The organism is Sinorhizobium sp. M4_45, from assembly GCF_002885915.1.
GTDB lineage: Bacteria > Pseudomonadota > Alphaproteobacteria > Rhizobiales > Rhizobiaceae > Sinorhizobium > Sinorhizobium meliloti_A.
Window position 1 is genome coordinate 170,898 of record NZ_NWVE01000002.1, and the last position, 57,053, is coordinate 227,950.

General features: G+C 62.7%; 56 protein-coding genes and 1 pseudogene (1 of these 57 only partly in view). 48 read left to right on the top strand and 9 right to left on the bottom strand.

From position 1 onward, the window contains the following. On the bottom strand, positions 1 to 26 hold the 5' portion of the coding sequence (motA, locus tag CN933_RS06450; RefSeq protein ID WP_018094219.1) for a flagellar motor stator protein MotA. The gene continues 853 nt to the left of window position 1, outside the view; the window shows 26 of its 879 coding nt (coding positions 1-26); it begins with the start codon at positions 24 to 26; its stop codon lies beyond the left edge, outside the window. A gap of 225 nt (positions 27 to 251) precedes the next feature. Between motA and CN933_RS06455 the strand changes: the two genes are divergently transcribed. The 37 genes and pseudogenes from CN933_RS06455 (at position 252) to CN933_RS06635 (ending at position 32,671) form a co-directional block, all read left to right on the top strand. Beyond that, positions 252 to 1,031 carry a DUF1217 domain-containing protein gene (locus CN933_RS06455; protein ID WP_026168531.1) on the top strand — a complete coding sequence of 260 codons (780 nt, stop codon included), beginning with the start codon at positions 252 to 254 and terminating at the stop codon, positions 1,029 to 1,031. A 1-nt stretch (position 1,032) separates the two neighbouring features. Continuing rightward, positions 1,033 to 1,758 carry a flagellar basal-body rod protein FlgF gene (gene flgF / locus CN933_RS06460; protein ID WP_018094221.1) on the top strand — a complete coding sequence of 242 codons (726 nt, stop codon included), beginning with the start codon at positions 1,033 to 1,035 and terminating at the stop codon, positions 1,756 to 1,758. A gap of 45 nt (positions 1,759 to 1,803) precedes the next feature. Further along, entirely contained in the window at positions 1,804 to 3,207 is a 1,404-nt protein-coding gene (gene fliI / locus CN933_RS06465) for a flagellar protein export ATPase FliI (protein WP_018094222.1), read from the top strand. Then, positions 3,204 to 3,755 (top strand): hypothetical protein, encoded by a 552-nt coding sequence (locus tag CN933_RS06470; protein WP_018094223.1) that lies wholly within the window; start codon positions 3,204 to 3,206, stop codon positions 3,753 to 3,755. Before fliI ends, CN933_RS06470 begins: the two co-directional genes overlap by 4 nt. Before the next feature lie 218 nt (positions 3,756 to 3,973). After that, positions 3,974 to 4,354: a flagellar basal body rod protein FlgB gene (gene flgB, locus CN933_RS06475; RefSeq protein ID WP_003529904.1), complete on the top strand. Its 381-nt coding sequence runs from the start codon at positions 3,974 to 3,976 to the stop codon at positions 4,352 to 4,354. A 6-nt stretch (positions 4,355 to 4,360) separates the two neighbouring features. Continuing rightward, positions 4,361 to 4,780, top strand: coding sequence for a flagellar basal body rod protein FlgC (gene flgC / locus CN933_RS06480; RefSeq protein ID WP_018094224.1), 420 nt, complete (start codon positions 4,361 to 4,363; stop codon positions 4,778 to 4,780). Next, positions 4,780 to 5,115, top strand: a complete 336-nt coding sequence (fliE, locus tag CN933_RS06485) for a flagellar hook-basal body complex protein FliE (RefSeq protein WP_018094225.1) — start codon at positions 4,780 to 4,782, stop codon at positions 5,113 to 5,115. The genes flgC and fliE overlap by 1 nt, the downstream gene beginning before the upstream one ends. 11 nt (positions 5,116 to 5,126) lie before the next feature. Continuing rightward, the gene (gene flgG, locus CN933_RS06490; RefSeq protein ID WP_018094226.1) at positions 5,127 to 5,915 is read left to right on the top strand and encodes a flagellar basal-body rod protein FlgG; all 789 of its coding nucleotides are present in this window, start codon (positions 5,127 to 5,129) and stop codon (positions 5,913 to 5,915) included. 18 nt (positions 5,916 to 5,933) lie between these two features. Next, positions 5,934 to 6,443: a flagellar basal body P-ring formation chaperone FlgA gene (gene flgA, locus CN933_RS06495; RefSeq protein WP_018094227.1), complete on the top strand. Its 510-nt coding sequence runs from the start codon at positions 5,934 to 5,936 to the stop codon at positions 6,441 to 6,443. Further along, positions 6,440 to 7,555 (top strand): flagellar basal body P-ring protein FlgI, encoded by a 1,116-nt coding sequence (locus tag CN933_RS06500; protein ID WP_018094228.1) that lies wholly within the window; start codon positions 6,440 to 6,442, stop codon positions 7,553 to 7,555. Before flgA ends, CN933_RS06500 begins: the two co-directional genes overlap by 4 nt. Further along, positions 7,552 to 8,091, top strand: a complete 540-nt coding sequence (locus CN933_RS06505; RefSeq protein ID WP_018094229.1) for a MotE family protein — start codon at positions 7,552 to 7,554, stop codon at positions 8,089 to 8,091. The genes CN933_RS06500 and CN933_RS06505 overlap by 4 nt, the downstream gene beginning before the upstream one ends. Beyond that, on the top strand, positions 8,088 to 8,798 hold the full coding sequence (gene flgH / locus CN933_RS06510; RefSeq protein WP_003529888.1) for a flagellar basal body L-ring protein FlgH: 711 nt from the start codon (positions 8,088 to 8,090) through the stop codon (positions 8,796 to 8,798). Before CN933_RS06505 ends, flgH begins: the two co-directional genes overlap by 4 nt. A 16-nt stretch (positions 8,799 to 8,814) precedes the next feature. Beyond that, entirely contained in the window at positions 8,815 to 9,306 is a 492-nt protein-coding gene (locus CN933_RS06515) for a flagellar basal body-associated FliL family protein (RefSeq protein WP_018094230.1), read from the top strand. Between the two features lie 7 nt (positions 9,307 to 9,313). After that, entirely contained in the window at positions 9,314 to 10,051 is a 738-nt protein-coding gene (gene fliP, locus CN933_RS06520; protein WP_018094231.1) for a flagellar type III secretion system pore protein FliP, read from the top strand. 267 nt (positions 10,052 to 10,318) lie between these two features. Next, positions 10,319 to 11,524, top strand: a complete 1,206-nt coding sequence (locus CN933_RS06525) for a flagellin N-terminal helical domain-containing protein (protein WP_102761364.1) — start codon at positions 10,319 to 10,321, stop codon at positions 11,522 to 11,524. A 338-nt stretch (positions 11,525 to 11,862) separates the two neighbouring features. Next, a complete protein-coding gene (locus CN933_RS06530; RefSeq protein WP_102761365.1) occupies positions 11,863 to 13,068 on the top strand; it encodes a flagellin N-terminal helical domain-containing protein in 1,206 nt (401 codons plus the stop codon). A gap of 264 nt (positions 13,069 to 13,332) precedes the next feature. Beyond that, positions 13,333 to 14,520 carry a flagellin N-terminal helical domain-containing protein gene (locus CN933_RS06535; protein ID WP_102761366.1) on the top strand — a complete coding sequence of 396 codons (1,188 nt, stop codon included), beginning with the start codon at positions 13,333 to 13,335 and terminating at the stop codon, positions 14,518 to 14,520. 317 nt (positions 14,521 to 14,837) lie between these two features. Continuing rightward, complete coding sequence (locus CN933_RS06540) at positions 14,838 to 15,803, top strand: flagellin N-terminal helical domain-containing protein (protein WP_018094234.1); 966 nt, start codon at positions 14,838 to 14,840, stop codon at positions 15,801 to 15,803. Positions 15,804 to 16,157: 354 nt separating this feature from the next. Next, the gene (locus tag CN933_RS06545; protein WP_102761367.1) at positions 16,158 to 16,805 is read left to right on the top strand and encodes a hypothetical protein; all 648 of its coding nucleotides are present in this window, start codon (positions 16,158 to 16,160) and stop codon (positions 16,803 to 16,805) included. After that, complete coding sequence (locus tag CN933_RS06550) at positions 16,802 to 17,980, top strand: flagellar motor protein MotB (RefSeq protein WP_018094236.1); 1,179 nt, start codon at positions 16,802 to 16,804, stop codon at positions 17,978 to 17,980. Before CN933_RS06545 ends, CN933_RS06550 begins: the two co-directional genes overlap by 4 nt. A gap of 3 nt (positions 17,981 to 17,983) precedes the next feature. Then, complete coding sequence (gene motC / locus CN933_RS06555) at positions 17,984 to 19,303, top strand: chemotaxis protein MotC (RefSeq protein ID WP_018094237.1); 1,320 nt, start codon at positions 17,984 to 17,986, stop codon at positions 19,301 to 19,303. Further along, a complete protein-coding gene (locus tag CN933_RS06560) occupies positions 19,300 to 20,745 on the top strand; it encodes a flagellar hook-length control protein FliK (protein ID WP_102761368.1) in 1,446 nt (481 codons plus the stop codon). The genes motC and CN933_RS06560 overlap by 4 nt, the downstream gene beginning before the upstream one ends. After that, positions 20,684 to 21,247 carry a transglycosylase SLT domain-containing protein gene (locus CN933_RS06565; RefSeq protein WP_033047239.1) on the top strand — a complete coding sequence of 188 codons (564 nt, stop codon included), beginning with the start codon at positions 20,684 to 20,686 and terminating at the stop codon, positions 21,245 to 21,247. The genes CN933_RS06560 and CN933_RS06565 overlap by 62 nt, the downstream gene beginning before the upstream one ends. 271 nt (positions 21,248 to 21,518) lie before the next feature. After that, positions 21,519 to 22,190, top strand: coding sequence for a transcriptional activator Rem (rem, locus tag CN933_RS06570; protein ID WP_018094240.1), 672 nt, complete (start codon positions 21,519 to 21,521; stop codon positions 22,188 to 22,190). 91 nt (positions 22,191 to 22,281) lie between these two features. After that, on the top strand, positions 22,282 to 23,499 hold the full coding sequence (locus CN933_RS06575; RefSeq protein ID WP_018094241.1) for a flagellar hook protein FlgE: 1,218 nt from the start codon (positions 22,282 to 22,284) through the stop codon (positions 23,497 to 23,499). Between the two features lie 85 nt (positions 23,500 to 23,584). Beyond that, positions 23,585 to 25,003 (top strand): flagellar hook-associated protein FlgK, encoded by a 1,419-nt coding sequence (gene flgK, locus CN933_RS06580; RefSeq protein WP_018094242.1) that lies wholly within the window; start codon positions 23,585 to 23,587, stop codon positions 25,001 to 25,003. 2 nt (positions 25,004 to 25,005) lie between these two features. Then, entirely contained in the window at positions 25,006 to 26,046 is a 1,041-nt protein-coding gene (locus CN933_RS06585; RefSeq protein ID WP_018094243.1) for a flagellar hook-associated family protein, read from the top strand. 37 nt (positions 26,047 to 26,083) lie between these two features. Next, positions 26,084 to 26,431 (top strand): flagellar biosynthesis regulator FlaF, encoded by a 348-nt coding sequence (flaF, locus tag CN933_RS06590; RefSeq protein ID WP_003529863.1) that lies wholly within the window; start codon positions 26,084 to 26,086, stop codon positions 26,429 to 26,431. Further along, positions 26,428 to 26,877 (top strand): flagellar biosynthesis repressor FlbT, encoded by a 450-nt coding sequence (gene flbT, locus CN933_RS06595; RefSeq protein WP_003529861.1) that lies wholly within the window; start codon positions 26,428 to 26,430, stop codon positions 26,875 to 26,877. The genes flaF and flbT overlap by 4 nt, the downstream gene beginning before the upstream one ends. After that, the gene (flgD, locus tag CN933_RS06600) at positions 26,868 to 27,284 is read left to right on the top strand and encodes a flagellar hook assembly protein FlgD (RefSeq protein WP_018094244.1); all 417 of its coding nucleotides are present in this window, start codon (positions 26,868 to 26,870) and stop codon (positions 27,282 to 27,284) included. The genes flbT and flgD overlap by 10 nt, the downstream gene beginning before the upstream one ends. Positions 27,285 to 27,290: 6 nt before the next feature. Beyond that, entirely contained in the window at positions 27,291 to 27,557 is a 267-nt protein-coding gene (gene fliQ / locus CN933_RS06605) for a flagellar biosynthesis protein FliQ (RefSeq protein ID WP_018094245.1), read from the top strand. A gap of 149 nt (positions 27,558 to 27,706) precedes the next feature. Continuing rightward, entirely contained in the window at positions 27,707 to 29,794 is a 2,088-nt protein-coding gene (gene flhA, locus CN933_RS06610; RefSeq protein ID WP_018094246.1) for a flagellar biosynthesis protein FlhA, read from the top strand. Then, positions 29,791 to 30,543 (top strand): flagellar biosynthetic protein FliR, encoded by a 753-nt coding sequence (gene fliR, locus CN933_RS06615; protein ID WP_018094247.1) that lies wholly within the window; start codon positions 29,791 to 29,793, stop codon positions 30,541 to 30,543. The genes flhA and fliR overlap by 4 nt, the downstream gene beginning before the upstream one ends. A gap of 4 nt (positions 30,544 to 30,547) precedes the next feature. Continuing rightward, positions 30,548 to 30,956, top strand: a pseudogene (locus CN933_RS06620) (hypothetical protein). Positions 30,957 to 31,057: 101 nt separating this feature from the next. Then, on the top strand, positions 31,058 to 31,612 hold the full coding sequence (locus tag CN933_RS06625; protein ID WP_018094248.1) for a rod-binding protein: 555 nt from the start codon (positions 31,058 to 31,060) through the stop codon (positions 31,610 to 31,612). A 124-nt stretch (positions 31,613 to 31,736) separates the two neighbouring features. Next, a complete protein-coding gene (locus tag CN933_RS06630; RefSeq protein ID WP_003529850.1) occupies positions 31,737 to 32,105 on the top strand; it encodes a hypothetical protein in 369 nt (122 codons plus the stop codon). After that, entirely contained in the window at positions 32,105 to 32,671 is a 567-nt protein-coding gene (locus tag CN933_RS06635; protein ID WP_018094249.1) for a hypothetical protein, read from the top strand. Before CN933_RS06630 ends, CN933_RS06635 begins: the two co-directional genes overlap by 1 nt. Before the next feature lie 35 nt (positions 32,672 to 32,706). Here CN933_RS06635 and CN933_RS06640 read toward each other — a convergent pair whose 3' ends face one another. After that, on the bottom strand, positions 32,707 to 33,696 hold the full coding sequence (locus CN933_RS06640; RefSeq protein WP_018094250.1) for a glycosyltransferase family 2 protein: 990 nt from the start codon (positions 33,694 to 33,696) through the stop codon (positions 32,707 to 32,709). Between the two features lie 317 nt (positions 33,697 to 34,013). Here CN933_RS06640 and folD point away from each other — a divergent pair, with 317 nt between their 5' ends. Beyond that, a complete protein-coding gene (gene folD, locus CN933_RS06645; protein ID WP_026168533.1) occupies positions 34,014 to 34,913 on the top strand; it encodes a bifunctional methylenetetrahydrofolate dehydrogenase/methenyltetrahydrofolate cyclohydrolase FolD in 900 nt (299 codons plus the stop codon). Between the two features lie 94 nt (positions 34,914 to 35,007). Here the strand turns inward: folD and CN933_RS06650 are convergent, their stop codons facing one another. Next, a complete protein-coding gene (locus tag CN933_RS06650; RefSeq protein WP_026168534.1) occupies positions 35,008 to 36,039 on the bottom strand; it encodes a substrate-binding domain-containing protein in 1,032 nt (343 codons plus the stop codon). Between the two features lie 317 nt (positions 36,040 to 36,356). Here CN933_RS06650 and CN933_RS06655 point away from each other — a divergent pair, with 317 nt between their 5' ends. From CN933_RS06655 to CN933_RS06680, 6 genes are all read left to right on the top strand, one after another. Further along, positions 36,357 to 37,715 carry an ABC transporter substrate-binding protein gene (locus CN933_RS06655; RefSeq protein ID WP_018094251.1) on the top strand — a complete coding sequence of 453 codons (1,359 nt, stop codon included), beginning with the start codon at positions 36,357 to 36,359 and terminating at the stop codon, positions 37,713 to 37,715. A 149-nt stretch (positions 37,716 to 37,864) separates the two neighbouring features. After that, positions 37,865 to 38,875, top strand: a complete 1,011-nt coding sequence (locus CN933_RS06660) for a carbohydrate ABC transporter permease (RefSeq protein WP_003529835.1) — start codon at positions 37,865 to 37,867, stop codon at positions 38,873 to 38,875. Position 38,876: 1 nt separating this feature from the next. After that, positions 38,877 to 40,019, top strand: a complete 1,143-nt coding sequence (locus CN933_RS06665; RefSeq protein WP_102761369.1) for a carbohydrate ABC transporter permease — start codon at positions 38,877 to 38,879, stop codon at positions 40,017 to 40,019. A gap of 35 nt (positions 40,020 to 40,054) precedes the next feature. Next, positions 40,055 to 41,704, top strand: coding sequence for a beta-galactosidase BglA (gene bglA / locus CN933_RS06670; RefSeq protein ID WP_018094253.1), 1,650 nt, complete (start codon positions 40,055 to 40,057; stop codon positions 41,702 to 41,704). 19 nt (positions 41,705 to 41,723) lie between these two features. Further along, entirely contained in the window at positions 41,724 to 42,812 is a 1,089-nt protein-coding gene (locus CN933_RS06675) for an ABC transporter ATP-binding protein (RefSeq protein WP_018094254.1), read from the top strand. 102 nt (positions 42,813 to 42,914) lie between these two features. Next, on the top strand, positions 42,915 to 43,325 hold the full coding sequence (locus CN933_RS06680; protein WP_018094255.1) for a hypothetical protein: 411 nt from the start codon (positions 42,915 to 42,917) through the stop codon (positions 43,323 to 43,325). Between the two features lie 774 nt (positions 43,326 to 44,099). Here the strand turns inward: CN933_RS06680 and edd are convergent. The 5 genes from edd to CN933_RS06705 all read right to left on the bottom strand — a co-directional run bounded on the left by edd (position 44,100) and on the right by CN933_RS06705 (position 51,141). Continuing rightward, complete coding sequence (gene edd, locus CN933_RS06685; protein ID WP_018094257.1) at positions 44,100 to 45,920, bottom strand: phosphogluconate dehydratase; 1,821 nt, start codon at positions 45,918 to 45,920, stop codon at positions 44,100 to 44,102. Between the two features lie 101 nt (positions 45,921 to 46,021). After that, the gene (gene pgl / locus CN933_RS06690; protein WP_018094258.1) at positions 46,022 to 46,720 is read right to left on the bottom strand and encodes a 6-phosphogluconolactonase; all 699 of its coding nucleotides are present in this window, start codon (positions 46,718 to 46,720) and stop codon (positions 46,022 to 46,024) included. A gap of 8 nt (positions 46,721 to 46,728) precedes the next feature. Next, positions 46,729 to 48,204 (bottom strand): glucose-6-phosphate dehydrogenase, encoded by a 1,476-nt coding sequence (gene zwf, locus CN933_RS06695; protein WP_018094259.1) that lies wholly within the window; start codon positions 48,202 to 48,204, stop codon positions 46,729 to 46,731. 197 nt (positions 48,205 to 48,401) lie between these two features. Next, positions 48,402 to 49,688: an NAD(P)/FAD-dependent oxidoreductase gene (locus CN933_RS06700; RefSeq protein ID WP_018094260.1), complete on the bottom strand. Its 1,287-nt coding sequence runs from the start codon at positions 49,686 to 49,688 to the stop codon at positions 48,402 to 48,404. A 16-nt stretch (positions 49,689 to 49,704) separates the two neighbouring features. Then, entirely contained in the window at positions 49,705 to 51,141 is a 1,437-nt protein-coding gene (locus CN933_RS06705; RefSeq protein ID WP_018094261.1) for a glutamine synthetase family protein, read from the bottom strand. 124 nt (positions 51,142 to 51,265) lie between these two features. On the opposite strand from CN933_RS06705, the gene CN933_RS06710 reads away from it, so the two are divergent. The 3 genes from CN933_RS06710 to CN933_RS06720 all read left to right on the top strand — a co-directional run bounded on the left by CN933_RS06710 (position 51,266) and on the right by CN933_RS06720 (position 55,724). Beyond that, entirely contained in the window at positions 51,266 to 52,450 is a 1,185-nt protein-coding gene (locus tag CN933_RS06710) for a BaiN/RdsA family NAD(P)/FAD-dependent oxidoreductase (protein ID WP_018094262.1), read from the top strand. Positions 52,451 to 52,730: 280 nt separating this feature from the next. Beyond that, positions 52,731 to 52,871, top strand: coding sequence for a hypothetical protein (locus CN933_RS06715; RefSeq protein ID WP_010968761.1), 141 nt, complete (start codon positions 52,731 to 52,733; stop codon positions 52,869 to 52,871). Between the two features lie 327 nt (positions 52,872 to 53,198). Next, entirely contained in the window at positions 53,199 to 55,724 is a 2,526-nt protein-coding gene (locus CN933_RS06720; RefSeq protein ID WP_018094263.1) for a methyl-accepting chemotaxis protein, read from the top strand. Positions 55,725 to 55,824: 100 nt separating this feature from the next. Here the strand turns inward: CN933_RS06720 and CN933_RS06725 are convergent, their stop codons facing one another. Beyond that, a complete protein-coding gene (locus tag CN933_RS06725; RefSeq protein WP_020487467.1) occupies positions 55,825 to 55,983 on the bottom strand; it encodes a hypothetical protein in 159 nt (52 codons plus the stop codon). 89 nt (positions 55,984 to 56,072) lie between these two features. Between CN933_RS06725 and CN933_RS06730 the strand changes: the two genes are divergently transcribed. Then, complete coding sequence (locus CN933_RS06730; protein WP_102761370.1) at positions 56,073 to 56,948, top strand: LysR family transcriptional regulator; 876 nt, start codon at positions 56,073 to 56,075, stop codon at positions 56,946 to 56,948. The last annotated feature ends 105 nt before the right edge of the window (positions 56,949 to 57,053 follow it).

The following is a 57,053-nucleotide window of genomic DNA, read 5'->3' on the forward strand; positions in this document are numbered from 1 at the left end:
ACAAGAAGCCCGATGATGATGTTCATTGCCGATACCTGTCGCGATCGTGATTTTCCTCCGATGAAATAGGGTCCGATCCTTGCGTGAGGCTGGCCGCGGAGAACCCGGCGTCCGGGACAGGTTCGCGCAAGCCAACGCCGTCAGGGTTGTTGGCCAGGGTCGGATCGCATGGCGTTCCGAACCCCGACAGCCGGTGCGGGCTGAAGACTGCACACATTTCCTCACGCTTCATGCGACAGGGCGAGCCGATCGTGACGACGACCTATACGAGCTACAGGCTGATCACTGCAGATCTGACGAAATCGCTGGAGCGCGTTTCGGCGCAGCCGGACGTCGCCCGCGAGACGGAGTACTATCTGTCGAAGATCGGCAGCATCAAAACGCTCGACGATTTCTTCGCCGACAGCCGGCTCTACAACTACGCCATGAAGGCGCACGGCCTCGAGGACATGGCCTATGCCAAGGCCTTCATGCGCAAGGTGCTCGCCGAAGGCATCGACAGTGACGACGCCTTTGCCAACAAGCTGGCCGACGGGCGCTACAAGGCGCTGGTGGAGTCGTTGAATTTCGCCCGGCACGGCGAAGCCGCTACTGCCTTCGAGAGGGCGCAGAAGGGCGTGTCCGAAAAGTACACGCGGCAGACGCTGGAGCAGAAAGCCGGCGAGGAAAACACCGGCGTGCGGCTGGCGCTCTATTTCCAGCGCATGGCGCCGACGATTGCCAATGGCTACGAAATCATCGCCGACGAGGCCCTCTCGAGTGTGGTCCGTACCGTCCTGCAGCTGCCGGCCGAATTCGCGGCCGCCGATGTGGATCGTCAGGCGGAGGCCTACGAGGCGGCGATCGATTTCAAGGATTTCCAGGACCCTCAGAAAACAGCCGAGTTCCTGGACCGCTTCACCGCCCTTTGGGAAATCGACAATCCTTCCGGCGGCTATGACCCGCTTGCGGTTTTCGGCGCGTCGAGCGGCTACGGAATTTCTCCCGACCTGCTTCTGACTATCAACAATCTCAAACTCGGGGGACGCTGATTTGCAGACCGGTCTCTATGTCGCGCTTTCGTCGCAGATGGCGCTTGAAAAGCGCCTGAATACGCTGGCCGACAATGTCGCCAACTCCAACACGGTCGGCTTCCGCGCCACGGAAGTGAAGTTCAACCAGGTGCTTGGCGACACCAGGCCGACCAAGGTTTCCTATGTGTCGGAAGGCGAGGAATTCCTGAGCAGCAAAACCGGCGCGCTCGCGCGCACCGGCTCCGCGCTCGATTTCGCCATCAAGGGCGACGCCTGGTTCTCGATCGAGACGCCCGGCGGCCCGGCGCTGACGCGCGACGGCCGGTTCACGCTGACGGAGACCGGCGAGCTCGTGACCATCAAGGGATATCCGGTGCTCGATGCCGGCGGCGCGCCGATCCAGCTGAACGGCGGTGCCGGTGAAATTACCGTCGGTGCCGATGGAGCCATTCACCAGAACGGCGTGCAGATCGCCCTGCTCGGGCTTTACGAGACGGATTTCAGCAAAGGCTTCATGCGTTACGACAACAGTTCCGTTATGCCGGCTGCCCAGCCGGAACCGGTCGTTGATCGGTTCGATGTCGGCGTGATGCAAGGCTTCCTGGAGGAGTCGAACGTGAACGCCGTACAGGAAATGTCGCAGCTGATCATGATCACCCGCGCCTTCGACAGCGTCACCGCGCTGATGCGCGACAGTGAGGGATCGCTCGACAAAGCCATCGAGACGCTCGGCGGCAGCCGTTGATGATTCTGTCGACGGAATTTAGGGCGGGACGGAACGGAAAGCCGGATGGCACGCGAAGCTGTTGAAAAAACTGCAACGTCGACGTCGCTCGCAGCGCTCGCCGGTTTGGTCGAGCGCTATGCAAATCCCGACTTTGCCATCGCACCGGGCGGTCATGTCCAGACGATTTCGCCGGGGCACTACACGGTCAGCGGCCTGTCGCGGCATGTCCGGCTCGGGGACTTCGTCGCGCACAAGAGCACGACCGGCACCCATCTCGGCGAAGTCGTCCGCGTGGAGCCCGAGCGGGTGGTCGTCTGCCCGATCGAACCGGGGGACCCGATCGGCATCCATGACGTCGTCATCCGCAAGGGTGCCTTCCGCATAGCGCCGACAGACAACTGGTGCGGCCGCACCATCAATGCGCTGGCCGAGCCGATCGACGGTCTGGGTCCGCTGCTGCAGGGCGACATCCGCCGCTCGATCGCGAACACCGCGCCGCCCTCCATGACGCGAAAGCGGGTGGAGCAGGGCTTCAGGACGGGCGTGCGGGCGATAGACATCTTCTCCCCGCTCTGCCTCGGGCAGCGCCTCGGCATCTTCGCGGGTTCCGGCGTCGGCAAATCGACGCTGCTTTCCATGCTGGCCCGCGCCGACGCCTTCGACAAGGTGGTGATCGCGCTGGTCGGCGAGCGCGGCCGCGAAGTGCGCGAGTTCATCGAGGACACGCTGGGCGACAATCTTTCGAAATCGGTCGCCGTCGTCGCCACCAGCGACGAGAGCCCGATGCTGAGAAAAATGGCTCCGCTGACCGCGGTCACGATTGCCGAACATTATCGCGACAGGGGCGACAACGTGCTGCTCATCGTCGACAGCGTCACCCGTTTCGCTCATGCGATCCGCGAGGTGGCGACGGCAGCGGGGGAGCCGCCGATCGCCCGCGGCTATCCGGCCTCGGTCTTCACCGAATTGCCGCGGCTGCTCGAGCGCGCCGGGCCCGGCGCCGAGGGAACGGGCACGATCACGGCGATCATTTCGATCCTGGTCGACGGCGACAATCACAACGACCCGGTCGCCGACTCGGCGCGCGGCATTCTCGACGGGCACATCGTCCTCGACCGAAGCCTTGCCGAAGAGGGGCGCTACCCGCCGGTCAATCCGCTCGCCTCCATCTCGCGCCTAGCCAGAAAGGCCTGGACGCCGGACCAGGAGAAGCTGGTTGCCCGGCTGAAATCCCTGATCCACCGCTTCGAGGAAACCCGGGACCTCCGGCTCATCGGCGGCTATCGGCCGGGCGGCGACGCCGATCTCGACATGGCGATCAAGCAGGTGCCGGTCATCTACGACGTACTGAAGCAGATGCCCGGCGAACGGCCCGCCTTCGACGCTTTCACGGATCTCGCCAACGCGCTGAAGGCAGCCGCGATGGGCAATCAGCCGGGCGGCGCCGGCCTGCGCGGAAGGGGATGAATTTGACGGACTTCGATGCAGACGAGATCGTGCGCCAACGCCGCCGCGAAACCGGGATGCCGCTGATCGACAGGATACTCGGTGCGATCGGCCTGGCCATGGCTGCCTGCGCGACGTTGCTGCCGTGGTACGTCTATCTGCATCCGGAGAAATTCTCGATGCCTTCGCTCTGGCAGGGAACGACGCGCGATCTGCCGGAGCGCCCGGAACGGCAGATCCTTTCGGTGTCGCCGCTGGCGATGACGGACATGGACGAGGAGACCGCCGCTGCGGTCGATCGCCTGACGACCGCGACGGTGCCGGGGCTCGATCAGGATCCCGCCGAAAGCACGGACATGGGGGCTCCCGATCAGCCGTTCCCCGCAAAAGAGAGCTTCAAACTCATGCACGTCGCCAATGGCCGCGCGCTCATCGAGGATGCCAGCGGCATGTATATCGTCCGTATCGGTTCGGTATTGCCGGACAACAGCCGGCTTGCGACCTTCGAGGAGCGCGACGGCCGCTGGGTGATGATCACGTCCAAGGGCGAGATTTTCGCGGCGAAGTAGCGCCTTTGCCGAGGCGTGGCGAAGGACGTCCAGACCCTTCCCCAACTCCTCCGGAGGGGCTTTTCTGGCGGCGAGGATGCGGCAAAAGTAGCTCCGCCCCTCGTGGGGAGGAGTTGGGGAGGGGGCTTATGAGACGCCCGAAACCGTTCTTCCGCATCTTCGACAAGTCCCACGCAAGATTACCGGCCTAGGTTCGCCATCATCAGCAGGAGCTCTTGATGGAACCGATTCAGCTTTTCGAACTCGCGTCGCGGCAGGCCCAGTGGCTCACCGTCCGCCAGAACGTGGTGGCGGGCAACATCGCCAATGCCAATACGCCGCACTACAGGGCGAAAGACGTCCAGCCCTTCGAAAGCGTGCTCCAGAACACCGGCATCCAAATGGCCGCGACGCATCGCGCCCATTTCACCGAGAGCCCGGAAGCCGCCCATGTGACCGAAGTCAGCGCTCTCGACGATGTGGCGGTGCAGCAATCCGGCAATACGGTCGCGCTCGAAGAGGAATTGATGAAGACCGGCGCGATCAAGCGCGACTACGAGCTCAATGCCGGGCTGGTGAAATCCTTTCACCGGATGATTCTCATGACGGTACGGAAGTAAGCGACGATGGATCCATTGACCTCCGCCCTTAAGGTTTCCGCTTCCGGTCTGCAGGCGGAATCGACGCGCCTGCGCATCGTCTCGGAAAACATCGCCAATGCCCGCTCCACCGGCGACGCCCCCGGCGCCGATCCTTTCCGCCGCAAGACGATCAGCTTCGCCGCGGAGGTCGACCGGGCAAGCGGCGCGTCCTTCGTCGAGGTCGAACGCCTCGGCACGGACGATTCCGATTTCAACATCGAGTTCGACCCGGGCAATCCGGCCGCCGACGAAAAGGGCATGGTGAAATTGCCGAACGTCAACATCCTGATCGAGATGGCCGACATGCGGGAGGCCAACCGCGCTTACGAGGCCAATCTGCAGACCATCAAGCAGTCTCGCGATCTCATCTCCCAGACAATCGACCTGTTGAGGGCTTCGCAATAATGATCGACGCAATTCAGTCCTTAGGGGCGTTTTCGACCATCAGGGAGACCGAAGGTGCCGGCTCGGCCTCTTCCGCCTCGCTCGTTATGCCGGGTGCCGGCGCGGCCGCGCCTCAGGCGGGGAGCTTCGCCGAAGTCCTCGGCAACATGACCACGGACGCCATCCGCTCGATGAAGTCTGCCGAAGGGGTCTCGCTTCAGGCGATCCGCGGAGAAGCGAATACCCGCGAAGTCGTCGATGCCGTCATGAGCGCCGAGCAGTCTCTGCAGACCGCAATCGCCATCCGCGACAAGGTGGTCACCGCCTATCTCGAAATCGCGCGCATGCAGATCTGAGGAAAAGACACATGAAGGCCCTTTCCATCGCCGCCACGGGCATGAACGCCCAGCAACTGAATCTCGAAGTGATCGCGAACAACATCGCGAACATCAACACGACCGGCTACAAGCGGGCGCGCGCAGAATTTTCCGACCTGCTTTACCAGACCGAGCGGGCGCAGGGCGTCCCCAACCGCTCGAACCAGGCGATCGTGCCGGAAGGCGCGATCATCGGCCTGGGCGTCCAGACCTCCGCCGTGCGCAACCTTCATATCCAGGGCAGCCTCGTCAATACCGGCAACGACTACGACCTCGCGCTCGTCGGCCGCGGCTGGTTTCAGATCGAGACGCCGGATGGCGAGACGGTCTACACCCGCTCGGGGGCTTTCAACACCAATGCTACGGGCCAGCTCGTCACCATCGACGGCTATACCGTGGTGCCGGGCGTCACCGTACCGCAGGACGCGACCGAGATCGTCTTCACCTCGTCGGGCCAGGTGATGGTGCGGATCGGCAACGACACGGAACTGCAGGAAGTCGGACAGCTGACGATCGCCAACTTCGTCAACGAGGCGGGCCTCGAGCCGATGGGCGAGAACCTGTTCCGGCAGACGCCGGCGTCCGGGGATCCGATCGTCGGCACGCCGGCCGATCCGGGCTTCGCGCAGATCAAGCAGAACTACCTGGAATCTTCGAACGTCGACCCGGTCAAGGAAATTACCGACCTCATCTCGGCCCAGCGTGCCTATGAGATGAATTCGAAGATCATCCAGGCCGCGGACGAAATGGCCGCCACGGTGAGCAAGAACCTGAGGTAACAGGAAGAGGAGGCAAACATGATGTTTCGCCGATCCCCCGGAGGAAAAGGAATTGCTGGCGGCCTCGCGCAGCCGGCGCGCGCCGTTCTGTTTGCCGCAATGGCGGGTTGCCTGCTTTTGCCTGCGGCAGCTCTTGCAGAGCCGCCGACGGCCGTCATTCCGAAGCAGACGATCTATCCCGGCGAAAAGCTCGATGCGAGCATGCTGGAGGTGGTCGACGTGACCAACCCGGACCTGCGCGACGGCTATGTGCGCTCGATCGACGAGGTCGACGGCATGGTGACCAAGCGGACCCTTCTTCCCGGGCGGGTCATCCTGGCCTCGGCGCTGCGCGAGCAATATGCGGTCGAGCGCGGCTCCACCGTTCGTCTCGTCTTCAACAATGGCGGTCTGACGATAACGGCCGCCGGCTCGCCGCTGCAGGATGCCGCGGTTGGCGATCTGATCCGCGTGCGCAACGTCGATACCGGCGTGATCGTCTCCGGGACGGTGATGGCGGACAGCACGATCCATGTGGTGGCGAAATGAACATCAATGCATGCAAGTGGCTGCTGACGCTCGCGGTGGTCTTCGCCGCGAGCTTGACCTCTGCCTATGCGGCCTCGCGGATCAAGGACGTCGCGTCCTTGCAGTCGGGCAGGGACAACCAGCTCATCGGTTACGGCCTGGTGGTGGGCCTGCAGGGCACCGGTGACAGCCTGCGCTCGTCTCCGTTCACGGATCAGTCGATCCGCGCCATGCTGCAGAACCTCGGCATTTCCACGCAGGGCGGCGACTCGCGCACGCGCAACGTCGCCGCGGTGCTCGTCACCGCCACGCTCCCGCCCTTCGCGAGCCCCGGCAGCCGGCTCGACGTGACCGTCGGTTCGCTGGGCGACGCGACGTCGCTGCGCGGCGGGACGCTGGTCATGACCTCGCTTTCGGGCGCCGACGGCCAGATCTACGCCGTGGCGCAGGGATCGGTGGTCGTCAGCGGTTTCAACGCGCAAGGTGAAGCCGCCCAATTGAGCCAGGGCGTGACCACGGCGGGACGTGTCCCGAACGGCGCCATCATCGAGCGGGAACTGCCGTCGAAATTCAAGGACGGCTTCAACCTGGTGCTGCAGCTGCGCAACCCGGACTTTTCCACCGCCGTCGGCATGGCCGCGGCGATCAACAAATATGCCGCGGCCCAGTTTGGCGGCCGCATCGCCGAAGCCTTGGACTCGCAGTCCGTCCTGGTCCAGAAGCCGAAGATGGCGGATCTCGCGCGCCTGATGGCCGACGTGGAAAACCTGGTGATCGAGACCGACGCGCCGGCCCGGGTGGTCATCAACGAGCGCACCGGCACGATCGTCATCGGCCAGGACGTCCGCGTCGCCGAAGTGGCCGTCAGCTACGGTACGCTGACGGTGCAGGTCAGCGAGACGCCGACGATCGTCCAGCCGGAGCCGTTCTCGCGCGGTCAGACGGCCTACGAGCCCAACACCACGATCGAAGCGCAGGCCGACGGCGGCACGGTCGCCATCCTCAACGGCTCCAGCCTGCGTTCGCTCGTCGCGGGCCTGAACAGCATCGGCGTCAAGCCGGACGGGATCATCGCGATCCTCCAGAGCATCAAATCGGCGGGAGCCCTACAGGCGGAGCTTGTTCTGCAATGACCGGAAACTTCGATCGTCTTTTCGGCCAGGCACGCCGCGTTCTCCTGAGCTCGGTCGCCGCCGCGCTCATGCTTTCGATGCCCGGTGCTTTCGCGCAGGACGTCACGTCGCCGCCGGCCGACAGCGCGACCGCGAGCGAAATCGAAAAGTTCTGCACCAATATCGCTGACGCCGCGCGCGACCAGCGCTACGTTTTGCAGCGCCAGGACCTGGAGAAGCTGAAAGCGAATGTCGACGAACGGATTGCGACGCTGGAGGCGCGCCGGGCGGAATACGAGGACTGGCTTAAGCGCCGCAACGATTTCCTCAAACAGGCGGAGCTCGGCCTCGTCGATATCTACAAGACGATGAAGCCGGATGCGGCCGCCGGCAAGCTCGAAATGGTGCGTCCCGAGATCGCGGCGGCGATCGTCATGCGGCTGCCGCCACGCCAGTCGTCGCTGATCCTGAGCGAGATGAGCGACGAAAGGGCAGCGGTGCTGACCAACATCATTTCGAGCGCGAGCGACCCCAATACCTCCAAGGAGCCATCATGAGAACGCGCATCACGGCCGTACTGGCCGCAGGGCTCCTGGCGGGTTGCCAGAATCAGGCCTTCAACGAGATCGGGCGGGCGCCGGCCATGAGCCCGATCGGCAGCGGCCTGCAATATACGCAGACGCCGCAGCTCGCCATGTACCCGAAGCAGCCGCGCCACGTCACCAACGGCTACTCCCTGTGGAACGACCAGCAGGCGGCCCTCTTCAAGGATGCGCGCGCGATCAATATCGGCGACATTCTGACGGTCGACATCCGTATCGACGACAAGGCCTCCTTCGAAAACGAGACGGACCGCAGCCGCAAGAATTCGAGCGGCTTCAATCTCGGCGCCAGCGGGCAGTCCCAGACGAGCGACTTCGCCTGGTCGGGCGATCTCGAATACGGCTCCAACACCAAGACCGAAGGCGACGGCAAGACCGAGCGTTCGGAGAAGCTCCGGTTGCTGGTCGCCGCGGTCGTGACCGGCGTCCTCGAAAACGGCAACCTGCTGATCAGCGGCTCCCAGGAAGTGCGCGTCAACCACGAGCTGCGTATCCTCAATGTCGCAGGCATCGTCCGACCGCGCGACGTGGACGCCGACAACGTTATTTCCTACGACCGCATCGCCGAGGCCCGCATCTCCTATGGCGGCCGCGGCCGCCTGACGGAGGTCCAGCAGCCGCCGTGGGGTCAGCAGCTCGTCGATCTCGTCTCGCCCCTCTGACCGGCCGGAACGCATAATGGAAGAAATCGAGAGCAAAGAAACGAAGGTCCCCTCGCGGCTGACGACCATCGCGGCTGTAGCTGTGCTGACTCTCGTCGCCGGCGGCGGCGGCTGGCTTGCAGGCATGCTGCTCGCGCCGCCGCCGGCCGAGAAGACGGAAATCCCGGCCGAGCTTCCCGCCAACGTGACCGGCGAGGAGGACATACCGAAAATCGCCGCGGCGGCACACGGCATCGTGCAGCTCGATCCCATTACGACGAACCTTGCCTATCCGGCCGAAAACTGGGTTCGCCTCGAGGTCGCGCTCCAGTTCGATGGCGCTCCCGACGTTGCGCTGGCGGAGACGATACACCAGGATATTGCGGCCTATCTGAAGACCGTGTCGCTGCAGCAGATCCAGGGGCCGCGCGGCTTTCAATATCTCCGGGATGACATCCAGGAGCGGGTTGACCTGCGCTCCGAGGGCCGCGTAACGAATGTGATGTTCCGCACCTTCGTCATCCAATGATTCGCTGATGCTCCGGTTTGCCACCTTCATAATCGCCATGATGGCGATGTCGGGAATTGCCGGGGCTCAGAGCTTCCCCGCCGATATCCTGAACACGCCGGTCGACGGCTCCGTCGCCTCGTGGATCATCCGCACCTTCGGCCTCCTGACCGTCCTTTCGGTGGCCCCGGGTATCCTGATCATGGTGACGAGCTTCCCGCGTTTCGTCATCGCCTTCGCGATCCTGCGCTCAGGCATGGGGCTCGCCACGACGCCCTCCAACATGATCATGGTGTCGCTCGCGCTGTTCATGACCTTCTATGTCATGGCGCCCACCTTCGACCGCGCCTGGAGCGACGGCATCGATCCGCTCCTGAAGAACGAGATCTCCGAGACGGAGGCGATGCAGCGGATGTCGGAGCCCTTCCGCGAATTCATGCTGGCCAACACCCGCGACAAGGACCTGCAGCTCTTCATCGACATCGCCCGGGAAAAGGGCCAGACCGTCGTCGTCGACGAAAAGGTGGACCTGCGCGCCGTCGTGCCGGCCTTCATGATCTCGGAGATCCGCCGCGGTTTCGAGATCGGCTTCCTGATCATGCTGCCCTTCCTCGTGATCGACCTGATCGTCGCGACCATCACCATGGCCATGGGCATGATGATGCTTCCCCCGACGGCGATTTCGCTGCCCTTCAAGATCCTGTTCTTCGTGCTGATCGACGGCTGGAACCTGCTCGTCGGCAGCCTGGTGCGCTCGTTTATCTGAGCCCCGCCGCCAGGCACGCCGGCTCGATAAGAATCCGTTAAGCATAGGATTTCACAGGCGATTAACCACGCTTTCGCCGAGGCCGGATGAGTCTTCTCCGGTTAAACAGTTGGCAATGAATGGCTGCGAATTTCGTCCTCACACGACGGGTTTGGTATCCATCACGAGTTGAGCGGAGCCGAGTGGCATGATGCCGGACCGTCGGGACCGGTAGCGTTTCTAAGTCCGGTATGTCCCCCCAATCAGTATTTCGTAGGGACAACGAATATGACCAGCATTCTCACCAACAACTCCGCAATGGCCGCGCTTTCGACGCTGCGCTCGATCTCTTCCAGCATGGAAGACACGCAGAGCCGCATCTCCTCGGGCCTCCGCGTCGGCTCGGCCTCCGACAACGCAGCCTACTGGTCGATCGCGACCACCATGCGCTCCGACAACCAGGCTCTCTCCGCAGTTCAGGACGCGCTCGGCCTCGGTGCTGCCAAGGTCGATACCGCTTATTCCGGTATGGAATCGGCCATCGAAGTCGTGAAGGAAATCAAGGCGAAGCTCGTAGCCGCCACCGAAGAGGGCGTCGACAAGGCCAAGATCCAGGAAGAACTCGATCAGCTCAAGGATCAGCTGACGAGCATCGCCGATGCAGCGTCCTTCTCGGGCGAAAACTGGTTGAAGGCTGAAGTGGGTACGACCGTGAACGTGGTCGCTTCGTTCGTCCGCGACGACACGGGCGCCGTCTCGGTCAAGAAGGTTGGCTACGACCTTGACGCCACAACCGTCCTGTATGACACGGCTGGCAACAACGGCATTCTCGACAAAACCTACAACGTCTCGCAGAAGAGCGTAAAGGTTTCGGTCAACACCGACGGCGTTAAGAGCGACGTGACGGTTGCCGCCTACTCGATCGACGAACTGATCGCAGCCGGCGCCACCTTCACCACCAACACGGTCGGCGGCAAGACGACTCAGCTTGCCAACGCCACTGCCACCGCTGGCGCAGTCAACAGTGGTGAATACTTCGTGCAAGTGAACGACGACACCTGGGTTCTGGCAGCAGACGTTACCGGCACCGGCCAGGAAGCCCTGCACGACGAGGCTGGTACCTATTACGGTGTCGATACGACGAATGCACCGGCGGCAAACATTGCTGCAGCACAGTCCATTGAAAACCTCGACATCACCGGCCTGACGGCGACCCAGCTCGACAACATGATCTCAGCCGTCGATGCGGCGCTGTCGGACATGACCAGTGCAGCCGCCTCGCTTGGTTCGATCTCCTCGCGCATCGACATGCAGAGCGATTTCGTCAACAAGCTTTCGGACTCGATCGACTCGGGCGTCGGCCGTCTCGTCGATGCGGACATGAACGAAGAATCGACCCGCCTGAAGGCCCTGCAGACCCAACAGCAGCTCGCCATCCAGGCCCTGTCGATCGCCAACTCGGACTCGCAGAACGTCCTGTCGCTCTTCCGCTAAGAAGACATTAATAGCGGGACGCAGGCTCCTTGTGCCTGCGTCCGGCTCATTCGAACCGCGCCACGGAAACCGGGCGCGGTTTTTTGCTTTCTTCCATGGCCATCGGCATTTCACTTTTTCTTAAACATCCTATGGCACGCGCGTGCGCGCAAAGGTTGAAAAAATTTTTGGAATTGTTGCTCCTTAGTGCTTCATTAACCAAGCCGGGATTATCTAAGCTCATCGAAAGGACGGGCTAATTCCAGCGATAACAGCTGGTTAGCAAGCATGACGTTGACCGTCTTTCGCCGGTGGAACCGGAATGTCCCTTCTCATCAGCCATCAAGGGGCACTAAACCATGACGAGCATTCTCACCAACATTGCGGCCATGGCCGCTCTCCAGACTCTCCGTACCATCGGCTCCAACATGGAAGAGACGCAGGCGCATGTCTCCTCCGGTCTGCGCGTCGGACAAGCCGCTGACAACGCCGCCTACTGGTCGATCGCGACCACCATGCGCTCCGACAACATGGCCCTTTCGGCTGTTCAGGACGCGCTCGGCCTCGGCGCCGCCAAGGTCGACACCGCCTATTCCGGTATGGAATCTGCGATCGAAGTCGTGAAGGAAATCAAGGCGAAGCTCGTAGCCGCCACCGAAGAGGGCGTCGACAAGGCCAAGATCCAGGAAGAACTCGATCAGCTCAAGGATCAGCTGACGAGCATCGCCGATGCAGCGTCCTTCTCGGGCGAAAACTGGTTGAAGGCTGAAGTGGGTACGACCGTGAACGTGGTCGCTTCGTTCGTCCGCGACGACACGGGCGCCGTCTCGGTCAAGAAGGTTGGCTACGACCTTGACGCCACAACCGTCCTGTATGACACGGCTGGCAACAACGGCATTCTCGACAAAACCTACAACGTCTCGCAGAAGAGCGTAAAGGTTTCGGTCAACACCGACGGCGTTAAGAGCGACGTGACGGTTGCCGCCTACTCGATCGACGAACTGATCGCAGCCGGCGCCACCTTCACCACCAACACGGTCGGCGGCAAGACGACTCAGCTTGCCAACGCAACTGCAACCGTTGGCACGGTCACCGCCGGCGACTATTTTGTACAGGTGGATGGGGATACCTGGGTTCTGGCAGCGGACGTTACCGGTACCGGCCAGGAAGCCCTGCATGACGAAGCTGGTACCTATTACGGTGTCGATACGACGAATGCGCCGGCGGCAAACATTGCGGCCCTGCAGTCCATCGAAACCCTCGACATCACGGCTCTGACGGCGACCCAGCTCGACAACATGATCTCAGCCGTCGATGCGGCGCTGTCGGACATGACCAGTGCAGCCGCCGACCTCGGCTCGATCGCCATGCGCATCGACCTGCAGAGCGATTTCGTCAACAAGCTCTCGGACTCGATCGACTCGGGCGTCGGCCGTCTCGTCGATGCGGACATGAACGAAGAATCGACCCGCCTGAAGGCTCTGCAGACTCAGCAGCAGCTCGCCATCCAGTCGCTGTCGATCGCCAACTCGGCTTCGGAAAACGTCCTTACGCTCTTCCGCTAATCCGACACGGAAAGGCGGTCGCGAACTGAGCGACCGCACCCTGACCTGACCTTCAAAGGGGCCACGCTCATCGAGCGTGGCCCCTTTCTTCGTTTCCTCGGCGAACAATCATTTAACCTTTGTTAACCATAACAGCGCTAAGTGGGCTCAACGCAACGAACGGTTAACCAAGACGAAGAAGCGGTTAACGGCATGATGCCTCGCGTTCGTTCCCCGGGGTGGCCGGGATGTCCCTTTCCAACTAGCCATTCAAAGGGGCCCGTAATGACCAGCATTCTCACCAATGTTGCAGCGATGGCTGCACTCCAGACGCTCCGCGGCATCGACTCCAATATGGAGGAAACGCAGGCTCGCGTTTCCTCGGGTCTCCGCGTCGGCACGGCCTCGGATAACGCCGCCTATTGGTCGATCGCGACCACGATGCGATCGGACAACATGGCGCTTTCCGCCGTTCAGGATGCCCTGGGTCTCGGTGCGGCCAAGGTCGACACGGCCTATGCCGGTATGGAGAATGCCGTCGAGGTGGTGAAGGAAATTCGCGCCAAGCTCGTCGCTGCGACCGAAGACGGCGTCGACAAGGCCAAGATCCAGGAAGAGATCGAACAGCTCAAGCAACAGCTGGCGAGCATTGCAACGGCCGCTTCCTTCAGCGGCGAGAACTGGCTCCAGGCGGATATCACCACGCCTGTAACGAAGAGCGTAGTCGGGTCCTTCGTCCGCGATTCCTCGGGCGTCGTGTCCGTAAAGACAATCGACTATGTTCTCGACGGCAACTCCGTCCTATTCGATACTGTTGGCAACAACGGGATTCTGGACAAGGTTTACGATGTCTCCGAGTCCAGCGTGACGCTTTCGATCAACACCGGCGGCGTCGTCTCCAAACACACGGTGGCGGCCTACACGGTCGACAACCTCATCGCCGCCGGCGCGGTATTCCAGGGCAACTACGCCCTTGCCGGAGGTGTGAACTATGTAAAGGTAGAGGGCGTTTGGGTCGAAGCGGTTGCATCGTCCGCCGCCCCGGGTCAGGAAGTCGCTGCCGTGACGACCGCTGCAGCTCCCATTACCGCCGATTCCTGGGTCGTAGACACGACGGCGGGGCCGGCTACCAGCGTACCTGCACCCGCTTCGATCGAGAATATCGACATCACCAACGCCGCGCAGGCAGCAAACCTCGACGCGCTGATCAGGGGCGTCGATGAAGCGCTCGAGGATTTGATCAGTGCCACATCGGCGCTGGGCTCGATTTCCATGCGCATCGGCATGCAGGAAGAGTTCGTATCGAAGCTCACCGACTCGATCGATTCGGGGATCGGCCGCCTTGTGGACGCCGACATGAACGAGGAGTCGACCAGGCTGAAAGCGCTGCAGACACAGCAGCAGCTCGCGATCCAGTCGCTCTCCATCGCCAACACCAATTCGGAAAACATCCTCCAACTCTTCCGTCAGTAAGCGGCGCCTCGGCTAGGGGGCGGCTTCGTCCCGCTCTGAAGGAGAAAAACCGCGGCTCGCAAAGGGCCGCGGTTTTTGCATTCCAGCGGCGACCTTGCGTCAGACTTGCCGGATTAATGAATCCTTCATGCTTGTTATTGGTTCGTTAACGCGGTTAACCTTTTCTTAACCATTTCCGTTAATCGTTGGTTAAGAACGGCGGTCTGCCACCCAGGGCAAAAAGGTGACAGCGCGCATGACGCCTCACCGTCGTTGCCGGCTTTCCGGAATGGTCCGATTTCCCCAACCAGGGCATCACAGCCCCAGGGTGACCACCAATGACCAGCATCATGACCAACCCCGCCGCCATGGCGGCGTTGCAGACATTGCGCGCGATCAACCATAATCTCGAGACCACACAGGGCCGCATCTCCTCCGGCTTTCGCGTGGAAACTGCCGCCGATAATGCCGCCTATTGGTCCATCGCAACCACGATGCGATCGGACAATGCCGCGTTGTCGACGGTCCACGACGCCTTGGGCCTCGGCGCCGCCAAGGTCGATACCTTCTACTCGGCGATGGATACGGTCATCGACGTGATGACCGAGATCAAAGCCAAGCTCGTCGCGGCAAGCGAGCCGGGCGTCGACAGGAATAAGATCAACAAGGAAGTGGCCGAGCTCAAGAGCCAGTTGAACTCGGCCGCGCAGTCCGCCTCCTTCTCCGGCGAGAACTGGCTCTATAACGGTGCTTCAGCAGCGCTGGGCACCAAATCCATCGTCGCCTCCTTCAACCGCAGCGCCGACGGCAGCGTTACGGTGTCGACGCTCAATTACGACACCGCCAAATCCGTCCTGATCGACGTCACCGATCCGGCGCGCGGCATGCTCACCAAGGCGGTCGATGCGGACGCGCTCCAATCCACTCCGAGCGGCACGGCGCGCAACTACTATCTCATCGATGCAGGTGCAGCTCCCGCGGGCGCGACCGAGATCGAGATCGACAACGCAACTACCGGTGCGCAATTGGGCGACATGATCAGCGTCGTCGACGAGCTCATCAGCCAGCTGACCGACTCCGCCGCCACGCTCGGCGCTATCACCAGCCGCATCGAGATGCAGGAAAGCTTCGTCGCCAATCTGATGGATGTGATCGACAAGGGCGTCGGGCGTCTCGTCGATGCCGACATGAACGAGGAATCGACACGGCTGAAGGCGCTGCAGACGCAGCAGCAGCTTGGCATCCAGTCGCTGTCGATCGCGAACACCACCTCCGAGAACATTCTCCGCCTGTTCCAGGAGTAACGACATCGCTTTCCGCCGTGCCGCCGGTCATCGGCATCGGTCGGAGAAAGGTTGGACCGCGCTATTGCCCTGGCGCGGTCCAACACCTTCGCACAAGTTTGACCGGATAGCCTTCCTTCGCAGTCATGTTGGAAATTGCCGGCCGGAAACCACTCCGGCTGCCGCTTGCATCGCGCTTCGCCTTCCGCGAACCGCTGCAGAATCAAGAATGCCGGTCCGTCGCTATTCGGGCGAACGGGCCTAAGGAGACGGTCAAGACGTGTCGGGCTCTATGGATTTCCGGGCCGCAAGCGAGCCTTTGCAGATGCGGCTGGCAATATCGGCCTTCGCCGAGGTGAGCCGGGAGGCGTGCCGATGAGCGCGTCGCTGTCCCGCTATCTCAAGGATTTCAGCCCGCCGAAGATCGAGCTGACGCGGGTAACGCCGAGATATTCTCCGGATCTCGACACCGACCTTTCGCAGAACCGTGCATGGGCGGAGCCGGTCATGCCCGAGATCGATATCGACGCCGAGCGCAGCGAAGCCTTTGCGAAAGGACGTGCCGAGGCCAGTGCCGAACTCGCTCTCGAGCATCAGAAAGAGATCGCCGACCTCAAGGCGCGCCACGCAGAAGAGACCGACGCCCTGAAGCAGCGCCTCGAGGAACAGGCAGCCGCCAGGATCGCCGCCGGTTTCGGCGAAATGGCGGATCGGCTGGCGCTCGCGCTCGGCGACCAGGCGGCGCGCGTCCTCGCTCCGGTCATGGACGAGGCGCTCGCCAAGCGCGCGGTCGAGAACCTGGCCGGCATGGTCCGGCACGGCCTCGCCGCCGGTGAAGGGATCGCGATCACGGTGCGGGGCCCGCTTACGCTTTTCGAGGCGTTGAAGGCCCTGCTGCCCGAAGCGACCGCGTTCCGTCACGTCGAAAGCGATGATGTCGACCTGACCGTCGAAATGGGCGAGGCGATACTGGTGACGCGAATGGCCGCGTGGTCCGATACTGTTCGCAAGGTTCTGGCATGAACGACGAGAGCAACGGCAAGAACGAAATCATCATCGTCCGGCGTTCGGCAGAGAGCCACGACGGCCATCACGGCGGCGGGTGGAAGATCGCCTATGCCGACTTCATGACCGCGATGATGGCCTTCTTCCTCGTCATGTGGCTGATCAACGCCGCGAACGAGGAGACCAAGGCGGCGATCGCCGCCTATTTCAATCCGGTGCAGTTGACCGATCAGAAGCCGGCGGAAAAGGGCCTCAAGGATCCTGCCAAGGATGCGCAGGGCGAACAGACGCAGCAGCGTTCCAAGGTCGACGGCGAACAGGCCAAGTCGGGCGGTTCGGCGAAGACCGGGGATCAGCTGACGGCGACCTCGGGCGAAGAGACCAAATATTCGGATGCCGATTTCTTCGAAAATCCTTACTCGGTCCTGTCCGAGATCGCCCGCGAAGTGGGCCACGAGGCGAATATCAGCGTCAAGGGCGACGGCGGGGCGGCCCAGTCCGGGCCGTCAACCGGCGCCGCCGGGGGCGAAGCCTATCGCGATCCCTTCGACCCGGACTTCTGGACCAAGCAGGTGGAAGTGAAGGACGCCGGCAACACGGCCGAAAGCGACATGGCGTCAGCGGCACTCAGCACCCGCGAAGCCGCCTCCGGGCCGAAAGCGCCGGACAGCGCGGAGGGTGCAAAGGCCGCGGATGCACCCGAGAACCAAGCCCCGGCTGAAAATCCGCAGAAGGAAGCCGAAGCCCTGAAGGCCGAAATCGAAAAGGAACTCGGGGGCGATGCCGGGCGGCTTCTCGAAAGCCTCGCCGTAACCCCGGCCGAGGGCGGCCTGCTGGTGACGATCAGCGAGCAGACGGATACGCCGATGTTCGCGGTCGGGTCCGCCGTGCCGCAAAAGGAACTGGTGCTCGCGATGGAAAAGATCGGCAGGCTGCTTGCCGAGCGCCCGGGCGCTGTGGCCGTTCGCGGCCATACCGACGGGCGGCCGTTCAAGGATGGCACCTACGACAATTGGCGCCTTTCGGCGGCACGTGCCCAGAGCGCCTATTACATGCTGGTGCGCGGCGGCCTGAAGGAGGAGCGCGTGAAGCAGATCAGCGGCTTTGCCGACCGCCGGCTCCAGGTGCCGAACGATCCCTATGCGCCTGCGAACCGGCGGATCGAAATCCTGCTGCAGTCGGGCCAGGGCTGAGAAATGCTGAAGCGGCTCTGCACCATTCTTGCGGCATCGGCCCTTGCCGCTCCCCTCGCGCTTGGCCCTGCCCGCGCGAGCGGGAAGGAGGAGCTCACGCCTTACAAGATGATAAGGTCGCTGCAATATGTGCAGGATTCGGTGGTGCTCGGCGACCATTCGGCGATCGAGATGCAACGCTTCATGCTCGGCGCGATCGACGAGCGGCTGAGGGCCGCCGATCCTTCGGCGTTTCGCGATCCGCGCAATGTCGACGCGGCTCTCGTCTATGTCATGAGCGGCGGCAATCCGGCGACGCTCGACCTTCTGGCCGACCGCGACATCGAGGGCAATTTCGACTCGCGGGTGACCGAGGCGCTCAGGCACTATCTGAACGGCAAGGGCCCTCTGATCGTCGAGAATCTCACCAAGGCCGCCCCGGAATACAAGAATTCACGCATCGGTCCGTATCTGTTCCTGATCCTTGGCAACGCCATGTCGCAGCAGGATCCGGTCGAGGCGATGAAACATTACGATTGGGCGCGCCTGACGGCACCGGGCACCATCATCGAGGAGGCTGCCCTTCGCCGTTCGGTCTCGCTGGCGGCGCGGGCCGGCCTTCCGGAGAAGGGCTTTCGCTATGCGCTGAACTACGCGCGGCGCTACCTGACCTCACCCTATGCGAGCCAGTTTGCCGATGTCTTCGTCGAGCTGGCGGTCGCCCATTTCGACGAGGCGGCCGATGGGCGCGTCTCGGAGATACTCTCCTTCATGGACAGCGCGCGCCAGCGCGAGGTCTATCTGCGGGTGGCGCGCCGCGCCGCGATTGCCGGCAACCAGGCCCTGGCGCGGCTGGCCTCCAGGCGCGCCGAGGAACTGGCAGGGGATGACAGTTCCCGATCGCAGGTGCTTGCGAGTTTCTACGAGGGGCTGGCTGCCGTGCCTTCCGCCGATGTCTTTTCGGCCGCCGAAGCCCTCGAAGCGATCCCCGACGAAAAGCTGTCCCCGCGCGACCGCGCCCTGCGCGAGGCGGCCAAGGCCGTTGCCGATGCGGTGGTCCGGCCACCATTGGGAGAAAGCCCGGCGCAAGCACCCGGGCCTATAGCGGAAAGACCGGCCGGGGAGCAAAGCGAGCTGGTTGCGGAGGAAAGCGGAAGCGGCATGAGTCCCTTCGGGCAGCCTTTCGAGGGGTCGTCCGACAGGCCAACCGAGACGCCGTCCGAGGCCGGGACGGCCGAAGCCGATATCGCCGCTCCAGGCGATCCGGTGCTCGAAGGCTTTCTAGCCAGCGGTCGTTCGAAGATCGACGAGATCGATGCGCTGCTGAAGGGGGAAGGACAATGAGGCCTCTTGACGAGAGTTTGCGGGCGCCCGCCGCCAACAGGCCGGCACAGTCGCTGAGTGTTCGGGGTCAGCCAGAGGCCGAACCGGGGGCCTTTGGCGAGGCGATCGCCGATGCAGGCCGCCGCAGGACGCAGGGGCAAGGCGGCCAGGCATCTGCCGATGATGCGCGACGGGACCCCGTCGCGAACGGCGGCAACGCCTCGGCTGTGACGAAGGTCGACGGCTTTGGCGCGGATGATCCGGCATTCGTGGCGGATGCTGCGGCGCCCGACGCTGGGCCCGCCTCCGAGCGCGCGATCATGACACCGGGCCAGGCGACGAAATCATCGCAGCACGGCCACCCTGCCGGCACGCCGCATCTGTCGCGGGAACGTGAAGGTGGCCAAGAGGAAATCGACCAGCCGGCGGAGCGGGCGGTGATCCGCTCGCGTGGATCGGTGCAGACCTCGCGCGAGACCGTTGACGAAGCGTCGGTCGTAATGGCGAGGGAAGGCGGGGAGAACGGCGACCCTGCCAGCGGAACCGTCTCCGATCTCCTGTCGATGCTCGCCGGCGCCGCACCGGCGGCGGCCGCGGCTTCGCATCCGGAAGGCAGGCCAAAGCCCGCCTCGGCGGTTCGCGAAGGCTCCGACGGTCTGGCAAAGACTGTGGGCGGCATATCGCCGGAAGCGGCGGACGGCGAGCATCCGCAGATCGGGGAGATGAACGGCGACAGCGAGCCGGATCGGCTTTTCCGCTTCGCCCGTGCCGACGGCAAGGGGCAGGCCGTTTCGATGAGCATTTCGCGGGATGGCGAGCGGGCAGCCGTGGAGAACAGCCGATCGTCGGTCAAATCCGGAGTGGAGACCGTGACCGTTCTGGAGGCGCGCCGCTATCTCGGCCTTGCGCTCAACGAGAACGCCGCGTCGGTGACGAGCGCGATCGCGGGCGATAGCGGATGGGCCGAGGCATTGCAATCGAGCGCCGCGACGACGAAGCCCGAAGCCTGGAGCCAGGCCGGCAAGACGCTCAATACGCTGAAGATCCAGATGCACCCGGTCGACCTCGGCATGGTGACGGCGACGCTGAGACTGAAGGACGACGAGCTGCAGGTCGATCTGAAGGTCGAAACCGGTGAGGCCTTCCGCCAGCTCAGCGACGACCAGAGCGAATTGGTGAAGGCCCTGCGGGCGCAAGGATTTGCGGTCGACCAGGTGAACATCGTCTTCAACGGCGGCGGAGATTCCGCAAATGGCGGCGGTGGCCAGTCCCAGTCTCAGTCTCAGTCTCAGGCTCAGTCACAGCTCGGCTACGAGGGCCGTGAGCGGGCAGGTGATGATGGCCAGGGGCGTCAGCCGCGGGATGGCGGCCGGGCGGCGGCGGAAAGGTGGGCGGGCAATGATGCTACGGACGATATGGTTGACGGTGCCGAGCGTTCTCGCTCTGGCCACGTCTACATGTAGCGCCCTTGCGAGCGCAGGCGTCTGCGAACGCGAGATCGCGTCCGCGGCCTCCAAATACGGCGTGCCGACCGGGATATTATATTCCGTCGGATTGACCGAGACGGGCCGCAAAGGGTCCCTACAGCCCTATGCGATGAACATCGAAGGCAAGGCCTATTTCGGGGCAAGCGTCCAGGATGTTCTCACACGTTTCGGCGCGGCGCGTGCCGAGGGCGCCAAGCTCATCGATCTCGGCTGCATGCAGATCAACTACCACTTTCACGGCGAGCATTTCAGCTCTCCCGAGGAGATGCTCGATCCGCGCAGGAATGTCGAATATGCCGCCCGCTTCCTGTCCAATCTGCGCGCCCGGCACGAGAGTTGGACGATGGCGGTCGCTCGCTATCACGCCGGTCCCAACAACGACCCGGCGCAGAAAAAATACGTCTGCCGCGTCATCGCAAACCTGGTCGCGACCGGCTATGGCAAGTGGACCCCGAACGCGCAGCAGTTTTGCCGATAGCCGACTTACGGTTGCATTGCCGCAACCGCCGCCTCATTGTGGCGACAATGCGGACAGATTGTGATCGCAAGCGATTTCAGCATATCGCGTTAACTTTTCAACATCATGTTAGTGGTAAGGTTAACGATCACCTACTAGATATAGGCCAAATCGGCACGGAATTCTTAATCAACTATTAAAATCCCCCATTAACTTCCTCTAGTTGTTCGCGACTCCCGGGATTCGTACCTCTGTCTCAATGTGGCATCCATACTGATTCGGAGGCGGGCGAATGATCGTGGTGGTTGATGATAGAGCTCTTGTGAAGGACGGCTACGCGTCCCTGTTCGGCCGCGAGGGCATTCCCTCGACGGGCTTCGATCCGAGGGAGTTCGGCGAGTGGGTAAGCTCCGCCGCCGATTCCGATATCGACGCCGTCGAAGCCTTCCTGATCGGGCAGGGGGAGAGCACATTGACCCTGCCGCGCGTGATCCGGGATCGCTCCCGTGCGCCGGTCATCGCCATGAGCGACACGCCGTCGCTGGAAAACACGCTTGCGCTCTTCGACTGCGGCGTCGACGACGTGGTCCGCAAGCCGGTGCATCCGAGGGAAATCCTCGCACGCGTCGCAGCGATCCGCCGGCGTTTGACGGCCATCGCCAACTTCACGGATATCGGCCCCATCCGCGTTTTCGCCGACGGGCGCGATCCGGAGATCAATGGCGAAGTCTTCGCGCTTCCCCGTCGCGAACGGCGCATTCTCGAATATCTCGTCGCCAACCGCGGGCGCCGGGTATCCAAATCGCAGATATTCAACGCGATTTACGGCATCTTCGACGAGGACGTCGAAGAGAATGTCGTCGAAAGCCACATCAGCAAGCTGCGCAAGAAACTGCGCAAGAAGCTCGGCTTCGACCCGATCGATTCGAAGCGTTTCCTTGGCTACTGCATCGACTGGAATTGAGCGCAGAAACGGCAGGGCGAGAACAGCTCAAGACAGGTTCACGCAAGGCCCGGTCTCTAGTGTCGCCGCAACAAGGAAATGAGGATCCGATATGAGTCTCTACGGTACCATGAGAACGGGCGTGTCCGGCATGAACGCCCAGTCCAACCGGCTCAGCACAGTCGCCGAGAACATCGCGAATGCCAACACGACCGGCTACAAGCGCGCATCGACGGAATTCTCATCGATGATCCTGCCGTCGGGCAACGGATCCTATAATTCAGGCGGCGTACGGACGGAGGTGCGCTACAGCATCTCGCAGCAGGGCGCGACGACCTTCACCACCTCGGCCAGCGACCTGGCGATCGACGGCGGCGGCTTCTTCATCGTCGAAGGCGCCAACGGCCAGGAATATCTGACCCGCGCCGGCTCCTTCGTTCCGGACAGTCAAGGCAATCTGGTCAATGCCGCCGGCTTCACGCTGATGGGCTACGAATACGAGGCCGGCGTCGACCCGACCGTCGTCGTCAACGGATTCGATGGCCTGACCAAGGTCAATCTCGCTTCGGATGGGCTCATCGCGGCCGGTTCGACCAAGGGTTCCATGGGCGCGAACCTGCCCTCGGGCGCGGCAAACGGGGATGTCTCCACCACCTCGCTCGTCGTCTATGACAGCCAGGGCAATACGCGAATTCTGGATTTCAACTACACGAAAACCGACGATAATGAGTGGACATTGAATATAGTCGATCGCGTAAGCAATGAACCGCTTACGGTGCCACCGGCAACACTTGTTTTCGACGCAGCAGGCGCTCTGACAACCGCGGCGACGGTTACTCTCGATGGCTCGCTTATCAGCCCGATCGACGGCACCGGTGCAGTGCTCAATGACATAACAATCGATTTCTCCAAAACCACCCAGCTCGGCTACGCCTTCAGTGCCGACGGGGGCGACATCGACGGCAACGCGCCGAGCAAGGTCGCCGGCTACCAGATCGACTCCGACGGCATCGTCTATGTCAAATACGAGAACGGCAAGCTCGATCCGCGCTATCGCATCGCGCTCGCCAATGTCCAGAGCCCGGACAAGCTGAGGCCGGAATCCGGTAACGTCTATTCGCAGGGCGTCGACTCCGGCGTCATCATCACCGGCTTCGCCGGCTCGGGCGATTTCGGCGAGATCCTCTCCGGCGCGCTCGAAAGCTCGAATGTCGACATCGCCGAGGAACTGACGGCGATGATCGAGTCGCAGCGCAACTACACGGCAAACTCCAAGGTCTTCCAGACCGGTTCGGAACTGCTCGAAGTTCTCGTCAATCTGAAGCGGTAATTCCAACTTCGAAACTACGCACTTCCGGACGTAAGGCCCATTACGGGCTCTTCCCGGGAGTGCACTGAGAAAAACGGTCCCCGGCATGTCGCTGTCTTCTGCAATCGCCATCGCGCAATCCGCGTTCAGCACCACGGCGCAACAAACCGCCACGGTCTCGAAGAACATCGCCAATTCCGGCAATGCGGACTACTCGCGCCGCATGGCGATGCTCGGGACCACCCCGGGCGGCGCCCAGATCGTTTCGATCTATCGGGCGCAGAACGAGGCGCTCCTCAAGCAGAACCTGATCGGCATCTCGCAGTCCTCCGCGCAGAGCAGTCTCCTGTCCGGGCTGGAGATCATGAAATCGGCGCTCGGCGGCAACGACTACGAGTCGTCGCCCTCCACCTATCTCTCGGCCTTCCGCAACAGCCTGCAGACTTTCGCGTCGACGCCCGGCAATGCGACGATCGCCGCCACGGTGGTGTCGGATGCATCGGACCTTGCCAACTCGATCAGCAAGACGTCGGCAGCCGTTCAGGACCTTCGTCTCGACTCGGACAAGAAAATCGCCGAGGAGGTCGCCAATCTGAACCGCCTTCTCGCGCAGTTCGAGACGGCGAACAACGCCGTCAAGCAGGCGACCGCTGCAGGCACAGACGCGACCGCTGCGCTCGACGATCGCGACAGGACCCTGAAGCAGATATCGGACCTTGTCGGCATTTCCACCGTCACGCGGGCGAACAACGATACCGTCATCTACACCTCGGGCGGCACCGTTCTCTTCGAGACGCTTCCGAGAGAGGTCACGTTTGCGCCGAAGAGTGCTTACGATGCCACTGTCACCGGCAACGGCATATTCATCGACGGCGTGCCGCTCGCTGCCGGCAGCGGCGCTGATACCAGTGCCCAGGGCAAGCTTGCGGGCCTGCTTCAGCTGCGCGACGACATCGCTCCGAAGTTTCAAGCGCAGCTCGACGAGATGGCGCGCGGCCTCGTCACGCTGTTCCAGGAAGGCGGCTTGCCGGGGCTCTTCACCTGGTCGGGCGGAAGCGTACCGGTTGCGGGCGCCGTCCAGCCGGGGATCGCCGCGAGCCTTTCGGTCAATCCCGCAGCGAAGGCCAATCCCTTCCTCCTGCGCGACGGCGGCTTCAACGGGGTCGTTTCGAACGCGGATGGCAATGCCGGTTTTACGGACCTGCTCGACGGATTCATCACCGCTCTGGACGGCGACATGGCGTTCGATGGTGCGACCGGGCTCGACGCCACGAGCTCGATCATGGAATTCGCCGCGTCTTCCGTCGGCTGGTTCGAGCAGATACGCAGCGGCGCCGCCACGGCCGATGACAACAAGGCGGCGCTGCTGGCGCGCACGCAGGAGGCGCTCGGCAGCGTGACCGGGGTGAGCATCGACGAGGAACTGTCGCTGCTTCTCGATCTGGAACAGTCCTACAAGGCCTCGGCCAAGTTGATCAGCACCGTCGACGCCATGATGGCGTCGCTTCTCGAAGCCGTGAGGTAATCATGAAGACGTCCTTCGTTTCGAACCTGGCCGTTCAGAACGCCATGCGGCTGACCATCCAACAGGGGCAGGCGGAACTTCTGAAGCTGCAGACCGAGGTGACGACCGGGCGCCATGCGGATGTGGGGCTGGCGCTCGGTTCCTCGGCGGCGCGCTCGGTAAGCCTGCAGCGCGAGCTGGCGCGGCTCGATACGCTCGTCGATACCAATTCCGTCGTCACCCAGCGGCTTGCCGCTTCGCAATCCGCTCTCGCCACGATGGCCGAAGCGGCGCAGCAGGTGCGCAACACCCTCGTCACCTTCAAGGGCAATGATGCCGCCGATCAGCTCGCGATCCAGAAGACCGAAATACAGAGTGCCATGTCGGCCTTCTCTTCGGCGGCGAACCTGTCCTTCAACGGCGAATTTCTCTTTGCCGGCATCAACACCGACGTGAGGCCCTTCGAGGATTATGGCGCTGCGGCGAAGTCGACCTTCGACACCGCGCTCGCCACCTACATGTCGGCGAAGGGCATTGCTTCCATGCGCGATTTCACGAAGGCCGATATGGAGGACTTCATCACCAACACGCTCGAACCGCTTTATGCAGGTTCGCAATGGGCCACGGATTGGTCCAAGGCCTCGAGCCAGAACATGACGAGCCGCATCAGCACGACGGAAGTGGTGCAGAGCTCCACGAATGCGACGACGGAAGGCTTCCGGAAATTCGCTCTCGCCAGCGTCATCGCCCTGGAACTGATGGACGAAAATGTCAGCTCCGAAGTCCGGGCCTATATCGGTGAGACCGCGCTCGGCTATGTCGAGCAGGCCAATACGCAGATCACGGCGGAGCGCAGCACTCTCGGTATTTCCGAAGCGCGCGTGAAAAAGGCGAATACCTCCCTCCAGGCCCAGATCAAGCTGATCAACACACATATTACCGATCTCGAAGGCGTCGACACCTACGCGGCTTCGACGCGGATGAACACGCTGCTGACGCAGGTAGAGACCTCCTACACACTGACGGCGCGGATCCAGCGGTTGAGTTTGATAGACTTCCTCTAATGACTAGAGGATGCGGACAAGCATGAGGGATGTCTGAATGTATCAGTTTGCATACGCCGAGATCATGGAGGAAGGCGTAGCCGTTTCCAAGGATCGGGAGAAGCAGGTTCTCGATCGTTCCATCGCGCTCCTGCAGGCGGCGAAGGAAAAGGACGGATACACCCGGGAGGCCATCGAAGCGGTCTACTTCACCCGGCGTCTCTGGATCCGTTTCATCGAAGATCTGCGCGCGCCGGACAATCAGCTCAACGAAGAGCTGCGCGCCAACCTCATTTCGATCGGAATCTGGATTCTGAACGAGACGGAGAAGATCCGCAAACGCGAGTCTTCCAATTTCCAGGGCATAATCGACATAACCACCATCATCAGGGATGGACTGAAATGAAGAGCACACTGCGTATTTCGCTGAAATCGGGCGAAAGGATCTTTGTAAACGGCGCAGTGCTGCGCGTCGACCGCAAGGTCGCGATCGAATTCCTGAACGACGTGACCTTCCTGCTGGAAAACCACGTCCTGCAGCCCGAAGACGCGACGACACCGCTGCGGCAGCTCTATTTCATCGCCCAGATGATCCTGATCAATCCGGAAGGCGCGGACCAGTCGACCGCGATGTTCCGCAAGTCGATCGTCATGCTGCTCAACTGCTTCAAGCACGACGAGGTGCTGGCCGAGCTGAAGCGAATCGACGGGCTGGTCACGCAGGGTCGGGCCTTCGAGGCGCTGAAGGCGATCCGGGGGCTTTATCCGATCGAGGACCAGATCCTCAACGCGCAGGAACTGACGCCTGCGACGGTGGAACAGATACGCAAGGAGATTGCGCCATGGCGGTGAGCGGCGTCAACAACACGTCCAACAGCTACACGCCAACGGTTTCGGCCACGGAATCGGCGGGCGACGCCAGCGCGGCGACGCTCAACTACGAGAGCTTCCTCAAGCTGCTCGTGGCGCAGATGAAGAACCAGGATCCGACGCAGCCGATGGACGCGACGCAGCAGATCGCGCAGCTTGCGACCTTCTCGCAGGTGGAGCAGACGATCAAGACCAACAAGAACCTCGAAAGCCTGCTGCAGCGCACCGCGCTCAGCGAAGCGGACGCGGTGATCGGCAGGACGGTCACCAGCGCGGACGGCAAGACCACTGGCGTCGTCAAGGAGGTGAAACTATACTCCGATGGAATCATCGCGGTGCTCGATACGGGCAAGGAGCTCGTTATCGGTCCGGGCGTCATAATGAAGTGAGTTCCCATGAATGAGGCAGATGCCCTCGACATCGTACAGGCGGCGATCTGGACAGTGATCGTGGCCTCGGGTCCTGCCGTTCTCGCCGCAATGGTGGTCGGCGTCGGCATCGCCTTCCTCCAGGCCCTGACCCAGGTTCAGGAGATGACGCTGACATTCGTGCCGAAGATCCTCGCGGTGATGGTCACCGCCGCCATCTCCGCGCCCTTCGTCGGCGCGCAGATTTCGATCTTCACAGATATCGTGTTCTCGCGAATACAGAGCGGGTTTTAGCGCGGGGAGCGGCGAAATACCCCGCTCTGCCCTGCCGGGCATTTCCCCCGCATACCACCTTCGCGCAAGCTTGGCCCTCTAGGACTCTGCCATACCCTTGGGCAGATCTTACGATCGCTGCCCGCCTCTCATGAAGAGACGGAAGAGACATGGCACAACAGGCGACGCTGACAATCCCGAAACTTGCACCCAAGAGCCGGGACATCGGCTTTGCGCTCGGGATCGTGATGATCCTGTCGATCCTGTTCCTGCCCATTCCCCCCTTCCTGATCGATCTCGGGCTTGCCTTCTCCATCTCGTTCTCGGTGCTGATCCTGATGGTCGCACTCTGGATCCAGCGGCCGCTCGATTTCTCGTCTTTCCCGACGATTCTGCTGATCTCGACCATGATCCGTCTGGCGCTGAACATCGCCACCACGCGCGTCATCCTTTCCCACGGGCATGAGGGCCATGGCGCCGCCGGCGGGGTCATCTCCGGTTTCGCCAGCCTCGTCATGTCCGGGGACTTCGTGATCGGTCTCATCGTCTTCCTCATCCTGATCACGGTGAACTTCATCGTCATCACCAAGGGTGCCACGCGTATCGCCGAGGTCGGCGCCCGCTTCACCCTCGATGCGATTCCCGGCAAGCAGATGTCGATCGATGCCGACCTCTCGGCCGGCCTGATCGACGAGAAGGAAGCGCAGCGCCGCCGCCGCGAGCTGGAGGAGGAGAGCTCCTTCTTCGGCGCCATGGACGGTGCATCCAAGTTCGTGCGCGGCGATGCGATCGCCGGCCTGATCATCACCGCGATCAACGTCTTCGGCGGCATCATTATCGGCTACCTGCGCCATGACATGGAGGTCGGCGAAGCGGCCGACGTATTCGTCAAGCTTTCCGTCGGCGACGGTCTCGTCTCCCAGATCCCGGCACTGATCGTTTCGCTCGCCGCCGGCCTGCTCGTCTCGCGCGGCGGCACCGCCGGTTCCACCGACCAGGCGGTCGTCGGACAGCTCAGCGGTTATCCCCGGGCGCTGATGGTCGCCTCCGGGCTGATCGTCCTGCTCTCCGTCACGCCCGGCCTGCCTTTCCTCCCCTTCGCGGCGCTTGGCGGCGGCATGGCTTTCCTCAGCTGGTTCATTCCGAAGCAGATCGAGGCCGAGAAGGCGGCAAAGCGGGACGAGGAGGCGGCGAAGGCGCAGCAGAGCAAGGAAAGCGACAAGGATTCGGTCAAATCGGTGCTGAAGACCGCGGAGATCGAGCTGCTGCTCGGCAAGCAGGTCTCCACCAGGCTGCTGGGCGCCCACCAGGAGCTTGCCTTCCGCGTCGGCAAGATGCGCCGGAAGTTCGCCCTCCAATACGGCCTCGTCGTTCCGGAGATCAAGGTGTCCGACGACATCACCATTCCCGACAAGGCCTATCATGTCCGCATCCACGGCACCACGATCGCCTCAAACACGGTCCGCGTGGGCGAAGTGCTGGTGGTTACCGGCGGCGGGCGGCGGCCGAGCGTGCCCGGCGACGACATACGGGAACCGGCTTTCGGCATGCCGGCGGTATCGATCCTCGAGACGTTCACGGAAGACCTGAAGCGCGAGGGCTTCCACCCGATCGACAACGTGTCGGTGGTGCTGACGCATTTGAGCGAAGTGATCCGCAACAACCTGCCGCAGCTTCTCTCCTACAAGGACGTGAAGGTGCTGATCGAACGGCTCGATCCGGAATACCGCAAGCTCGCGGACGAGATTTGTACCTCGCACATGTCCTATTCCGGCCTGCAGGCGGTGTTGAAACTGCTGCTCGCCGAACGCGTCTCGATCCGCAATCTGCATCTGATTCTCGAAGCCGTGGCGGAGCTGGCCCCGCACGTGCGCAAGACCGAGCAGATCGTCGAACACGTGCGGGTGCGCATGTCGCAGCAGCTCTGCGGCGACCTCGCCGACAACGGCGTGCTGCGCGTGCTGAGGCTCGGCAACAAGTGGGACATGGTCTTCCACCAGGCGCTGAAGCGCGACGCCAAGGGTGAGATCGTCGAGTTCGATATCGATCCGCGCCATCTCGAGGAATTCAGCGAGCAGGCGACGAAGGTAATCCGTGAACATCTCGATCGCGGCATGCCCTTCGTACTGGTAAGTTCGCCCGAATCCCGGTCTTATGTGCGCATGATCATCGAACGCCTCTTCGCCACATTGCCCGTGCTCTCGCATGTCGAGCTCGCCAAGGGACTCGAGATCAAGATCATCGGCTCGATTTCATGATCACCGACCCCGAGGGCACGGTCCTGGCGCTGTTTGCGGCCTTCTGCCGGATCGGGGGCTGCGTCATGATCATGCCGGGATTCTCGACGGCGCGCGTCCCCATGCAGATACGGCTGTTCATCGCGGTGGCGCTCTCCATGGCCATCCTGCCGATCATGTGGACGGATATCTATCCGCAGGTGACGGGCAAAGGTCACAATTATCTCTATCTCGTCGCGACCGAGACCGCCATTGGCGCCGTGATCGGGCTCGTCGCGCGCTATTATGTGCTCGGGCTGCAGTTTGCCGGCACCGCAATGACCATGCTGATGGGGTTCAGCCCGCCGCCGACGTCGGATGTGCTGGAGGATACGGCGGAGAACCAGCTCACCAGCATGATCGGTTTTGCCGGGCTGATGATTCTCTTCATGCTGGATTTCCACCACGTGATTTTCGAGGCGATCGCGCAGTCCTACCGGGTGATGCCGATCGGCGCCGGCTTCGATCCGCAGGGTACGCTGATCACGCTCACCAATTCGCTCGGTCAGACCTTCATGATCATGCTCCGGCTCGCCAGCCCCTTCGTGATCTACGGCCTGCTGTTCAACGTGGCGATCGGCATGGTCAACAAGCTGGCGCCGCAGATCCCGGTCTACTTCATTTCCCAGCCCTACCTCATCATGGGCGGCCTGTTCCTTCTCTATCTCGGCATCGCCGCGATGCTGCGTCTGTTCGCCGACGGCTTCGCGCCCGTCATGCAGGGTGGCTAGCTCGATGAAGGCGCGGTCGGAAAAGCTGAAACGCCTGGTCGCCGTCCAGCGGCATCTGGAGCGGATGGCCGAAAGCGAAGTGGCCGAGACCGCCCGGCAGCGGACCGAACTTGCCGGAACGATCGACGTCGTGGTCGACGCCATGGGGTCGGCCCATCCGATGCATCGCGTGTTTTCAGGTCACTATGCCTCCCAACTCGGACGCCTCGTGCAGAAGGACCAGATGCTGCTCGGAATCCAGCAGGTCCATGAAGCCCGCATGATGAAGGAACGCGCCAAGGGCGACCGGCTCGAGGAACACATGAAGGACGCCCGGCTGTCGGAGGACCGCGAGGCCGCCGACAATTCGATCCTCGACCTGATCGACCAGCACGTCTCGGGCGGCGCCAGCCTCCGGTAAGGTTGACGGGTGATAATGCTTCAACCGGAGAGCCAGCAAGGGTGGCTTTCCGCTTCACGAACATCGCGTTGCCCGGCAAACGAGATGCCGGCTTCGGCTTTGAGAGGATCTGACATGGCTATTTCTCCGCCCAGCGATCTGGTGATGGACGTCGTCCGCGCGGCCGATCCGGCTGAGGTCCAGGAGGCGCAGGCGCGGCTCAAGGCGAATCGCGCCGCTTTCCAGGCGACCAGCCTCGCAGAAAACGGCGACGGCTTCGCAGCGCACGTTTCTTCGGTGCTCAATTCTTCCGAAGGATCGAGCGGGCTTGGAGACATCAGCAATCGCGCCGAGGCGAAGAAGATCCCGGAGACCTATCGGAAATTCGAGGCGATGGTCCTGCAGAATTTCGTGAAGTCCATGCTTCCGAGCGAAAGCGAGAACGTCTTCGGCAAGGGCACTTCCGGCGACATCTGGAAGAGCATGATGGCCGAGCAGATCGGCGACGTGCTCGCCAAGGGCGGCGGGATCGGCATCGCCGATCAGATGGTAGGCGACGGTGCGACCGATCGGGTGAACGCCTCGCTCGACGGCGACAGCCGGAACCTCGCCGCTGGCATGGTCCAGGAATATGAGCGCAAGGCGCTCTCGTCCTTCCTGCCCAACGACGAAAAGAAGAAGCAGGCCTGATGCCGTCGCCCGGACCGCGAAGCGGCCTGGCGATATACATTCATACCAATGGAAACAAGCGGGCGAAAAAATGCCTGGGCATCGTTCCGCCCGCGCCCTGCGATAGTGCATATGGGAGTTGATTATGGAAGCTGTGGCATCCAACGACCTGCGGATCCAAAATGTTCTCGGCCGACTGGAGATGATCATCGACAATGAGAACAGCCGTATCGGTGCGGACCCCGAATTCGACCTCAAGACCTCGAACGCCCACAAGAGCCGGTGCCTCTACGAGTTGACCATGCTTCATCGCGACGCCGGACCCGGTGAGATCTCGCCGGCCTTCGCCGCGCAGACGCGCCATCTCAGAAGCAAGCTGCAGGTCAACGCGCAGAAGGTGGCGGCGCATCTGGAAGCGGTTCGCTCCGTCGTCGATCTCCTCAAGACCGCCGCCCAGGACGCGGATGCGGACGGCATCTATACCGAAGCACAATTCCGCTACAGCGATTTCTGATGTTGAAGCTTGTCCTTACCGGGGTCTGGGTCTGCGCCGTCACGCTCGGGTCGGTTTATTTTTCGATGCAGCATGCCTCGGCGCCGGTGGTTTCGGATACGGAGGCGGACCGGCGCGCGTCGCAGGAATATGTCCCCGGTGAGATGATAACGATCCCGTCCATCAAGGACGGTGCGGTGCAGGGTTACTTCCTTGCGAAGCTCTCCTTCTCGGCATCGCGGGAAGGTATCGCCAAGCTGCATGCGCCTCTGCGTCAGCTCGTCACCGACGAGCTCTACGACATGCTGGTGGGCTCGAAGTTCATCGATGTCGCCAATACCGCTACGTTCGATCTGCCCGGCTTCAAGGTTGCGGTCAAGGATGGCCTCAACAGGAAGCTCGGGAGCGAGGTCATTTCGGAAGTTCTGGTCGAGCAGCTTGAATATCTGACCAAAGAGGACGTGGAACGCGTCGCCAACAGCCAGAACCGCCCTTATCAGAAGCCTGTGCCGATCCTCGACAGGAACGGCCAGGCGGCCTCCGACCGGCTTCCGGAGAGCGCGGTGCAGGCGACCAGCGCGCACTGACGCCGATAGGGCAGTGCGCCTTGCCGGAGACAGCGTCAGTCACTGTCGCGATTGCCACCCCGCGTATCGGCCGCGTCGATCCGGGCCGTGAGCCGGCCGATCGCGACGTGGAGAGGATAGAGGCTAGCCGCGGCAAGGCCGGTCTCTCTCCAGAGCCTGAGGCCCACCGGCAGCGATGAGGCCAGCAGCCATAGGGACGTGCAGAGGGTTTTCAATCGCCCGGAGAAAGTCGCATCGCGCTGGTGCTCCATCAGCGTCGAGATCGCACCTTTCTCGAGACTGCGGGCACGCGTCCAGGAAGCCGTCGTGTGATGCGCCGGAACCGACTCCGCCACCCAGGCATCCGCAGCCCAGGCGAAGGAGAAGCCTTTCGCCCTGCACCGGTCGAAGAAATCCGCATCGCCGATGCCGACGATATTGAGCGCCGGATCCACGAACGGCTGCGGCATGCCGTCGAGCACCCGTCGCGTGATCAGGACGTTGCCTGCGGAGTAGAGGACGGGTACGGGCCCGCTCCCGTGGTAGGGAGGTGCGAAGACGGGGTGCCGCTTCCACTTCTGCTCCTGGGGATGTCCCAGGACGGGAAGCTGCGGACCGCCGACGATGTCCGCGTCATGGGCTTCCTGCACCGCCATCAGACCATCGAGCCATTCGGGAGCGGCTATCTCGTCATCATAGATGAGGGCCGCGAAGCCGAGGCTCGGAAAGAGTTCGAGAGCGGCTGTCAATCCGGCATTGCAGGCATGGGCATATCCGCGGCGGCGGGCGACGACGACGGCGGAATCGAAAGAATGGCCGCTCAGGAAGTCTTTGGCCGACCGCGCGCCGGCAAATCCGTCCGCGTCGTTTTCGACGACAATGGTCGCGAGGGGGACATCGGGCCTTTGTGAGACGATTGTCTTCAGCGTCTTGACGATATGATCCGGACGCCGGAACGTCGGCACGATCACGACGAGCTCGATATCCGACGCGTCTTCCAGCTTCGTCTGAAAATGAATGAAACTGTCCTGGCCGTCCGACGTCATCGTCAAAGCCCGCGCCGATTCGATGCAATGAGTACAGCAAATCTTCCTAAACAGAGGTTGAATCCAAAACGGCCTTTCGAATGAGGATTTTACGCCCGGTCTCGGCAATGCAAAAGCCGGAATCGTGGATACGCCACTAGGATCGGGGGCGATCTCTCATCGTGCAACGAAATTGCCGCACCGGAGCGGATGGCGCTTCCATACGCGCGGGGCACTTGCAATTATGCGTTTGGAACAGCATAGGGCGCATGCAGGCAATCGCCGGATGCGGCTTGATCTAGAGTGTGCCGCGTTCGGGACTAATCGGGAGATACGCCGTGACGACTGTGATTGATGGCAAGGACGTTGCTGCTTCGGTCATCGAAACCGTGAAATCCGCCACGAGCGCACTGGAAAGCGAAACGGGCGTGCGCGCCGGTCTCGCGGTCGTCATCGTCGGGGACGATCCCGCGAGCCACACTTACGTGTCGGCGAAGAGCAGGATGGCGAAGGAATGCGGCTTCCTGTCGGTTCAGCATACGCTGCCGGAGGAGACCTCGCAGGAGGAACTCGCGGCGCTGGTCGCCGAGCTCAATGCGGATCCGTCCATCCACGGCATTCTCGTGCAGCTGCCTTTGCCGAAACACCTCCGCTCGGAACCGATCATCCAGTCGATCCTTCCGGAAAAGGACGTAGACGGACTGCATGTCGTCAATGCCGGCAAGCTGGCGACCGGCGATCTCGAAGGCGGGCTCGTCTCCTGCACGCCGGCCGGCGCCATGGTCTTCGTGCGCCGGATTTACGGCGATGATCTTTCCGGGCTCGACGCCGTCGTCATCGGCCGCTCCAACCTCTTCGGCAAGCCCATGTCCGCCCTGCTTCTCGCGTCCAATGCGACGGTCACGACGGCGCATTCGCGCACCAAGGATCTCGCGGCCGTTTGCCGGAAGGCAGACATCCTGGTGGCCGCGGTCGGGCGCCCCGAGATGGTCAAGGCGGACTGGGTGAAGCCCGGTGCCATGGTGGTCGACGTCGGCATCAATCGCGTCCCGGCGCCCGAACGCGGCGAGGGCAGGACGAAGCTCGTCGGCGATGTCGCCTTCGAGGAGTGTGCGAAGGTCGCAGGCGTAATCACGCCGGTCCCGGGAGGCGTCGGGCCGATGACGATCGCGATGCTGATGGCGAACACGATCATCGCCGCCTGCCGCATGGCCGGCCGCAAGCCTCCGAAATTCTGACTGCCGCTTGGGACTGGACAGTCCATCCCCAACTCCTCCCACCTGTGGGGAGGGGTTGGGGAGGGGTGAAGCGGTTTGCGAAACGATCGCGGCTCTACCTGTTCGGTGCAGGCCCCGTCGAGGCGCGCACGATCAGTTCGGCGCGCCAAAGCTCCTGCTCGGGATAGTCTGCCTGATTGAGTATGCCGCCGATCAGCCGTTTGGCGATGCGTGCACCGGCTGCGCGAAGCGAGGAGCGCGTCGTCGTCAGTGGTATGCTGAAGTTCTCGGGCTTCAGCATCGGCAGGACGTCGTCATGGGCGATGAGCGAGATGTCGGTGCCGATGGTGAGTCCGGCCTGGTTGATCGCGCGCACCGCGCCGAGCGCCAGCACGGTACTGGAACAAAGGACGGCGGTCGGCGGGTTCGGCCGTTTGAGGAAACGCTGCATGCTCCGATAGCCATGCTCGTCGGTCATCGCAGAGTGATGGACGAGCGCATCGTCGAGGTTGAGGCCCTTTTCCGCAAGCGCGCGCACCAGCCCCTTTTTCCGGCGGATGGAGAAGGTGAGGTGTTCCGGCCCGTTGATCAGGGCGATGCGGTTGTGGCCGAGTTGGATGAGAAGCCTGGCGGCGTCGTAGAAGGCGCCGGTATTGTCCACGTCGAGGAACGGATAGTCCCGGGGACCGCCGATGGAGCGGCCATGCACCACGAAGGGAATGGAAAGACCCTTCAGCATCTCGATGCGGGGGTCGTTCGCGCGCATATAGGCGGTGAAGACAGCGTCGACATTGCCGCTCGCCGCAAGCCGGCGGAATGTCGCCTCCTCGTCTTCGGGCGCACTGGGGTTCAGCACGAAGTGGAAATCGTGCTCGACCGCTTCCTCCGCCAGCCCCGCCAGGAATTCACCGAAATGGATGTCCGAATCGATTCCCGATGCGATCGGCATGACGAGCCCGATCGAATAGGCTTTTCCGGTCGCGAGGCGCTGTGCGGCGCGGTTGGGCCTGTAACCCGTCTCGCGCACCGCCTCCAGCACCCGCGCCCGCGTTTCCGCATTGACCTCCGGATAGCCGTTCAGCGCCCGGCTGACCGTGGTCTGGGACAGACCGAGCAGTTCCGCCAATTGCTTGAGATTGACCGGCATGGCGAGAATCCCTTCCAAAGCGCTTTGAATATCTTTTTCATTTTTCTTGCTTCGGCAAGTACCTCTGATGTCCTGTATCATCGGGATAGGGTTCAAAAAAGCGAAAAACCTGCATCTTGCGCCGCAAAACGTTGCCGCAAAGCAAAAATGCCGCACAATTCCGGACGAGAAGGAAAGCTCTTGACTCTTTCTCTGCAGCAATGGAGTGTTAGCGAGCTCAAAGCGCTTTGAATGCTGCTCATAAACGGAGCCATGAATTCGCGCTTCGACATTCGCCCGAGGCGTCCGCCCGGGCTTCTTTTTGGGGAGGACAAGAGGTGAAGAGATCGTTGCTGATCGGCGTGGCCGCATTCGCATTGCTTGCAGGGACTGCGGGCGCCGCCGACCTGAAGTTCAAGCCGGGAGAGGATTCCAGGTTCAACTGGGCGAGCCTGGAGGAGTTCAAGAAAGGTCACGACCTCAAGGGTCAGACGCTCACGATCTTCGGCCCCTGGCGCGGCGAGGACGAGGCTCTGTTCAAGAGCGTCTATGCCTATTTCGTCGAGGCGACCGGCGTGGAGCTCAAATATTCCTCCTCGGAAAACTACGAGCAGCAGATCGTCATCGATACGCAGGCGGGAAGCCCGCCCGATGTCGCAATCCTGCCGCAGCCGGGTCTCATCGCCGATCTGGCCGCCAAGGGCCTTCTGACGCCGCTCGGCGACGAAACCAAGCAATGGCTCCTCGACAATTATGCTGCAGGCCAGTCCTGGGTCGACCTCTCCACCTATAACGGCAAGGACGGAACGCCGGCGCTTTACGCCTTCCCGTACAAGATCGACGTCAAGTCTCTGGTCTGGTACGTGCCGGAGAACTTCGAGGATGCCGGCTACGAAGTCCCGAAGACCATGGAAGAATTGAAAGCGCTGACGGAGAAGATCGCAGAAGACGGCGAAAAGCCGTGGTGCATAGGTCTCGGTTCGGGCGGCGCGACGGGTTGGCCGGCGACCGACTGGGTCGAGGACCTGATGCTGCGGACCCAGCCCGCCGAGACCTACGACAAATGGGTGAAGAACGAGATACCGTTCACGGATGCGGCGGTCACGGGTGCGCTGGAGGAGTTCGGCTGGTTCGCGCGCAATGACGCCTTCGTCGACGGCGGTGCAGCGGCGGTGGCGTCGACCGACTTCCGGGACAGCCCGAAAGGGCTCTTCAGTTCTCCGCCGAAGTGCTACCTGCACCATCAGGCCTCGTTCATTCCGTCCTTCTTCCCGGAAGGCAAGGTCGTCGGAGAGGATGCCGACTTCTTCTACATGCCGCCCTATGAAAGCAAAAAGGAGCTCGGCAATCCGGTCCTCGGCGCAGGCACCCTGGCGATGATCACCAAGGACACGCCGGCGGCACGCGCCTTCATCGAGTTCCTGAAGACCCCGATCGCGCACGAGGTCTGGATGGCGCAGACGAGCTTCCTCACGCCTTACAAGAGCGTCAATGTCGACGTCTACGGAAATCCGCCGCTGAAGAAACAGGGTGAAATCCTGCTGAACGCCACGACGTTCCGCTTCGACGGCTCCGACCTGATGCCCGGCAAGATCGGGGCCGGCGCCTTCTGGACCGGCATGGTCGACTTCGTCGGAGGCAAGTCCTCGGCCGACGTCGCGGCCGGCGTACAGAAGGCATGGGACTCCATCAAGTAAGATCCGGTCAGCCGGACGGTGGGGGCATCGTCTGCCTGTTCCTCATTCGGCGGTCCTCCGGCTGGAGGGCCGCCCGATAAAAACGGCAGCGGCCGTTATGCAAAGCGCCTGCAGACGCCTGCGAAGGCGTGAGAGGGGAGGAATGTGTCATGGAGCAGTTGATTGCTGCCATTCTGACGATGGTGGCCGGCGTTCTGGTCTGCGCAGCCTATTTCTGGAGCACGAATCTCGTTCTCGACTGGATATTCCCGTCCAAGGGCAAGTTCGGTGCCGTCGCCTCGCGCAACCTGCGTATCGCCAACAGCATTCGTCCCTGGCTGTTTCTCGCCCCGGCACTGCTGGCGCTGACGCTCTACCTCGTCTACCCCGTCGTCCAATCGGTCTGGCTGAGCCTTCATGGGCGGGGAGGCCAGAACTTCGTCGGCCTGAGCAACTATTCCTGGATGATCAATGACGGCGAATTCCGCCAGTCGATCTTCAACAATTTCCTCTGGCTTCTCGTCGTGCCGGCTCTTTCGACCTTCTTCGGCCTGATCATTGCGGCACTGACCGACCGCATCTGGTGGGGCAATATCGCCAAGACGCTGATCTTCATGCCGATGGCGATTTCCTTCGTCGGCGCAGCCGTCATCTGGAAATTCATCTATGACTACCGCGCCGCAGGCTCCGAACAGATCGGTCTCCTGAACGCCATCGTAGTCGCGCTTGGCGGCGAGCCGCAGGCCTGGATCACGCTGCCCTTCTGGAACAACTTCTTCCTGATGGTCATCCTCATCTGGATCCAGACCGGCTTTGCCATGGTCATCCTTTCGGCGGCGCTGCGCGGCATTCCGGAGGAGACGATCGAGGCGGCGGTCATCGACGGCGCCAATGGCTGGCAGATATTCTTCAAGATCATGGTGCCGCAGATCTGGGGCACGATCGCCGTCGTGTGGACGACCATCACCATCCTGGTCCTCAAGGTTTTCGATATCGTGCTCGCGATGACGAACGGGCAATGGCAGAGCCAGGTGCTTGCCAACCTCATGTTCGACTGGATGTTCCGCGGCGGCGGCGACTTCGGCCGGGGCGCGGCGATCGCGGTGGTCATCATGATCCTGGTCGTCCCGATCATGATCTGGAACATCCGCAACGCGACCAGGGAATCCGGGGGGCACTGAAATGAATCCGTCAAGGCGTTCTCCACTCACCTGGGCCGTACATCTTTCCGTCCTGCTTCTGGTCCTGCTCTGGACCCTGCCGACGGCCGGCCTTTTGATTTCCTCCTTGCGCGACAAGGACCAGCTCGCCGTTTCCGGCTGGTGGACGGCCCTTTCCAGCTCGTCGCGCAATGCCGTCGCCCGCGCGCCCTCGGCCGAGAACCAGGTCGAGCGCGACGGCAAGTACGTGATTTCCGGGAACCTGCTGGAGAGCCGGGGAGAGGTTTCCGCCTTCGGATTTTCCAGCCGCGAACCCACCAAATTCAAACCCGGCGAAACGGCCGAGCTCAACGACGGCGAAAAGCTGACGGTGCAGGCAGACGGCAGTTTCGAGATCGTTTCGGATCAGCGGATGGAGGGCTCGCGCGGCCAGCGGATCTTCTTTACGGCCACCACGCCACCGCGCTTCACGCTCGACAATTATGCCGAGGTCCTGAGTGCTGCGGGCATCGGCAGATCCTTCCTGAATTCGCTGACCGTCGCCGTACCGTCAACCGTCATTCCCATTCTGATCGCGGCCTTCGCCGCCTACGCGCTCGCCTGGATGCCCTTTCCCGGCCGCGCGATCCTGCTCGCCGTGGTCGTCGGTCTTCTCGTCGTGCCGCTGCAGATGTCGCTCATTCCGCTGCTGCAGCTTTATAACGGCGTCGGCGCCTTCTTCGGCGTGTCCGCCAAGACCTATATGGGCATCTGGCTCGCCCATACCGGCTTCGGCCTGCCGCTCGCCATCTATCTCCTGCGCAACTACATGGCCGGCCTGCCGCGCGAGATCATGGAATCGGCGCGCGTCGACGGCGCCAGCGATTTCGATATCTTCATCAAGATCATTCTGCCCCTGTCGTTTCCGGCGCTCGCCTCCTTTGCCATCTTCCAGTTTCTCTGGACCTGGAACGACCTTCTCGTCGCCATCGTCTTCCTCGGCGCGGGGGACGACAAGCTGGTGCTGACCGGGCGTCTGGTCAATCTCCTCGGTTCGCGCGGCGGCAATTGGGAAATTCTCACCGCCTCCGCCTTCATCACTATCGTCGTTCCGCTGATCGTCTTCTTCGCCCTGCAACGCTACCTGGTGCGCGGCCTGCTGGCTGGGTCGGTCAAGGGCGGCTGATCGATTTCAGACAAGGAATCCTGAACAGCATGACAATGAACGAAACGACGAGCTCAATTCTCGAGCCCGACAGGGATTGGTGGCGCGGCGCGGTGATCTATCAGATCTATCCGCGCTCCTTTCAGGACAGCAATGGCGACGGCATCGGCGATCTGCAGGGGATCACGGCCCGTCTGCCCCACATTGCCGGGCTCGGCGCGGACGCGATCTGGATTTCGCCCTTCTTCACGTCGCCGATGCGGGACTTCGGTTACGACGTCTCGAACTATGTCGATGTCGATCCTATCTTCGGGGCGCTCGAAGACTTCGATGCGCTGATCGCCGAGGCCCACCGGCTCGGCCTCCGGGTGATGATCGACCTCGTGCTGTCACATACCTCCGACCAGCATCCCTGGTTCGTCGAAAGCCGCTCCAGCCGCAGCAATGCGAAAGCGGACTGGTATGTCTGGGCGGATTCGAAGCCGGACGGCACGCCGCCCAACAATTGGCTGTCGATTTTCGGCGGTTCCGCCTGGCAGTGGGATCCCACCCGCCTGCAATATTATCTGCACAACTTTCTCACCTCGCAGCCCGACCTCAATCTGCATAACGCCGAGGTTCAGGAGGCCTTGCTTGCCGTCGAGCGCTTCTGGCTGGAGCGGGGCGTCGACGGTTTCCGGCTGGACACCATCAACTTCTATTTCCATGACCGCGAACTGCGCGACAACCCCGCGCTCGTTCCCGAGCGCCGGAACGCCTCGACTGCGCCGGCGGTCAATCCCTATAACTATCAGGAGCATATCTACGACAAGAACCGGCCGGAGAACCTGGAGTTCCTGAAGCGCTTCCGGGCGGTGATGGACGAGTTCCCGGCGATCGCCGCCGTCGGCGAGGTCGGCGACAGCCAGCGCGGCCTCGAGATCGCAGGCGAATACACGTCGGGCGGCGACAAGGTGCACATGTGCTACGCCTTCGAGTTTTTGGCGCCCGATCGGCTGACGCCGCAGCGCGTGGCCGAGGTTCTGCGCGACTTCCAGAGGGCCGCCCCCGAAGGCTGGGCCTGCTGGGCCTTCTCGAACCATGATGTGGTCCGCCACGTCAGCCGCTGGGCCGATGGCGTTACCGATCATCACGCGCATGCGAAGTTGCTCGCCAGCCTCTTGATGTCGTTGCGCGGTACCGTCTGCATCTATCAGGGCGAGGAACTTGCGCTCGCCGAGGCGGAGCTCGCCTATGAGGATCTCCGGGATCCCTATGGCATTCAGTTCTGGCCCGACTTCAAGGGTCGGGACGGCTGCCGCACGCCGATGGTATGGGAGAGTCTGCCCGATGGCGGCTTCAGCAGCGCGAGGCCGTGGCTGCCGATTTCCGAGAGCCACATTCCGCGGGCGGTTGCCGTGCAGGAGGGCGACCCGGCCGCGGTGCTGCATCACTACCGCCGCTTTCTCGCCTTCAGAAAGGCGCATCCGGCCTTGGCCAAGGGCGAGATCGAATTCGTCGAGACCAGGGGCTCCTTGCTCGGCTTCCTGCGCAGCCATGGCAATGAGAGAATCTTTTGCCTGTTCAACATGAGCGACGAAGCTGCGACGAAGGAACTGCCGATGAAGCGGCTGGAGCCGCTCGAGGGCCACGGCTTCGTCACGGGGATACTGGATCACGAGGTCAAGCTGCCGGCCTGGGGCGCGTTTTTCGCGCGTCTGGCCTGAGAACCGAGGGGAGGGTGCCATGACAGGCCTGCTGCTGAAAGATATCCGCAAGTCCTACGGGGCCGTCGACGTAATTCACGGCATCGATCTCGACATCAAGGAAGGCGAGTTCGTCGTCTTCGTCGGGCCGTCCGGATGCGGGAAGTCCACGCTTCTGCGCATGATCGCCGGGCTCGAGGAAATAACCGGCGGCGACATGTTCATCGACGGCGAGCGGGTCAACGACGTGCCGCCTTCCAAGCGCGGCATCGCCATGGTGTTCCAGTCCTATGCGCTCTATCCGCATATGACCGTTTACGACAACATGGCCTTCGGCATGCGGATCGCCAGGGAATCGAAGGAGGAGATCGACCGCCGTGTGCGTGGAGCCGCGGACATGCTTCAGCTCACCCCATATCTCGACCGGCTTCCGAAGGCGCTTTCCGGCGGCCAGCGGCAGCGCGTGGCCATCGGCCGGGCGATCTGCCGCAATCCCAAGGTCTTCCTTTTCGACGAGCCGCTCTCCAACCTCGACGCCGCGCTGCGGGTGGCGACCCGCATCGAGATCGCCAAGCTCAGCGAGCGGCTGTCGGACACCACCATGATCTACGTCACCCATGACCAGGTGGAGGCGATGACGCTGGCCGACCGCATCGTGGTCCTCTCCGCCGGTCACATCGAGCAGGTCGGGGCGCCCCTCGAACTCTACGAGCGGCCGGCAAATCTCTTCGTTGCGCGCTTCATCGGCTCCCCGGCCATGAACGTCATCCCGGCGACGATCACCGCGACCGGCCAACAGACCGCCGTCACGCTCGCGGGCGGGAAATCGGTGACGCTCGACATTCCGACCAATGCCTCAGAAAACGGCAAGACGGCAAGCTTCGGCGTGCGCCCGGAAGACCTGCAGGTGACCGCGACCGACGATTTCCTGTTCGAGGGCACGGTCTCGATCGTCGAGGCGCTGGGCGAGGTGACCTTGCTCTACATCGAAGGACTGGTCGAAGACGAGCCGATCATCGCCAAGATGCCCGGGATCGCCCGCGTCGGCCGCGGCGACAAGGTGCGGTTCACGGCCGACAAGGCGAAGCTGCATCTCTTCGACACCAAGGGACAGAGCTATCGGGCGTAGTTCGGCTGCAGGGCCGGGGGCATTTTCGGCCTGCAGCCCTGAACCCTCTGTTAAATTTCATGGGTTAGCGTCGTCGCAGTGAAATGCGAAAAGGCGAGTTCGATGAGCAGTGCAGCCCCCGTGATCAACCGGCACTTTCTTAACAAGGAAGAGTCATTCATGTACGATCGGGAGGCGAATTTCCCGATGGAGGACACGCGGAACGAGGCGCGGATCGAATTCACCGAAAAGGGTATGCAGAACCTCTCGTCGCGCCGCTGCGAGATCATCAAGCTCTCCAGGAGCAGCGCCCTGATCGGCATTCTGACCCAGTTCCAGCTGCCGCAGAATTTCTATCTGGACATACCGAGCGCCCGCATCCCCCTGATCGGCTGCCTTCTGAAGCGGGTGCATACCAACAACATCATCGAGGCGCGATTCCTGCGGCTTCTGAGCGAGCGGGACCTCAACCGGATCTTCGTCTACAGCACCCATCCGAACCACCGGAACCGCACGCTCGACATTTATCGCTGAGAATGACGCGGCCCTCCGGTCGCAAGGGACCGGGGGAACCGCTGCGCGGATCGTCTCGGTAGCTTACTCGGCTGCAAAAAACCACTCGCGTCGCGCAAACATCAGGCCAACTGCGTAGATCGCGAAAGCAAGGAGCGCTGTCGCCGGCGCAGACAGTTCAGCGTAGCCAGCGCCAACGGCGCGTTTCATTGCGTCACAGATTGACCATCCCCTCGCATATTCACAAGCGAATGTTGTAGGAGCCGTACATCCCGGTCCCTCATTCCTGTGCTTGTCACAGGAATCCAGCCAGACCAAGTCCTTGGGCTGAAAGAACGCTTCCCGCGCCGCAGACGCGGCGCTGCTGGATCCCTGTGACGAGCACAGGGGATGAGGGTCGAGAGGGTGCGGCCCCTCGGCGCGCTTCATAAACCGTGAAGATAGCGAGGCGCGGAAGGTCGCGAGTCACGCCCGTATACAGCGTCCCGCTTCGCTTCGATGTAGTCGCCGCACATCCCCGCTCCCTCATTCCTGTGCTTGTCACAGGAATCCAGCCAGACCAAGTCCTTGGGCTGGAAAGGCCCTTCCGCACCGCAGACGCGGCGCTGCTTTCATCCCTGTGACGAGCACAGGGATGAGGGGAGGAGACGTCGCAGTCCTCCAAAAAGTTTCCTACAGTGCCGCGCGTCTTATGAGACGCGCATCGCCCTGCGTGCCGACAAACCGACCAGAGCTTCCACGCCATCATTCATCTCGCAGCAGCCGTCATAAACTCGAAATGAATCGCAACGGGCCCTAATGAAACAGCACGCTTCCGCCGCGGTCGGCCGCGCCGGCAATCTGCCTGAACGGAGCGAAGAGCTCGCGGCCCATTCCGAATTCGTTGTCGGAGAGGTCGATATGCGCCGGCACGCGCGTTTTCAGCGCGATGTCCTCGATGAGCACCTCGACCTTGCCGTTGATCGCGTCGATGCGGACGATGTCGCCCTCCTGGATGCGTGCGATCGGGCCGCCTTCCTTCGCTTCCGGGGTCACATGGATCGCTGCCGGAACCTTGCCGGAGGCGCCCGACATGCGCCCGTCGGTGAGGATCGCGACTTTCTGGCCGCGATCCTGCAGGATGCCGAGCACCGTCGTCAGCTTATGCAGTTCCGGCATGCCGTTGGCCTTCGGCCCCTGAAAGCGCACGACGGCTACGAAGTCGCCTTCGAGCCTTCCCGCCTTGAAGGCGGCGTTCAGTTCCGCCTGATCGTTGAAGATCTTGGCCGGAGCTTCGATGACGTGGCTCTCTGGCTTGACGGCGGAGATCTTGATGACCGCCTTGCCGATATTTCCGCTCAGCATTTTGAGGCCGCCGGTATGCTGGAACGGGCGGTCGACGGTCGCGAGCACCTTCGGGTCGGCGCTCGTCTCCGGCGCAGGCTCGCGCTTGACGCTGCCGTTCTCGCCGAGCTTCACGTCGATCGCATAGGCGCTGAGCCCCTGCCCGTAGACGGTACGGACGTCGTCGTGCAGCAAGCCTTTCCTGAGGAGCTGGGCGATGAGGAAGCCCATGCCGCCTGCGGCGTGGAAATGGTTCACGTCGGCCAGCCCGTTCGGATAGACGCGCGCGAGCAGCGGCACGAGATCGGAAAGCTCCGAAATGTCCTGCCAGGTAAGCACGATCCCCGCGGCGCGGGCCATCGCGACGAGATGCATCGTGTGGTTCGTCGAGCCGCCGGTCGCATGCAGGCCGACGACGCCGTTGACGATCGACCGCTCGTCGATCATCTCGCCGGCGGGCGTGAATTCGTTGCCGAGCGCGGTGATCGCAAGCGCCCGCTTCGTCGCTTCCCTGGTCAGCGCGTCGCGAAGCGGCGTGCCGGGATTGATGAAGGAGGCGCCGGGCAGGTGGAAGCCCATGATCTCCATCAGCATCTGGTTGGAATTGGCGGTGCCGTAGAAGGTGCAGGTGCCGGGGCCGTGATAGGACTTGGACTCCGCCTCCAGGAGCTCGTCGCGGCCGACCTTGCCTTCGGCGAAGAGTTGCCGAACCCTGGCTTTCTCGTCGTTCGGCAGGCCCGTGGTCATCGGTCCGGCGGGGATGAAGACCGCGGGCAGATGGCCGAAGGTGAGCGCCGCGATCGCGAGCCCGGGCACGATCTTGTCGCAGACGCCGAGATAGACGGCCGCGTCGAACATGTTGTGCGACAGGCCGATGCCGGCCGCCATGGCGATGACATCGCGCGAGAAGAGCGACAGCTCCATGCCGGGCTGCCCTTGGGTGACGCCGTCGCACATTGCCGGAACGCCGCCGGCGACCTGAGCGACGCCGCCCGCCTCGTGCGCGGCCTCCCGGATCAGTGCCGGATAGGTTTCGAACGGCTGATGCGCCGAAAGCATGTCGTTGTAAGAGGTGATGATGCCGAGGTTGGGGACGCGGTCGCCCGCAAGCGCCACCTTCTCGGCGGGGGAACAGACCGCAAATCCGTGCGCAAGATTGCCGCAGCCGAGAACGGTCCGGTGCGGTCCGTTCGTCGCAGCGCTGCGGACGCGATCGAGGTAGGGCTCGCGGTGGGGCTTCGAGCGTTCGACGATGCGGGCGGTAATGGCGGCTATGCGGGAATCGGCGGACATGGACACATCCTCTTCCGGAGTCCTACGACTCCTTTCTTCATCGATCATCGGCTTCGAGCGCCACAGCGTGCGGGGAGCGTTGCGGCGCTTTCCGGGTCGCCTCAGGGCGCCCAGTAAATCTGCAGCGGTGATGTGGCCCGCCGAAGCACGGCCCGGATGGGCATCTCTGCCTCGTCGCCGGGCGCCTGGGCCTGGGCAAGCACCTCTTTCTTGCCGCTGCCTTCGATATGCAGCACCAGATAGCCGGCATCCTGCAGGCTGGAGAAGGTGAAGGTGAGGCGGGGTTCGCCGGCTCCTTCCGCTTCCATGGTGATCACGCCGCGCGGCGTCGTGGAGTCGAGCGCCTCTTCAAGGTGCGTCCCTCCGGGAAAGAACGAGGCCGTATGCCCGTCCGTTCCCATGCCGAGCACCACGACATCGAAGGGTGCGCCGAGACTTGCCGTCCTGTCGCTCGCGATCGCCGCGGCCGCTTCCGCAGTCTCGGCCGCGTGATAGAGCGGAACGAAACGCGCCTGTGCAGCCTCGTCCTTGAGCAGGTTATCGGCAACCAGGCGATGGTTGGAGCGCTCGTTTTCCGGCGGCACGAAACGCTCGTCGACGAGGGTGACCGTCACTTTCGACCAATCGAGCTCGCGACGCGACAGCGACCGGAAAAAGGCCTTCGGGGTCGAGCCGCCCGATACCGCGAAGCTTGCCGTGCCTCTCGCAGCGATCGCGGCGGCGAGCCTTGCACCGACGTCGTCCGCGAGGGCCTCGGCCAATGCGGACGGATTTTCGAATATGTGCATGTTCGCGCTCATGATCGGCCCTAGATCGCATCGTTCCAAGTACGGCCGTCGCGCTCGATCAGCGCGATCGATTGGCTCGGGCCCCAGGTTCCGGCGGTATAGCCTTGCACCTGCTGTCCGGTTGCTTCCCAGGCCTTGAGGATCGGGTCGATCCATTGCCAGGCCGCTTCCACTTCGTCGCGGCGCACGAACAGGGTCTGGTTGTTGCGGATGACGTCCAGCAGCAGGCGTTCATAGGCATCCGCATTGCGAACCGCAAAGGCCTCGGCGAAGCTCATGTCCAGGGGCACGTTCCTCAGCCGCATGCCGCCCGGTCCGGGATCCTTGATCATCAGCGACTGCTTGACGCCTTCATTCGGCTGCAGGCGGATCATCAGCTGGTTGGCCGAAATGCGGCCGGCGCTCTGATCGAAGATCGAGTGCGGAATCTGCTTGAAGGTGATGACGATCTCCGACATGCGGCCCGCCATGCGCTTTCCGGTACGCAGATAGAAGGGCACGCCTGCCCAGCGCCAATTGCTTATCTCGGCCTTGATCGCGACGAAGGTTTCCGTATTGGAAACGCCTCCTTCGAGCTCTTCGAGATAGCCCTTGACCGGGCCTCCGGACGATGCGCCCGCGCGGTACTGGCCCCGGACCGTCACCTGCTCGACATTGGAGGCGGTGATCGGCTTCAGCGCGCGAAGCACCTTGAGCTTCTCGTCGCGCACGGCCTCCGCGTCCATCGACGTCGGCGCCTCCATGGCGACGAAACAGAGGAGCTGGAGGATGTGGTTCTGCACCATGTCGCGCAGCGCGCCCGCCTTGTCGTAGTAACCTGCGCGATTCTCGAGCCCGACGGCTTCAGAAACGGTGATCTGCACGTGGTCGATGTGGGCGGAATTCCACAATGGCTCGTACAGCGCGTTGGCAAAGCGCAGGGCCATCAGATTCTGCACCGTCTCCTTGCCGAGATAGTGGTCGATGCGGAAAATCTGCTCTTCGCGGAAGACCTTGCCGATCGTGTCGTTGAGCTCCGTCGCGGAAGCGAGATCGCGGCCGATCGGCTTCTCGACGACGATGCGGGTGTTCCTGGTGATGAGCTTGTGATCGCGGATCTTTTCGGAAATGTCGCTGAAGATCGCCGGTCCTACGGCGAGATAGAAGGCACGGGTACGGTCCTTGCCCTCTTCCAGGAGCTTCTTCAGATCGTCCCAGCCCTGCTCGGACTTAGCGTCGACGGAGACGTAGTAGAGACGTGAGGTGAATTTCTCGACTTCCGCCTCGTTGAACTCCCCGGCCTTCAGGTGTTCTTTCAGGGCGTCGCTCGCGAACTTGCGGTATTCGTCATGGGAAAGGCTCGCGCGCGAGGCGCCGATGATCCGCGTCGGCTCCGTGAACTGGCCTTCCATCTGACGGTGGTAGAGGGCCGGCAGCAGCTTGCGCTCGGCAAGATCGCCGGTGCCCCCGAACACCACATAGTCAAACGGTTCGACGGGAATGATCTGGCTGCTCATGGGATGTCTCGATCTCGTTGAGGTCTGGGCTGGTATAATCTAATCGATTTAAAATGGCTAGGGTGCACTGCAACAAAATGGCTGGCCGCACGGCTGCCGACACACCGTTCCTTATATCATCACCGCGCGGGGAACAGAAATATGCAGCATTTCAAGGACTTTGCGCCCACCGTCTGGAATCTCGGAGGGCCTTCCCTTTAGAACCGGTCGCGCAGTGCGTACCAGCTGAGCGCCAGAAACAGGAGTGCCGAGCGGAACCGTGTTCCGCCGGGGAAGGCCGGTATTTTGAGCTGCTTCAGCAGATCGAGCTCGGTGGACTTGCCGAGCGCGAGCTCGGCATAGAGTTTGCCGCAATAATTGGCGAGCATGACGCCATGGCCGGAGTAACCGCCGATCGTGGTGACGCCCGGCATGACCTCGCGGCAGAAGGGTTGGCGCGGCATGGTGATGCCGACCGAGCCGCCCCAGGCGTGAGTGATCTCCACATCGGCGAGATCCGGGTAGATTTCGCAGATCTGCCGGCGTATGTGCGCCGAAATTTCACGCGGATTGTCGGCAGTGTAGGCCTCGCGCCCGCCGAAGAGCAGCCGCCCGTCTTTCGATTTTCGGAAATAGCGTACGACGAAGCGCGAATCGTCGACCGATTCGCCCCCGGGCAGAATCCCGGTATGGCCGTGCAGCACCGTCGTCGCGCCGATGAAGGAGCGGATCGGCATGACGTGGCTCGCGGTCACGGGCTCGAGATTGCCGATATAGCCGTTGCAGGCGATCAGCGCCCGGTCGGCCGTGATCGTGCCGCTCGTCGTCTCGATGACGACCGCGCCGCCCTTCTTCTCGATCTTGAGCGCCGTCGTGCCCTCGTAGAGATTGGCGCCGGCGAGCGCCGCCTCTCTGACGAGCCCAACAACCAGCTTCATCGGGTGGATGTGGCCGGTCCCGGTATCGCGGATACCGAAGTGGTAATGGCTGGAGCCGAGCCGGCTCACGGTTTCCTCGCGATCCATGAAGGAAAGGTGCGGATAGCCGTAGCGCTCGGTCATCGCCTCGACGTGGTTGCGATAGTCCCTTTCGAGGCTTGCCTTGTGGCCGACCGAGAGCTGGCCCGGCATGAATTCGATGTCGATCGCGTGCTCTTCGGCAAATCCCAGGACATAGCGCTTGGCGTTCTCGGCCATATCGAAGAGCCGCTGCGCCCATTCGCGGCCGAGCACCTCCTCCGTTTCGTCGGCCCACACACGTTGCCCGGTGCCGAACTGCCCGCCATTGCGGCCCGAGGCGCCGTCGCCGAAGCGGCAGGCGTCGATCAGGGTGACGTCGGTCCCGCTCCGAGCGAGATTGCAGGCGGCCTGCAGGCCGGTATAGCCGCCGCCGATAATGGCGACGTCGGCCTTGCGGGAGCCCGGCATGACCGGGAAGGCGGGCCGCTCGGGAGTCGTCGCCTCGTACCAGGAATATCCGGGCGAAATCGGGCTTTGCCAGGTCATGGAAACCTATTCCGGATCAGACATTCAGGAGCAGGAATTCGCGTTCCCACGGGCTGATGACCTGCATGAAGGTTTCGAACTCGCCACGCTTCACGCCGGCATAGATGGCGATGAACTCGGCGCTGAAGACCTCCGCCAGCGCGGGAGCCGATTCGAGCAGCGAAACGGCCTCGAGCAGCCCTCGCGGCAGTTCGATTTCGCCCTCATTGGCGGTGTGTTCCGTAGGCGGTGTCGCCTGCAGGCCCTCGATGATGCCGAGATAGCCGCAGCCGAGCGAGGCCGCGAGCGCCAGATAGGGGTTGGCATCCGAGCTCGGCAGGCGGTTCTCGATGCGCCGGGCGACCGGATCCGAGACAGGGATGCGGAACGCCGTGGTCCGGTTGTCATAGCCCCAGGCGGTGTTGACCGGCGCCGACATGTCCGGCGTGAGGCGCCGATAGGAATTCACATAGGGCGCCATCATCGACAACGTCCGCGGCACGTAAAGCTGCATGCCGCCTATGAAGGAAAAGAACGCCTGGGAGGGTGAGCCGTCGGGATTGGAGAAGATATTGCGGCCGGTCTCGATGTCGACCACCGATTGGTGGATATGCATGGCGGAGCCGGGCTGGCCCTGCATGGGCTTCGCCATGAATGTCGCATAGATTCCGTGCTTCAGCGCAGCTTCGCGGATGGTCCGCTTGAAAAGGAAGACCTGGTCGGCAAGCTCGATCGGATCGCCGTGCCTGAGGTTGATCTCAAGCTGCGCCGGCCCCTCTTCGTGGATCAGCGTATCGATCTCGAGGCCTTGCTTTTCGGAGAAATGGTAGATGTCGTCGATGAGCTCGTCGAACTCGTTGATGCCCGCAATCGAATAGCCCTGGCCGCCGAGGATCGAGCGGCCGGACCGGCCCTTCGGCGGCCGCAGCGGATAGTCCGGATCGTCGTTCTGGGCGACGAGATAGAATTCGATCTCCGGCGCGACCACCGGTTTCCAGCCCTTCTGCCGGTAGAGCTCGATGACGCGCTTCAGCACGTTGCGCGGCGTATAGCTGATCTGCTCGCCCTGGGAGCCGACGATGTCGCAGATGACCTGGGCCGTCGGGTCGCTTTCCCATGGAACGATCGAAAGGGTGGACAGGTCCGGAACGAGCTTGATGTCGCTGTCGCGGGAATCATAGCGGAATTGCCCGGTCTCTTCCGGATATTCGCCGGAAATCGTGTGCCGGTAGATCGCCGAGGGCAAGGCGAGGGAGGTATTGGACGTGAACTTGGACGTCGGCATCATCTTGCCGCGCGCAACGCCCGCAAGGTCGGGCGTGATGCACTCGATATCTTCGATGCCGCGGATCTTGAGCCAGTCGACCGCTTCGGTCCAGGTCTTCACGCCACGGGCGGCATGCAGGGCGAGGGGTATTTTCGAACTCTTGCTGACCTTTGCTGTCTCTTGGGCAACACTTCTCTTGGAAGACATAAATCACCGGGTTTGGCTTCGGATAGCGCAATCATAGCCGCAGTTCGACAATTAGCTAGATGCCCGCGATTGACTTTCGCCCTGCTCACCGGAAAGGAGGATACGGAAACAGAAGGGAGCTTCCGTGGCGCAAATGCAGGACGTGGTGATCATCGGGGCGGGCGCCGCCGGCATGATGTGCGCCATCGAGGCGGGCAAGCGCGGGCGCCGGGTGCTCGTCATCGACCACGCCAGGGCGCCCGGCGAGAAGATCCGCATCTCCGGCGGCGGCCGCTGCAATTTCACCAATATCCATGCGTCCCCCAGGAACTTCCTGTCCGGCAACCCGCATTTCTGCAAGTCGGCGCTTGCCCGATACCGGCCGCAGGACTTCGTCGCTTTGGTCGAGCGCCATGGCATCGACTGGCACGAGAAAACGCTCGGCCAGCTCTTCTGCGATCATTCGGCCAAGGACATCATCCGCATGCTGATGGCGGAGATGAGGGCGGCGGGAGTGCAACTGAGGCTCGAAACCAGCATCGGGGAGGTTGAGAGGACCGCCTCCGGGTTCCGTGTGACGACAAGCGCCGGCGCGGTCGACGCCGCCTCGCTGGTCGTGGCAAGCGGCGGCAAGTCCATCCCGAAAATGGGAGCGACGGGTCTGGCCTATCGCATCGCGGAGCAGTTCGGCTTGCCAGTTGTCGAAACCCGCCCGGCGCTGGTTCCCCTGACACTCGACCAGGCGCAGCTCACCAAGCTCGGCGCGCTTGCCGGCGTCGCGGCCGATGCCGAGGCGCGGTTCGGAAAGGCCGCCTTCCGCGAAGCTGTCCTCATCACCCATCGCGGCTTGAGCGGACCGGCTATCCTGCAGATTTCATCCTATTGGCGTGAGGGTGAAGAGATCGTCCTCCGGCTGATGCCGGACATCGATATCGCCTCGATCCTCAAGGGAATGCGCCGGACGAACGGCCGCCAGGCAGTCCAGACGGCACTTGCCGACATCCTGCCGCGCCGGCTCGCGCAGTTCTTCGCGGACGAAGCGAAGCTGACGGGGCGCATGCTTGCCGACCTTTCCGACAAGGTGATCGACGCGCTTTCCAGCTCCATCCAGGCCTGGGCGGTGAAGCCGGCGGGATCGGAAGGCTACCGAACGGCCGAGGTCACGCTCGGCGGCGTCGATACGCGTGCGCTCGACTCCCGGACCATGCAGGCAAACGAGATCCCCGGCCTCTATTTCGTCGGCGAGTGTGTCGACGTGACCGGCTGGCTCGGAGGTTACAATTTCCAATGGGCCTGGGCGTCGGGCTTCGTCGCCGGTCAAGACGTGTAACCGTGCGGCAAAATTGGTGATTTGCTTCTTCAGCCGTTCTTAAGGGAAATATAACGGAAATTACTGAACCTGTTTATCATGGCGCGACAGCCGCGAAGGCAGCGGAAGTCAACAAGCGGAAACCACATTGTTTCCATTTCGGGGACTTTCTTCAGCCGCAGGATGGATGCACCATGACCGTAACGGCAAAGGCAGACCGTCTATGCCGGCAACTCGTAGTGCTGCAGCGACCTTTGCGCGCCCGAGACGCTCGGTGCTGCAGCGACAAGGACAAGAGGCCATGAACCAGCAACGCCGCCGTCCCCGTGCAATAGCCATAGCCCGCGCAGAGAAAAGCCGCGGGCAGAACGAGTTGACGGCTTACCTCGCGACGCTCGCTCTGTTTGCCGTCACGGCCGTTGCTCTCTTTTCCTGGCTTTAAAGCGTCGCTTCCGACGAGCCCGGTCGGTACGCCGGGGGACCGGTATTCCGTCCGCACGGGGCCAATTCCGCTTATGGAATTCTTAATCGTTTGAAACGATTATGGCGAGCAAATGAGCACCGCCAGGTCCTCGCCGCCAAGCCGGCTGCGCGGTCCCGCAATGACTGCTGGCGGGCTGGCGGCGTGCGCCGCATGACTTTCCGAAAAACATCAGCCTGTTTGCGCATCGGGTGGCGCCCGAGCGCCTTTGGTGCGTTCAACTGACGCGCCCCGGAGCGCTTCGAGCCATCGGGGAGGCGAACGCGCGCTGTAGCCAAGGTGTTTTCCATGTTCATCGACAGGATACTTGCCCGCTTCAAGATTCAGACGAAGGTTCTGTTCTTCATCCTGCCCTTCGTCGTCAGCATCTCGGCCGTCGGGATAACCGGACTCTATGCCTCCGGACTGCTGCAGGGCCGCATGGAGATTTCGAACAGCGTCCTCAAGACGCTGAGCGGCTTCAAGGACGTCTATGCCCAGATGAACAGCTTCCTGCAGCGGACGACCGACGAAAGTCGCCGGATGCTCAAGGATGCAATCGTCACGCAGAAGGAAGTCCTGGCCGAAACTGCGGCGCAGGTTGCGGGCGGAAACGGCCAAGACGAGCTGGCTGCCGCCATTGCCGCGACCAGCGACATCGAGACCCGCATCGACGGGCTCTGGACATTGCATGAAGGCGAGCAGAAGCTCCGGGCCGACACGAGATCCGGTCTGGAGCGTCTGGCGGCCGAACAGGCGAAGATCAACGACGAGGCGAACCGGCTGCAATACGCGGTGCGCAAGGACGAGAATGCGGCGAAGACGATGCTGCGCAACGCCGAAAAACTCATGCGCGCCAGCCGCTTCTATGCCGAATTCGCGACCGAGGTGAGCGGGGCGATAACGGTCGAGGAGAAGCTCAAGGTCGCAGAGGGCCACTACCCGGCCGTAGGCCGCACGCAACGGGATATCTTCGTGCTTTTGCCGAAGGGCGAGAAATCTCTTGCCGAAACCGTCAATTCTGCTTCCGGGGCGATCGGCGCCCTTATCAAGACGCCGCCCGGCCCCGAAACGCTCGCCGGCCTTTCCAAATATGTCGACCGTTTCCGCACCGCCAGTTTCCGGTTGGAGGCAGCTTCCGTCGGCAAGATGCGCGAGGCGACGCAGATATTCAGCGAGCTCGACGGCAAGATCGCGGGCACCGAGTCGGTGCTGACCGCGACACGCAGGCTCTCCACATCGCTTACTGACATCCAGATCGCCGCCGCGGCATTTCTCGGAACGACGAGCGAGGAAAGCCGCAAGAAACTCCTCGACAAGTTCCTTGCAGTCCAGTCCAACCTCACCACTCTGCGCGGCATCGCGAGCGGCATGACCTTCTTCGATCAGGCCGCCGGCGCACTTCTGCCGATCATCGAGGGGATGAAGAAGGATGGCCTTGCGCTGGTCGAGATCTCTGATAAGCGCACTGTGGAATTCGAGGCCGCAGGCGCCGCGATCAACGAGATCTGGAGCGATCTCACCGGTTTTGCCGAGCAGCAGAAGGTCGCCGCCGGCAGCGAACGCGCGGAAGCCAATCAGATCTCCGTTGCGGCGACGATCACCGGCGTCGTGATCGCGCTTCTGGCCGGCATAGCGCTCACGCTCACGCTGAAAAAGCCGATCGGCCAGATCACGGCCGCCATGCGGCGGTTGGCGGACGGCGCGCTCGATACGTCGATCGACGGCGGCACGCGCCGCGACGAGATCGGCGACATGGCGCGTGCTCTCGGCGTCTTCAAGGAAAATGCGCTCTCCAAGGTGCGCATCGAGGCGGAAAGCGCCGAAGAGCGTGCCCGCGCGGAAGCCGAGCGCAGCCGCAACGATGCGGAGAAGCGCGAGCTCGACAGGCAGATCGATCTTGCGGTGAGCGAGCTCGCAGCCGGACTCGGACGCCTGGCCCAGGGAGACCTGTCGCGTCAGATCGAGGTGCCCTTCGCCGGCCGCCTCGAACAGTTGCGGCTGGACTTCAACGGATCGCTCGTCCGCCTTCAGGACACGCTGGCGCAGATTCGCGCCAATGCTCTGGCGATCCAGCAGGGTGGCGCCGACATGCATCGGTCCGCCGACGCGCTGTCGAAACGGACGGAGGCTCAGGCCGCTTCGCTCGAGGAGACGGCCGCGGCCGTCGACCAGATTACCGTGACGGTGCGCTCCTCGGCGGAGCGGGCGCACGAGGCGAACCAGGCCGTGTCTCATACGAAGCGGAGCGCCGACAGTTCGGCAACGGTCGTCACCAGCGCCGTCGCCGCCATGGGACGCATCGAGGCGGCCTCCCGTCAGATCGAGCAGATCATCGAAGTGATCGACGATATCGCCTTCCAGACCAACCTTCTGGCGCTCAATGCCGGTATCGAAGCGGCGCGTGCCGGCGAGGCGGGCAAGGGCTTTGCCGTCGTCGCGCAGGAAGTACGCGAACTGGCGCAGCGCTCGGCCGAGGCGGCGCGAGAGATCAAGGGGCTGATCGACAAATCGACCGAAGAGGTGAGTTCCGGCTCACGTCTCGTCAAGGAAACGGGCGCGGTGCTTGCCTCGATCAGCGCCGAGATCGTGACGATCAGCCAGCATGTCGAGATGATCGCCACCGCCAGCCGCGATCAGGCTGCAGCCCTGAACGAGGTAAACGGTTCCGTCAACCAGATGGACCAGATGACGCAGCAGAACGCCTCGATGGTCGAGGAGGCGACCGGCACCAGCCGGGCGCTCGCCAATCAGGCTGATACGCTGATGATGCTCGTCGAGCAATTCCGGCTCGAGCCGGCGGCCGCAGCCGACCACAGCTACCGGGCGGCCTAACCGGATTCAAACGCTTCGAAGGGCGCCGCGCATCCCGGATGCGCGGCGCTCTCATTTGACGCCGCCGGCGCAGGAAACAGTAAAGCTGCCGGCGCAACCATCACTTGTTTTCCGCCAGTTGCCGCTTGCGGAACACTGCCGCGAACAGGCGTTTCGCGAAGCGCGGCCGCCGGTTCTGCGGTGGGGGTTCGAACCTCTCGTCCCAGGGACGGTTCCTCGAAGCCATATCGAACAGCAGTGCCATTGCCATCATATCCATGGTGATGCTCCTTCATTCTTGGGCATCCCCTTTTTTATGCACCCGGAATTGTTTTACATACAGCCGATTTCCCCATATGTTTTTCAGCTATGAAAAACACGGACTGGGACATATACCGCTGCTTCGTCACGGTGGCGCGTACCGGCGGGTTGACGGGGGCGGCGCAGGCGACGGGGCTCAGCCCCGCGACGGTGGGCCGGCGGATGCTGGAGCTCGAGGAGCGCACCGGCCGCTCGCTCTTCATCCGCAGCCAGACCGGCTACACGCTGACGGGAGACGGCCGCTTTCTCTTCGAACAGCTGCAGGAAATGGAGGCGGCGGCCCGCAAGGTCGAAAGCTGGCAGAAGGAGGGCGAGGGGGCGACCGTCGTCCGCATCGCGGCCGGTACATGGGTCTCCTGGCTGATCGCCGAGAATTTTCCCGCCATCTGCACGGAAAGGGACGCTTTCGGCCTTTCTCTGACGATCGGCGAGGCGCGAGCGAATCTGGCCTATCGCGAAAGCGATATCGGCATCCGTGCCTTCGAACCGGAGGAAAGTTATCTTGCGGCGCGGCCGGTGGGCGAAGTCGCCTATGCCGCCTACCGGCAGAAGAACGCGCCGGGCGGAGTGGAACGCTGGGTCGCAGTCGCCGAAGAGGATGCAATATCGGCCTATCTGAGATGGCCGCACGAGCATGCGCCGGGCCGGATCGTTGCAACCGTCACACGGCCTCGCTCATTGCTGGACCTCGCGCGAGCCGGCGCGGGACGGGCGGTGCTGCCCTGTTTCGTCGGCGATCTCGATCCCTTGCTCGAGCGGGTGGGAGACGAAATCGAGCCGCTCAGACACCGGCAGTGGATCGTCATGAACAACGAGGATCGCTACAGGCGCGACATCCGAACCGTCGTAAACCGGATGACGCGTTTCCTGCGCAGCCATACGGACCTTTTTGCCGGCAAGCGCCCGCCGCGCAATTCGGCATGAGCCTCCAAACGTGACCGGCCGGCGCTGCGGCCGGCCGGTCACGTTTCATTTGTGTCGACCTCGTCCGGCGCGGACCTCGCGGACCGCCGGCCTCTGCCTGTTGAA

Coding starts and splice junctions, on each gene's coding strand:
- fliI (WP_018094222.1), top strand. CDS start 1,804: ATGGCACGCGAAGCTGTTGAAAAAACTGCAACGTCGACGTCGCTCGCA.
- CN933_RS06470 (WP_018094223.1), top strand. CDS start 3,204: ATGAATTTGACGGACTTCGATGCAGACGAGATCGTGCGCCAACGCCGC.
- flgB (WP_003529904.1), top strand. CDS start 3,974: ATGGAACCGATTCAGCTTTTCGAACTCGCGTCGCGGCAGGCCCAGTGG.
- flgC (WP_018094224.1), top strand. CDS start 4,361: ATGGATCCATTGACCTCCGCCCTTAAGGTTTCCGCTTCCGGTCTGCAG.
- fliE (WP_018094225.1), top strand. CDS start 4,780: ATGATCGACGCAATTCAGTCCTTAGGGGCGTTTTCGACCATCAGGGAG.
- flgG (WP_018094226.1), top strand. CDS start 5,127: ATGAAGGCCCTTTCCATCGCCGCCACGGGCATGAACGCCCAGCAACTG.
- flgA (WP_018094227.1), top strand. CDS start 5,934: ATGATGTTTCGCCGATCCCCCGGAGGAAAAGGAATTGCTGGCGGCCTC.
- CN933_RS06500 (WP_018094228.1), top strand. CDS start 6,440: ATGAACATCAATGCATGCAAGTGGCTGCTGACGCTCGCGGTGGTCTTC.
- CN933_RS06505 (WP_018094229.1), top strand. CDS start 7,552: ATGACCGGAAACTTCGATCGTCTTTTCGGCCAGGCACGCCGCGTTCTC.
- flgH (WP_003529888.1), top strand. CDS start 8,088: ATGAGAACGCGCATCACGGCCGTACTGGCCGCAGGGCTCCTGGCGGGT.
- CN933_RS06515 (WP_018094230.1), top strand. CDS start 8,815: ATGGAAGAAATCGAGAGCAAAGAAACGAAGGTCCCCTCGCGGCTGACG.
- fliP (WP_018094231.1), top strand. CDS start 9,314: ATGCTCCGGTTTGCCACCTTCATAATCGCCATGATGGCGATGTCGGGA.
- CN933_RS06525 (WP_102761364.1), top strand. CDS start 10,319: ATGACCAGCATTCTCACCAACAACTCCGCAATGGCCGCGCTTTCGACG.
- CN933_RS06530 (WP_102761365.1), top strand. CDS start 11,863: ATGACGAGCATTCTCACCAACATTGCGGCCATGGCCGCTCTCCAGACT.
- CN933_RS06535 (WP_102761366.1), top strand. CDS start 13,333: ATGACCAGCATTCTCACCAATGTTGCAGCGATGGCTGCACTCCAGACG.
- CN933_RS06540 (WP_018094234.1), top strand. CDS start 14,838: ATGACCAGCATCATGACCAACCCCGCCGCCATGGCGGCGTTGCAGACA.
- CN933_RS06545 (WP_102761367.1), top strand. CDS start 16,158: ATGAGCGCGTCGCTGTCCCGCTATCTCAAGGATTTCAGCCCGCCGAAG.
- CN933_RS06550 (WP_018094236.1), top strand. CDS start 16,802: ATGAACGACGAGAGCAACGGCAAGAACGAAATCATCATCGTCCGGCGT.
- motC (WP_018094237.1), top strand. CDS start 17,984: ATGCTGAAGCGGCTCTGCACCATTCTTGCGGCATCGGCCCTTGCCGCT.
- CN933_RS06560 (WP_102761368.1), top strand. CDS start 19,300: ATGAGGCCTCTTGACGAGAGTTTGCGGGCGCCCGCCGCCAACAGGCCG.
- CN933_RS06565 (WP_033047239.1), top strand. CDS start 20,684: ATGCTACGGACGATATGGTTGACGGTGCCGAGCGTTCTCGCTCTGGCC.
- rem (WP_018094240.1), top strand. CDS start 21,519: ATGATCGTGGTGGTTGATGATAGAGCTCTTGTGAAGGACGGCTACGCG.
- CN933_RS06575 (WP_018094241.1), top strand. CDS start 22,282: ATGAGTCTCTACGGTACCATGAGAACGGGCGTGTCCGGCATGAACGCC.
- flgK (WP_018094242.1), top strand. CDS start 23,585: ATGTCGCTGTCTTCTGCAATCGCCATCGCGCAATCCGCGTTCAGCACC.
- CN933_RS06585 (WP_018094243.1), top strand. CDS start 25,006: ATGAAGACGTCCTTCGTTTCGAACCTGGCCGTTCAGAACGCCATGCGG.
- flaF (WP_003529863.1), top strand. CDS start 26,084: ATGTATCAGTTTGCATACGCCGAGATCATGGAGGAAGGCGTAGCCGTT.
- flbT (WP_003529861.1), top strand. CDS start 26,428: ATGAAGAGCACACTGCGTATTTCGCTGAAATCGGGCGAAAGGATCTTT.
- flgD (WP_018094244.1), top strand. CDS start 26,868: ATGGCGGTGAGCGGCGTCAACAACACGTCCAACAGCTACACGCCAACG.
- fliQ (WP_018094245.1), top strand. CDS start 27,291: ATGAATGAGGCAGATGCCCTCGACATCGTACAGGCGGCGATCTGGACA.
- flhA (WP_018094246.1), top strand. CDS start 27,707: ATGGCACAACAGGCGACGCTGACAATCCCGAAACTTGCACCCAAGAGC.
- fliR (WP_018094247.1), top strand. CDS start 29,791: ATGATCACCGACCCCGAGGGCACGGTCCTGGCGCTGTTTGCGGCCTTC.
- CN933_RS06625 (WP_018094248.1), top strand. CDS start 31,058: ATGGCTATTTCTCCGCCCAGCGATCTGGTGATGGACGTCGTCCGCGCG.
- CN933_RS06630 (WP_003529850.1), top strand. CDS start 31,737: ATGGAAGCTGTGGCATCCAACGACCTGCGGATCCAAAATGTTCTCGGC.
- CN933_RS06635 (WP_018094249.1), top strand. CDS start 32,105: ATGTTGAAGCTTGTCCTTACCGGGGTCTGGGTCTGCGCCGTCACGCTC.
- CN933_RS06640 (WP_018094250.1), bottom strand. CDS start 33,696: ATGACGTCGGACGGCCAGGACAGTTTCATTCATTTTCAGACGAAGCTG.
- CN933_RS06650 (WP_026168534.1), bottom strand. CDS start 36,039: ATGCCGGTCAATCTCAAGCAATTGGCGGAACTGCTCGGTCTGTCCCAG.
- CN933_RS06660 (WP_003529835.1), top strand. CDS start 37,865: ATGGAGCAGTTGATTGCTGCCATTCTGACGATGGTGGCCGGCGTTCTG.
- CN933_RS06665 (WP_102761369.1), top strand. CDS start 38,877: ATGAATCCGTCAAGGCGTTCTCCACTCACCTGGGCCGTACATCTTTCC.
- bglA (WP_018094253.1), top strand. CDS start 40,055: ATGAACGAAACGACGAGCTCAATTCTCGAGCCCGACAGGGATTGGTGG.
- CN933_RS06675 (WP_018094254.1), top strand. CDS start 41,724: ATGACAGGCCTGCTGCTGAAAGATATCCGCAAGTCCTACGGGGCCGTC.
- CN933_RS06680 (WP_018094255.1), top strand. CDS start 42,915: ATGAGCAGTGCAGCCCCCGTGATCAACCGGCACTTTCTTAACAAGGAA.
- edd (WP_018094257.1), bottom strand. CDS start 45,920: ATGTCCGCCGATTCCCGCATAGCCGCCATTACCGCCCGCATCGTCGAA.
- pgl (WP_018094258.1), bottom strand. CDS start 46,720: ATGAGCGCGAACATGCACATATTCGAAAATCCGTCCGCATTGGCCGAG.
- zwf (WP_018094259.1), bottom strand. CDS start 48,204: ATGAGCAGCCAGATCATTCCCGTCGAACCGTTTGACTATGTGGTGTTC.
- CN933_RS06700 (WP_018094260.1), bottom strand. CDS start 49,688: ATGACCTGGCAAAGCCCGATTTCGCCCGGATATTCCTGGTACGAGGCG.
- CN933_RS06705 (WP_018094261.1), bottom strand. CDS start 51,141: ATGTCTTCCAAGAGAAGTGTTGCCCAAGAGACAGCAAAGGTCAGCAAG.
- CN933_RS06715 (WP_010968761.1), top strand. CDS start 52,731: ATGAACCAGCAACGCCGCCGTCCCCGTGCAATAGCCATAGCCCGCGCA.
- CN933_RS06720 (WP_018094263.1), top strand. CDS start 53,199: ATGTTCATCGACAGGATACTTGCCCGCTTCAAGATTCAGACGAAGGTT.
- CN933_RS06725 (WP_020487467.1), bottom strand. CDS start 55,983: ATGGATATGATGGCAATGGCACTGCTGTTCGATATGGCTTCGAGGAAC.
- CN933_RS06730 (WP_102761370.1), top strand. CDS start 56,073: ATGAAAAACACGGACTGGGACATATACCGCTGCTTCGTCACGGTGGCG.